Source organism: Streptomyces shenzhenensis (assembly GCF_021462265.1).
In the GTDB taxonomy this organism is placed as follows: domain Bacteria; phylum Actinomycetota; class Actinomycetes; order Streptomycetales; family Streptomycetaceae; genus Streptomyces; species Streptomyces shenzhenensis.
Genome location: NZ_JAJONF010000035.1, coordinates 1 through 56,557, shown reverse-complemented (window position 1 = coordinate 56,557; position 56,557 = coordinate 1). Strand labels below are relative to the sequence as shown.

The 56,557-nt window shown below is 72.8% G+C and carries 47 protein-coding genes and 5 pseudogenes (1 of these 52 cut by a window edge); 21 read left to right on the top strand and 31 right to left on the bottom strand.

The features are described 5' to 3' along the window. The 5 genes from LQ326_RS33800 to LQ326_RS33780 all read left to right on the top strand — a co-directional run. Positions 1-124, top strand: the 3' end of a protein-coding gene (locus LQ326_RS33800) for a SixA phosphatase family protein (RefSeq protein ID WP_234542882.1). The gene continues 434 nt to the left of window position 1, outside the view; 124 of the gene's 558 nt are visible here — the last part of the coding sequence; the start codon falls outside the window, past its left edge; the stop codon is at positions 122-124. Positions 125-150: 26 nt separating this feature from the next. Continuing rightward, positions 151-777 carry a YigZ family protein gene (locus tag LQ326_RS33795; protein WP_234542881.1) on the top strand — a complete coding sequence of 209 codons (627 nt, stop codon included), beginning with the start codon at positions 151-153 and terminating at the stop codon, positions 775-777. Positions 778-1,079: 302 nt separating this feature from the next. Further along, positions 1,080-2,006: a DUF6807 domain-containing protein gene (locus tag LQ326_RS33790; protein ID WP_234542880.1), complete on the top strand. Its 927-nt coding sequence runs from the start codon at positions 1,080-1,082 to the stop codon at positions 2,004-2,006. Beyond that, positions 2,000-2,761 carry a cupin domain-containing protein gene (locus LQ326_RS33785; protein ID WP_234542879.1) on the top strand — a complete coding sequence of 254 codons (762 nt, stop codon included), beginning with the start codon at positions 2,000-2,002 and terminating at the stop codon, positions 2,759-2,761. Before LQ326_RS33790 ends, LQ326_RS33785 begins: the two co-directional genes overlap by 7 nt. A gap of 103 nt (positions 2,762-2,864) precedes the next feature. Further along, complete coding sequence (locus tag LQ326_RS33780; RefSeq protein ID WP_234542878.1) at positions 2,865-3,761, top strand: SCO6745 family protein; 897 nt, start codon at positions 2,865-2,867, stop codon at positions 3,759-3,761. Between the two features lie 9 nt (positions 3,762-3,770). Here the strand turns inward: LQ326_RS33780 and LQ326_RS33775 are convergent, their stop codons facing one another. Both LQ326_RS33775 and LQ326_RS33770 read right to left on the bottom strand, forming a co-directional pair. Beyond that, positions 3,771-4,136, bottom strand: coding sequence for an ArsR/SmtB family transcription factor (locus tag LQ326_RS33775; RefSeq protein WP_234542877.1), 366 nt, complete (start codon positions 4,134-4,136; stop codon positions 3,771-3,773). A 201-nt stretch (positions 4,137-4,337) separates the two neighbouring features. Continuing rightward, positions 4,338-4,712: a roadblock/LC7 domain-containing protein gene (locus LQ326_RS33770; RefSeq protein ID WP_234542876.1), complete on the bottom strand. Its 375-nt coding sequence runs from the start codon at positions 4,710-4,712 to the stop codon at positions 4,338-4,340. A 477-nt stretch (positions 4,713-5,189) separates the two neighbouring features. On the opposite strand from LQ326_RS33770, the gene LQ326_RS33765 reads away from it, so the two are divergent. Beyond that, positions 5,190-6,353, top strand: coding sequence for an exonuclease SbcCD subunit D (locus LQ326_RS33765; protein ID WP_234542875.1), 1,164 nt, complete (start codon positions 5,190-5,192; stop codon positions 6,351-6,353). 82 nt (positions 6,354-6,435) lie between these two features. After that, positions 6,436-9,426 (top strand): AAA family ATPase, encoded by a 2,991-nt coding sequence (locus LQ326_RS33760; RefSeq protein ID WP_234542874.1) that lies wholly within the window; start codon positions 6,436-6,438, stop codon positions 9,424-9,426. Between the two features lie 3 nt (positions 9,427-9,429). Here LQ326_RS33760 and LQ326_RS33755 read toward each other — a convergent pair whose 3' ends face one another. Next, positions 9,430-9,903, bottom strand: a complete 474-nt coding sequence (locus tag LQ326_RS33755; protein ID WP_234542873.1) for an Lrp/AsnC family transcriptional regulator — start codon at positions 9,901-9,903, stop codon at positions 9,430-9,432. Positions 9,904-10,036: 133 nt separating this feature from the next. Between LQ326_RS33755 and LQ326_RS33750 the strand changes: the two genes are divergently transcribed. Continuing rightward, on the top strand, positions 10,037-10,513 hold the full coding sequence (locus LQ326_RS33750; protein ID WP_234542872.1) for a rhodanese-like domain-containing protein: 477 nt from the start codon (positions 10,037-10,039) through the stop codon (positions 10,511-10,513). Between the two features lie 47 nt (positions 10,514-10,560). Then, a complete protein-coding gene (locus tag LQ326_RS33745; protein WP_234542871.1) occupies positions 10,561-11,076 on the top strand; it encodes an immunity 21 family protein in 516 nt (171 codons plus the stop codon). Positions 11,077-11,094: 18 nt separating this feature from the next. Here the strand turns inward: LQ326_RS33745 and LQ326_RS33740 are convergent, their stop codons facing one another. The 6 genes from LQ326_RS33740 to LQ326_RS33715 form a co-directional block, all read right to left on the bottom strand. Continuing rightward, the gene (locus tag LQ326_RS33740) at positions 11,095-12,324 is read right to left on the bottom strand and encodes a cytochrome P450 (protein ID WP_234542870.1); all 1,230 of its coding nucleotides are present in this window, start codon (positions 12,322-12,324) and stop codon (positions 11,095-11,097) included. A gap of 34 nt (positions 12,325-12,358) precedes the next feature. Beyond that, on the bottom strand, positions 12,359-13,753 hold the full coding sequence (locus LQ326_RS33735; RefSeq protein WP_234542869.1) for an NAD(P)/FAD-dependent oxidoreductase: 1,395 nt from the start codon (positions 13,751-13,753) through the stop codon (positions 12,359-12,361). Then, entirely contained in the window at positions 13,740-13,970 is a 231-nt protein-coding gene (locus LQ326_RS33730; RefSeq protein ID WP_234542868.1) for a ferredoxin, read from the bottom strand. The genes LQ326_RS33735 and LQ326_RS33730 overlap by 14 nt, the downstream gene beginning before the upstream one ends. Positions 13,971-14,108: 138 nt before the next feature. After that, positions 14,109-14,789: a hypothetical protein gene (locus LQ326_RS33725; RefSeq protein WP_234542867.1), complete on the bottom strand. Its 681-nt coding sequence runs from the start codon at positions 14,787-14,789 to the stop codon at positions 14,109-14,111. 169 nt (positions 14,790-14,958) lie between these two features. Then, positions 14,959-16,647, bottom strand: coding sequence for a DUF885 domain-containing protein (locus LQ326_RS33720; RefSeq protein ID WP_234542866.1), 1,689 nt, complete (start codon positions 16,645-16,647; stop codon positions 14,959-14,961). 33 nt (positions 16,648-16,680) lie between these two features. Then, positions 16,681-17,172: an Lrp/AsnC family transcriptional regulator gene (locus tag LQ326_RS33715; protein ID WP_234542865.1), complete on the bottom strand. Its 492-nt coding sequence runs from the start codon at positions 17,170-17,172 to the stop codon at positions 16,681-16,683. Between the two features lie 59 nt (positions 17,173-17,231). On the opposite strand from LQ326_RS33715, the gene LQ326_RS33710 reads away from it, so the two are divergent. After that, positions 17,232-18,410: a trans-sulfuration enzyme family protein gene (locus tag LQ326_RS33710; protein ID WP_234542864.1), complete on the top strand. Its 1,179-nt coding sequence runs from the start codon at positions 17,232-17,234 to the stop codon at positions 18,408-18,410. A 103-nt stretch (positions 18,411-18,513) separates the two neighbouring features. On the opposite strand, the gene LQ326_RS33705 is transcribed toward LQ326_RS33710, so the two are convergent. The 5 genes and pseudogenes from LQ326_RS33705 to pdxR form a co-directional block, all read right to left on the bottom strand. Next, positions 18,514-19,932, bottom strand: coding sequence for a GNAT family N-acetyltransferase (locus LQ326_RS33705; RefSeq protein ID WP_234542863.1), 1,419 nt, complete (start codon positions 19,930-19,932; stop codon positions 18,514-18,516). A gap of 78 nt (positions 19,933-20,010) precedes the next feature. Further along, positions 20,011-22,698 carry a DUF7824 domain-containing protein gene (locus LQ326_RS33700; protein WP_234542912.1) on the bottom strand — a complete coding sequence of 896 codons (2,688 nt, stop codon included), beginning with the start codon at positions 22,696-22,698 and terminating at the stop codon, positions 20,011-20,013. Then, a pseudogene (locus LQ326_RS33690) lies at positions 22,695-23,093 on the bottom strand (SWIM zinc finger family protein); the annotation flags it as partial. The gene LQ326_RS33700 and the pseudogene LQ326_RS33690, both read right to left, overlap by 4 nt. A gap of 172 nt (positions 23,094-23,265) precedes the next feature. Beyond that, positions 23,266-24,846: an alkaline phosphatase D family protein gene (locus LQ326_RS33685; RefSeq protein WP_234542862.1), complete on the bottom strand. Its 1,581-nt coding sequence runs from the start codon at positions 24,844-24,846 to the stop codon at positions 23,266-23,268. A gap of 138 nt (positions 24,847-24,984) precedes the next feature. Next, positions 24,985-26,433: a MocR-like pyridoxine biosynthesis transcription factor PdxR gene (gene pdxR / locus LQ326_RS33680; protein WP_234542861.1), complete on the bottom strand. Its 1,449-nt coding sequence runs from the start codon at positions 26,431-26,433 to the stop codon at positions 24,985-24,987. On the opposite strand from pdxR, the pseudogene LQ326_RS33675 reads away from it, so the two are divergent. Further along, positions 26,424-27,329: pseudogene (locus LQ326_RS33675) on the top strand (EamA family transporter); the annotation flags it as partial. The gene pdxR and the pseudogene LQ326_RS33675 overlap by 10 nt on opposite strands. Before the next feature lie 45 nt (positions 27,330-27,374). On the opposite strand, the gene LQ326_RS33670 reads toward LQ326_RS33675, so the two are convergent. Further along, complete coding sequence (locus tag LQ326_RS33670) at positions 27,375-28,205, bottom strand: alpha/beta fold hydrolase (protein ID WP_234542860.1); 831 nt, start codon at positions 28,203-28,205, stop codon at positions 27,375-27,377. Positions 28,206-28,909: 704 nt separating this feature from the next. Between LQ326_RS33670 and LQ326_RS33665 the strand changes: the two genes are divergently transcribed. Next, on the top strand, positions 28,910-29,671 hold the full coding sequence (locus tag LQ326_RS33665; RefSeq protein WP_234542859.1) for a GntR family transcriptional regulator: 762 nt from the start codon (positions 28,910-28,912) through the stop codon (positions 29,669-29,671). 331 nt (positions 29,672-30,002) lie between these two features. On the opposite strand, the gene LQ326_RS33660 is transcribed toward LQ326_RS33665, so the two are convergent. Continuing rightward, positions 30,003-31,160, bottom strand: coding sequence for an ROK family transcriptional regulator (locus LQ326_RS33660; RefSeq protein WP_234542858.1), 1,158 nt, complete (start codon positions 31,158-31,160; stop codon positions 30,003-30,005). A gap of 141 nt (positions 31,161-31,301) precedes the next feature. Beyond that, positions 31,302-31,459, bottom strand: a pseudogene (locus tag LQ326_RS33655) (mismatch-specific DNA-glycosylase); the annotation flags it as partial. 102 nt (positions 31,460-31,561) lie between these two features. Here LQ326_RS33655 and LQ326_RS33650 point away from each other — a divergent pair. The 3 genes from LQ326_RS33650 to LQ326_RS33640 all read left to right on the top strand — a co-directional run bounded on the left by LQ326_RS33650 (position 31,562) and on the right by LQ326_RS33640 (position 33,974). Continuing rightward, entirely contained in the window at positions 31,562-31,714 is a 153-nt protein-coding gene (locus LQ326_RS33650) for a hypothetical protein (protein WP_234542857.1), read from the top strand. Then, positions 31,714-32,274: a hypothetical protein gene (locus tag LQ326_RS33645; RefSeq protein ID WP_234542856.1), complete on the top strand. Its 561-nt coding sequence runs from the start codon at positions 31,714-31,716 to the stop codon at positions 32,272-32,274. The genes LQ326_RS33650 and LQ326_RS33645 overlap by 1 nt, the downstream gene beginning before the upstream one ends. 392 nt (positions 32,275-32,666) lie before the next feature. Continuing rightward, entirely contained in the window at positions 32,667-33,974 is a 1,308-nt protein-coding gene (locus LQ326_RS33640; RefSeq protein ID WP_234542855.1) for a hypothetical protein, read from the top strand. Between the two features lie 537 nt (positions 33,975-34,511). On the opposite strand, the gene purB is transcribed toward LQ326_RS33640, so the two are convergent. The 6 genes from purB to LQ326_RS33610 form a co-directional block, all read right to left on the bottom strand. Next, a complete protein-coding gene (purB, locus tag LQ326_RS33635) occupies positions 34,512-35,957 on the bottom strand; it encodes an adenylosuccinate lyase (protein WP_234542854.1) in 1,446 nt (481 codons plus the stop codon). Between the two features lie 179 nt (positions 35,958-36,136). Then, on the bottom strand, positions 36,137-36,496 hold the full coding sequence (locus LQ326_RS33630) for a hypothetical protein (RefSeq protein ID WP_234542853.1): 360 nt from the start codon (positions 36,494-36,496) through the stop codon (positions 36,137-36,139). A 165-nt stretch (positions 36,497-36,661) separates the two neighbouring features. Beyond that, positions 36,662-37,453: an SGNH/GDSL hydrolase family protein gene (locus LQ326_RS33625; RefSeq protein WP_234542852.1), complete on the bottom strand. Its 792-nt coding sequence runs from the start codon at positions 37,451-37,453 to the stop codon at positions 36,662-36,664. Between the two features lie 90 nt (positions 37,454-37,543). Beyond that, the gene (locus LQ326_RS33620; protein ID WP_234542851.1) at positions 37,544-38,557 is read right to left on the bottom strand and encodes a hemolysin family protein; all 1,014 of its coding nucleotides are present in this window, start codon (positions 38,555-38,557) and stop codon (positions 37,544-37,546) included. Further along, complete coding sequence (locus LQ326_RS33615; RefSeq protein ID WP_234542850.1) at positions 38,554-39,888, bottom strand: hemolysin family protein; 1,335 nt, start codon at positions 39,886-39,888, stop codon at positions 38,554-38,556. The genes LQ326_RS33620 and LQ326_RS33615 overlap by 4 nt, the downstream gene beginning before the upstream one ends. Before the next feature lie 210 nt (positions 39,889-40,098). Further along, a complete protein-coding gene (locus LQ326_RS33610) occupies positions 40,099-40,518 on the bottom strand; it encodes a GNAT family N-acetyltransferase (protein ID WP_234542849.1) in 420 nt (139 codons plus the stop codon). A gap of 640 nt (positions 40,519-41,158) precedes the next feature. Here LQ326_RS33610 and LQ326_RS33605 point away from each other — a divergent pair. Further along, complete coding sequence (locus LQ326_RS33605) at positions 41,159-42,571, top strand: non-reducing end alpha-L-arabinofuranosidase family hydrolase (RefSeq protein WP_234542848.1); 1,413 nt, start codon at positions 41,159-41,161, stop codon at positions 42,569-42,571. 178 nt (positions 42,572-42,749) lie between these two features. On the opposite strand, the pseudogene LQ326_RS33600 reads toward LQ326_RS33605, so the two are convergent. The 3 genes and pseudogenes from LQ326_RS33600 to LQ326_RS33590 form a co-directional block, all read right to left on the bottom strand. Next, positions 42,750-42,947: pseudogene (locus LQ326_RS33600) on the bottom strand (LLM class F420-dependent oxidoreductase); the annotation flags it as partial. Positions 42,948-42,991: 44 nt separating this feature from the next. Beyond that, the gene (locus LQ326_RS33595) at positions 42,992-45,559 is read right to left on the bottom strand and encodes an ABC transporter permease (RefSeq protein ID WP_234542847.1); all 2,568 of its coding nucleotides are present in this window, start codon (positions 45,557-45,559) and stop codon (positions 42,992-42,994) included. A 4-nt stretch (positions 45,560-45,563) separates the two neighbouring features. Continuing rightward, a complete protein-coding gene (locus LQ326_RS33590; protein WP_234542845.1) occupies positions 45,564-46,382 on the bottom strand; it encodes an ABC transporter ATP-binding protein in 819 nt (272 codons plus the stop codon). A gap of 140 nt (positions 46,383-46,522) precedes the next feature. Here LQ326_RS33590 and LQ326_RS33585 point away from each other — a divergent pair, with 140 nt between their 5' ends. After that, the gene (locus LQ326_RS33585; RefSeq protein WP_234542844.1) at positions 46,523-46,774 is read left to right on the top strand and encodes a toxin-antitoxin system HicB family antitoxin; all 252 of its coding nucleotides are present in this window, start codon (positions 46,523-46,525) and stop codon (positions 46,772-46,774) included. A gap of 4 nt (positions 46,775-46,778) precedes the next feature. Continuing rightward, the gene (locus tag LQ326_RS33580; RefSeq protein ID WP_181807907.1) at positions 46,779-47,153 is read left to right on the top strand and encodes a fic family toxin-antitoxin system, toxin component; all 375 of its coding nucleotides are present in this window, start codon (positions 46,779-46,781) and stop codon (positions 47,151-47,153) included. Positions 47,154-47,173: 20 nt separating this feature from the next. Here the strand turns inward: LQ326_RS33580 and LQ326_RS33575 are convergent, their stop codons facing one another. Next, a complete protein-coding gene (locus tag LQ326_RS33575) occupies positions 47,174-47,857 on the bottom strand; it encodes a class I SAM-dependent methyltransferase (RefSeq protein ID WP_234542840.1) in 684 nt (227 codons plus the stop codon). A 78-nt stretch (positions 47,858-47,935) separates the two neighbouring features. Then, positions 47,936-48,622 (bottom strand): esterase/lipase family protein, encoded by a 687-nt coding sequence (locus LQ326_RS33570; protein WP_234542839.1) that lies wholly within the window; start codon positions 48,620-48,622, stop codon positions 47,936-47,938. Positions 48,623-48,738: 116 nt separating this feature from the next. On the opposite strand from LQ326_RS33570, the gene LQ326_RS33565 reads away from it, so the two are divergent. Beyond that, positions 48,739-50,913: a helix-turn-helix transcriptional regulator gene (locus LQ326_RS33565; protein WP_234542838.1), complete on the top strand. Its 2,175-nt coding sequence runs from the start codon at positions 48,739-48,741 to the stop codon at positions 50,911-50,913. 103 nt (positions 50,914-51,016) lie between these two features. Here LQ326_RS33565 and bioD read toward each other — a convergent pair whose 3' ends face one another. From bioD to bioB, 3 genes are read right to left on the bottom strand one after another with little or no spacing between them, the layout of a single operon-like run. After that, a complete protein-coding gene (gene bioD, locus LQ326_RS33560; protein ID WP_234542911.1) occupies positions 51,017-51,733 on the bottom strand; it encodes a dethiobiotin synthase in 717 nt (238 codons plus the stop codon). A 2-nt stretch (positions 51,734-51,735) separates the two neighbouring features. After that, positions 51,736-53,022 carry an adenosylmethionine--8-amino-7-oxononanoate transaminase gene (locus LQ326_RS33555; RefSeq protein WP_234542837.1) on the bottom strand — a complete coding sequence of 429 codons (1,287 nt, stop codon included), beginning with the start codon at positions 53,020-53,022 and terminating at the stop codon, positions 51,736-51,738. Further along, positions 53,015-54,238, bottom strand: coding sequence for a biotin synthase BioB (gene bioB, locus LQ326_RS33550; RefSeq protein ID WP_234542836.1), 1,224 nt, complete (start codon positions 54,236-54,238; stop codon positions 53,015-53,017). Before bioB ends, LQ326_RS33555 begins: the two co-directional genes overlap by 8 nt. Positions 54,239-55,228: 990 nt before the next feature. On the opposite strand from bioB, the gene LQ326_RS33545 reads away from it, so the two are divergent. Both LQ326_RS33545 and LQ326_RS33540 read left to right on the top strand, forming a co-directional pair. After that, positions 55,229-55,390 carry a hypothetical protein gene (locus tag LQ326_RS33545; protein ID WP_234542835.1) on the top strand — a complete coding sequence of 54 codons (162 nt, stop codon included), beginning with the start codon at positions 55,229-55,231 and terminating at the stop codon, positions 55,388-55,390. A gap of 305 nt (positions 55,391-55,695) precedes the next feature. Further along, a pseudogene (locus LQ326_RS33540) lies at positions 55,696-56,557 on the top strand (hypothetical protein); the annotation flags it as partial.

Sequence of the window (56,557 nt, the reverse complement as noted above, 5' to 3'; positions counted from 1 at the left end):
GACGTCCGCGATCGCCGTCCTGGCCTGGCACGGCACGACATGGGCGGCCCTCGCCCCGGGGGCGGCGCTGCTCACGGAGGTGACGGTGGCCCGGGGGCGGAAGAAGCAGCGGCGCGAGGAGTAGCGCACGAGGCCGCATAGGCTGGGCGGATGCAGGACGAGTACCGCACCGTCGCCCGCGCGGGCACACACGAGACCGAGGTCAACCGCTCCCGCTTCCGGTGCGCCCTCGCCCCGGCCGCCACCGAGCAGGAGGCCCAGGACTTCGTCGCCGCGGTGCGCAGGGAACACGCCGACGCCACCCACAACTGCTGGGCCTACGTCATCGGAGCCGACGCGGCCGTCCAGCGGGCCAGCGACGACGGCGAGCCGGGCGGCACCGCCGGCGTCCCCATGCTCCAGATGCTGCTGCGCCGGGACATGCGGTACGTCGTCGCCGTCGTCACCCGCTACTACGGCGGCGTCAAGCTCGGTGCCGGCGGGCTGATCCGTGCCTACGGCGGTGCGGTCGGTGAGGCCCTGGACGCCGTCGGCACCCGCACCCGCCGCCGCTTCCGGCTGGCCACGGTGACCGTCGACCACCAGCGGGCCGGGAAGGTCCAGAACGACCTGCGCTCCACCGGCCGCGAGGTCCGCGACGTCCGCTACGGCGAGGCCGTCACTATGGAGATCGCCCTGCCGGACGCCGACGTGGCCGCCTTCCGCGCCTGGCTCGCCGACGCGACGGCGGGCACGGCGGCCCTGGAACTGGGCGGCGAGGCGTACGGGGACGCGTGAGGACTGACGACCGGGACAGGGGCCGAGGCGCACCGCGCACCGACTCCGCCGCCCTCCAACACCTGGGCTTCGGGAACGGCGGGGCGGGCCGGACCTCCGGCCCGGCCGACGTCGACGGGCACCGGACGGCGGCACCGGCACCGCGACGAGACCGCCCTCTCTCCGCCGTCGCTGCGCGGGGGGTTGTCCTGACATTCCGCCCGATCTAGGGTTCCCCCGAGGGCAAGCGCTTTCTCCGCGACGAGATCCCACGCCGCCACGCACGGCGACGACCCCCACCGGGCCCCCACCGAGGAGCGCGCATGAGCATCCGCGTCAGCCACGTCCACGGCGAGCACATCGCGGTCGCCGCAGCGGACGGCACCGAGATCCTGCGGTACGTCTACCGTCCCGACCCCGAGGCCTACGAGGCGCGCAAGCCGTACGCCCACCCGGTGCGCACCCTCGCGGGCCGCACCGTCACCGGCTACCGGCCGAACGACCACCGCTGGCACAAAGGCCTCCAGATGACGGCCAGCCATCTGTCCGGACAGAACTTCTGGGGCGGCAACTCCTACGTGCACGGCCGGGGTTACCAGGTGCTGCCGGAGCGGGTCGGCTCGATGCGGCACGACGGCTTCTCCGAGTTCGCCGTCGCGGACGACCGGTTCTCCTTCACCGAGCGGCTGACCTGGGTGGAGAACGGCGGCGCGGAGTGGGCGCGGGAGGTGCGCGGGCTCACCGTGCACTCCGTCGACGAACGGGCCGGTGCCTGGGCGCTCGACTGGTCGATCCACCTCACCAACATCCGTGCCGAGCCCCTGACCTTCGGTTCCCCCACCACCGAAGGCCGTGAGATGGCCGGATACACCGGCCTGCAGTGGCGCGGCCCCCGTGATTTCACCGGCGGCACCGTGTTCGGCCCGGACACCGTCACCGGAGCCGGGAAGCTGATGGGCACCCAGGGCCCCTGGCTCGCCTACACCGCCGAGCACGACGAGGTGGACGGGCACTCCACGATCGTCTTCGCCCACGCGCCCGAGAACCTCGACGCGCGGACGGCGATCCACCCGTCGCACTGGTTCGTGCGCGCGGAACCGATCCCCACGGCCGCGTTCTCCTGGGCGTTCTTCGACGAGTTCAACCTGCCGTCCGGCGAGTCCTTCGCCTACCGCTACCGGATCGTCCTCGCCGACGGTGCCTGGGACGCGGACCGGGTCGCCGCGCACCTGGGAGGCCTGCCGTGGTGAACCCGCCCGAGACCGTCCTGCCCCACCCCCTCCCCGGTGCCATCGGCCTGTCCCACCTCAGCGCCTACGAGTGGGAGGCCGCCGACGGCGTCTGCGGCGGCAGTCCGCATCTGCACCTGGTCTGCACGGAGGCCTACGTCGTCACCGGCGGCCGGGGTGCCGTGCAGACGCTCAGCCCGGACGGCTACCGGGACATCCCGCTGGAGCCCGGATCCGTGGCCTGGTTCACCCCGGGCACCGTGCACCGCATGGTGCAGGGCGGTGACCTGCGCATCACCGTGCTGATGCAGAACAGCGGGCTGCCGGAGGCCGGGGACGCGGTCTTCACCTTCCCGCCCGCCGTCCTCGCCGACCCCGAACGGTACGCGGCCCTGGCGACCTTGCCCTCCGGTACGGGGGCCGAGGTGGAACAGGCCGCCCGAAGGCGCCGGGACCTCGCCGTCGAGGGCTACCTCGGCCTGCGCGAGGCGCTGGTCGCCGGGGACAGCGGCCCGTACACCGAGTTCCAGCGGGCCGCCGCCCGGCTGGTGCGCGAGAAGGTGCCGCGTTGGCGCGAGCTGTGGCGGGCCGGGGCACTGGCCGCCGCCGAGCGCACCGGTGCCCAGCTCGACGCGCTGCTGGCCGGTCAGCCGTCGTACCTGGGCGAGGCGACCGCGTACGAGACCGCGCCCACGCGGCTCGGCGGCTTCGGGATGTGCGGCCGCCGCGACGAGTACAGCCTGCCGGGGACGACGCTCCCGTACGGCGGCGAGTAGCGTGCCTGTGCCTGTGCCTGTGCCTGTGCCTGTGCCTGTGCCCGTGCCAGGGACGGCCGGTCCGGCCTCGACCGGGCCGCCGGTCGACGCGTAGAAGGGTGCCATGTCAGTGCCGATACCGATGCCGGCCAGGGGCGGCGTCGCCCGTGAGCTGTGGCGGCTGCTCGAACCGATCCACGCCGTGGTCTACTTCGCCCCGGAGCCGCGGGAAGAGTTCCGGGCGGTGGGCTACCGCGGTTTCTGGATGGGGTACTTCGCCGGACGGGCCGCTCCCCTGGGCCGTGCCGGCGCCGACGTCGTGCATGCCCTGTTCTACAACTTCACCCACGAGCGGGTGAGCCGCGCCCTGCCGGCGGCCTGGAGCTTCGCTCCGCCGGACGAGGCCCTCCACGCGCGCGTACGAGGATCGGTGCGCGCGCTCGGCCGGGCGCTCGGCCCCGCGGCCGACGGCGCGGACGTGGCCCGGGCGGCGGAACTCGCCACGCGTGCCGCCCGGTCGGCTCCCCTCGAAGGCCGGGCTCTCTTCGCCGCCAACCGCTCCCTGCCGGTGCCGCAGGAGCCCCTCGCCCGGCTGTGGCACGCCGCGACACTTCTTCGTGAACACCGCGGCGACGGTCACGTCGCGGCTCTGCTCGCCGCCGGGATCACCGGCCGTGAGTCGCACGTCCTGCACGCGACCGCGAGCGGGATCCCCCGCGATGTCTACGGGCCGGCACGCGACTTCGACGAAGCGGAGTGGACGTCGAGACGCGAGACCCTCGGACACGGAGGGCTCCTTGACGGCGACCGGCTGTCCCGGCGCGGACGGGAACTCAAAGCCCGGATCGAGGAACGAACCGACCAACTGGCGGCCACCGCCTATGACGCGCTGACCCCCGACGAGACCGACGAACTCGTCCGGCTCCTGCGCCCTTTGACCCGGGCCGTGGTGCGCGCGGGCGACATTCCCCTGGACAACCCCATGGGAGTCGACCTGCGCGAGTCACCCGGACAGCCGTGAACCCGCCGGTCAGCCACGGTGGTTGACGGGCAGGGGCGAGGCGGACGCGTCGGCCTGCCGTAGTTCGGCGAGGAGCACGTTCTGCCCGCTGAGCAACTCGGTGAGGATACGGCGGGCCGCCCGCAGGAGGTCGGCGACGTCGCCGCCGGCCAGTGCGTAGCTGACGGTGGAACCCTCCCGGATGGACACCACGATGCCGGATCGGCGCAGGACGGCCAGCTGTTGCGAGAGGCTGGACGGCTCGATCTCGATGTCGGCGAGCAGGTCCCGTACCGGGACCGGCCCGTGCTGGAGCAGTTCCAGGACCCTGATCCGTACGGGGTGCCCGAGCATGCGGAAGAAGTCCGCCTTGGCCTGGTAGAGGGGGACTTGCATGACCGCTCGCTCTCTGCCGGGTCGCGTCCGGAGGTGATGTCGGGGTACGGCGGTGCCTTGCGACACCGCCGCATCGGCCCGTCACAGCCGATCCTTGCCGCCCGGGGCCATGTGCAGGCACGAATTGGAATCATGCTGATGTGGTCACTTGAAGAAGTTTTCACATCGTGGGCGCACAAAACCCCGGACGCCGGATCGCCGCTAGACCTCAAGCTGTTCCTCGACCCGCTTGAGCTGGTGGCGGGCCATGGCGAGATTCGAGCGCTCCTTGTCGAGAACCAGATAGAGGAACAGCCCGTTCCCGCTGCGGCCGGTGATCAGGCGGATGAGGTGGTACTGCCGTTCGAGGGTGATGAGGATGTCCTCGATCCGGCTCTTGAGGCCCAGTTGTTCCATCGTGCGCACCTTGGCCCGGATGACGTCGGTGTTCCCGGCCGCGGCGATGGTCAGATCGAGGTCCTTGCCCCCGCCCAGGGTTCCCAGTGCCATGCCGCTGGTGTAGTCGACGACCGCGGCTCCCAGGGCCCCCTCGATCGAGGTCATCATTTCCTTCATCGACACTTCCACGCTCGCCATGACGGCGCCTCCCCTTCGGATGTCGGTTGCGACGGGACCGGCTCTCGGCGTTCCCGTCCGATGCACGGACCGTAGGCCGGTGGGAGCGGCGCCGGGACGGCGTCTCTGTGTCTGACGCATGATGACCGAACGGCTGCGCCATTGGTTCGTCCGAGCGACGAAAACCGGTGCGAGAGTTAGCGAAGTTGAACAGGGGCACCGGTGCCGCCGCACCCTGCCCGGGCACCTTCCAGCCCGCGCAGGGCGAGCGAGTCGGCGGCCGTGACGGCGACCGCCCGGGCCCCCTCCGAGGTCCGCGGTGTGCGGGACGGCGCGGGCCCGTGCGCTTCGCTTCCCGATGCCGGGTGATCTGAGGCGAGTGGTGGACCAGGGGGTGACATGCGTTAGCGTGGCAGGCGTGCACGGGGGAGCACCCGTGCGGGTTTGTGCGGGCCGAACAGGTGCAATAGGGGTAAGCGTGCGGGTCAGGGTGGTTTCGTGAGAATCCTGCACACTTCGGACTGGCATCTGGGCCGGTCGTTCCACCGCGTGAACATGCTCGGCGCCCAGGCCGGGTACATCGACCACCTCGTGGCGACCGTGCGCGAGCACGCCGTCGACGCCGTGGTGGTGGCGGGAGACGTGTACGACCGCGCGGTGCCGCCGCTCGCCGCGGTGGAGCTCTTCGACGACGCCCTGCACCGGCTCGCCGGTCTCGGCGTGCCCACCGTGATGATCTCCGGCAACCACGACTCCGCCCGCCGCCTCGGCGTCGGCGCCGGTCTCATCGACCGGGCCGGTATTCATTTGCGCACCGAGCCGTCGGCCTGCGGCACCCCGGTGGTGCTCTCCGACGCCTTCGGGGACGTCGCGTTCTACGGTCTGCCGTATCTCGAACCCGCCCTGGTGAAGGACGAGTTCGCGGTCGACCGGGCCGGGCACGAGACGGTGCTGGCCGCCGCCATGGACCGGGTCCGCGCCGACCTCGCCGCCCGCGGCCCCGGCACCCGCTCCGTCGTCCTCGCCCACGCCTTCGTCACCGGCGGCGAGCCCAGCGACAGCGAACGGGACATCACCGTCGGCGGGGTGGCCGCCGTCCCCGCCGGCGTCTTCGACGGCGTCGACTACGTGGCCCTCGGCCACCTGCACGGCTGCCAGACCCTCACCGACCGCGTCCGCTACTCGGGCTCCCCGCTGGCGTACTCCTTCTCCGAGGCCGGTCACCGCAAGAGCATGTGGCTCGTCGACCTCGCGGCCGACGGCGCGGTCACCGCCGAGCGCCTCGACTGCCCGGTGCCGCGCCCGCTGGCCCGCCTCCGCGGCACCCTGGACGACCTCCTCGCCGATCCCGCCCTCGCCCCCCACGAGGACGCCTGGGTCGAGGCCACCCTCACCGATCCGGTCCGTCCCGCCGACCCCATGGCCCGCCTCACCGGCCGGTTCCCGCACACCCTCAGCCTGGTCTTCGCCCCCGACCGGGCCCCGGACGACCCGGACGTCTCCTACGCCCGCCGCCTGGCCGGCCGCACCGACCGGCAGATCGCCGAGGACTTCGTGGTCCATGTGCGCGGTGCGGGCCCCGACGAACGCGAACTGGCCGTCCTCGGCGAGGCGTTCGACGCGGTGCGCGCGGACGGCGTGGTACGCGAGGTGGCCCGGTGACCGGCCATGACCGCGTGCGCGCCCCAGGGCCAGCGCACCCGTGTCCGCAGCCGCACCGGTGCCGCCGCACGGAGGTGGCCGCATGAGGCTCCACCGGCTCGACGTCACCGCCTTCGGCCCCTTCGGCGGCTCCCAGAGCGTCGACTTCGACGCGCTCTCCGCCGCCGGGCTCTTCCTCCTGCACGGCCCGACCGGCGCGGGCAAGACCTCCGTCCTGGACGCCGTCTGCTACGCCCTCTACGGAGCCGTCCCCGGCGCCCGCCAGAGCGGCCAGGGCCTCACCCTGCGCAGCGACCACGCCGACCCCGCCAGCCGCACCGAGGTCCGCCTCGAACTCACCGTCGCCGGGCGCCGGCTGGAGATCACCCGGCAGCCCCCCTGGGAGCGCCCCAAGAAGCGCGGCGCGGGCACCACCCTGGACAAGGCCCAGAGCTGGCTGCGCGAGTACGACGCGCCGTCCGGCGCCTGGAAGGACCTCAGCCGCTCCCACCAGGAGATCGGCGAGGAGGTCACCCAGCTCCTCGGCATGAGCCGTGAGCAGTTCTGCCAGGTCGTGCTGTTGCCCCAGGGCGACTTCGCCCGGTTCCTGCGCGCCGACGCAGGCGCGCGCGGCCAGCTGCTCGGCCGGCTCTTCGACACCCAGCGCTTCGCCGACGTCGAGAAGCGTCTCGCCGAGCGCCGCAGGACGACCGAGGCCCAGGTCCGTGACGGCGACTCGGCGCTGCTGTCCGACGCGCACCGCATGCAGCAGGAAGCCGGCGACGCGATGGAACTGCCGGCCCTGGACCCGGGCGAGCCCGGCCTGGCCGCGGCCGTCCTCGCGGCCGCGGCCGTGGCCCGCAGCACCGCACGGGAGCGCCTCACCGTCGCCCACTGCCGGCTCACCGCCGCCGAGTCGGCCCAGTTCGCGGCCGACCGAGCGCTGGCCGGCGCACGCGAACTGGCGCGGCTGCAGGCGCGGTTCGCCCAGGCGCGGCAGCGGGCCGTACGGCTGGAGGAGCGGGCCGGGGACCACCGGGCGGCGCAGGCGCGGATGGATCGGGCACGGAAGGCGGAGGCGGTGGCGCCGGCGCTGGAGCTGCGGGAGGCCGCCGAGGCGGGGCACCGTGCGGCGGCCGCCGCCGAGACGCGCGCCCGCGCGCTGCTGCCGGAGAGCCTCGCGGGAGCCGGTGCGGCAGGGCTCGCCTCCGCCGCCCGGCGGGCCGCCGAGGAACTGGGCGGGCTGGAGTCCGCGCGCCGGGCCGAGCGACGGCTCGCCGCCGTGGTCGACGAGCGCGACCGTCTTGACCGGCAGGAACGCGACGACGAGGACGTCCGGCGCGAGGCCGGGAGCTGGCTCGCCGACTGGGACGCCACGCGTGCCGGGCTGCAGTCCCGTGTCGACTCCGCACAGGAGGCCGCGACCCGGGCCGAGCAGCTCGCCGTACAGCGTGAGCCCGCCCGCCGGCGGCTGGAGGCGGCGCGGTTGCGGGACGAGCTGGGCCGGGACGCCGACGACGCCCAGCGCACGGCCCTCGCCGCCGCGGAGCGGGCCGTCGAGGCGCGCACGCACTGGCTCGACCTCAAGGAACAGCGGCTGAACGGCATCGCCGCCGAGCTGGCCGCGGAGCTCACCGAGGGGCAGCCGTGCGCGGTCTGCGGCGCCACCGAACACCCGGCGCCGGCCGAGAAGTTCGCGGGCCACGTCGACCGCGAGGCCGAGGAGCACGCGCTCGCCGCCCTGCAACGCGCCGAGGCGGAGCGCACCCGCGACGAACGGCGGCTGGGCACCGTACGCGAGGCACTGGCCGCCGCCACCGCCGAGGCCGGCGACCTGCCGACCGCACAACTGGCCTCCCAGGCCGACGAGCTGGAGCGGGAGTACGGCCACGCCCGGCGGGCCGGTTCCGCTCTGCACGCGGCGCACGAGGAGTTGCGGCTCGCCGAGCAGGAGCGCGAACGGCGGCTGGCCGAGCGGCAGCAGGCCGAGGTCCGGGCCGCCGCACGGCTCACCCGCCGCGACGGCCTGGACGCGGAACAGGCCTCGCTGGAAGCGGAGTTGGCCCAGGCCCGGGGGAGCGCCGCCAGCGTGTCCGCGCGGGCCGCGGAGCTGGAGCGGCAGGTGGCCCTGCTCACCGACGCCGCCGACACCGCGCGCGCCGCCGAGGATGCCGCCCGGCATCTGAAGGACACCGACGCCCGGCTCGCCGACGCCGCCTACCGGGCCGGTTTCGACACCCCGCAGGCCGCGGCCGCCGCCCTGCTCGACGACACCGCCCACCGCGAACTCCAACGGCGCCTGGACGAGTGGCAGTCCGAGGAGGCCGCGGCGCGTGCCGTACTGGCGGAGGCCGACACCGCGGCCGCCGCCCAGCAGCCGCCCGCCGACCTCGACGCTGCGGAGCGCACCGCCGCCCTGGCCGCCCAGCGGCTGCGCGACGCCGCCTCAGCCCGCGACCGGGCCGCCCGCTGCTGCGCCGAACTCGACCGGCTGTCGGCCCGGGCCACCGCGGGCGTACGCCGGCTGACCCCGCTGCGTGAGGAGTACGAGCGGGTGGCCCGGCTGGCCGGGCTCACCGCCGGCACCTCCGCCGACAACGAGCGCAGGATGCGGCTGGAGTCGTACGTCCTGGCCGCCCGCCTGGAACAGGTCGCCGCCGCCGCGACGGTACGCCTGCGGCGCATGTCGTCCGGCCGTTACACCCTGGTCCACTCCGACGACCGCACCGGACGCGGCCGCAGCGGCCTCGGCCTGCACGTCGTCGACGCCTGGACCGGACGCGAGCGGGACACCGCCACCCTCTCCGGCGGCGAGACCTTCTTCGCCTCCCTCGCGCTCGCCCTCGGCCTCGCGGACGTCGTCACCGACGAGGCGGGCGGCGTCCGCCTCGACACCCTCTTCATCGACGAGGGCTTCGGCAGCCTCGACGACCAGACCCTGGACGAGGTCCTCGACGTCCTCGACTCCCTCCGCGAACGCGACCGCAGCGTCGGCATCGTCAGCCACGTCCCCGACCTGCGCCGCCGCATCCACGCCCAACTGGAAGTGGTGAAGGGGAGATCGGGCTCGGCGTTGCGGCTGCGCGGGGTCTAAGGCCTATTGCGATAACAAGCCCTGGCGCATCCCGGTGCCGACGGCCCGTCGGGGCAGCGGCGAGGAGTAGACGACGCTCGTCGTGACCGAACCCAGGGCGCCGATCCTCCCGGAGACCTCCTCCAGGTGGCGCATCGAGCGGGCGGTGACCTTGATGACGAAGCAGTCGTCGCCCGTGACGTGGTGCGCCTCCAGGATCTCGGGCGTGGCGGCGACCAGGTCGTGGAAGGGCTTGTAGTTGCCGTTCGGGTAACGCAGCCGGACGAACGCGAGGATCGGCAGGCCGAGGCGTTCCGGGTCCACCACCGCCGCGTACCCCTGGATCACGCCCGCCTCCTCGAGCCGGCGCACCCGCTCGGTCACCGCGCTCGGCGACATCGCCACGGCCCGGGCCAGTTCGGCGAAGCTGGCCCGGCCCTCGCGCTGGAGGACGTCGAGGATGCGGAGATCGGTGGCGTCCGGGGAAAACTCGGTCATGGGGGATGGATAACAGGGAATCCCCGGCCGGACAAGCACAGGGCCGGGGATCACGCCTTCAGCAAGGGGATCACCGGCCGTAGATTTCCGGGCACGGAGATCCGCCCCACCCGCGGCGAACGAAAGGCCCCACATGACTGCCGGCACCGCCAACCCCGTCCTGCGCGTCGCCCCCGCCACCCCCGCCGAGGCCGCCGCCCACTTCCGGGCGAGCCTCGCCTTCCACGCCGACGTCTCCGACGTGGCCGCCGCCCTGGCCACCGACGGCGACCCGGGTTTCGTCGTCCTCGACTCCCGCTCCACCGAAGCCTGGGACCAGGGCCACGTACCGGGCGCCGTCCACCTGCCCACCGCGCTGATCCCCGAGCAGGCGGCCGAACTGCTCGACCGGACCGTACCCGTGGTGACGTACTGCTGGGGTCCCGGCTGCAACGGTGCGACCCGTGCCGCCCTCGCACTGGCCGAACTCGGCTACCGGGTCAAGGAGATGCTCGGCGGATTCGAGTACTGGGCGCGTGAGGGCTTCGAGTTCGAGACCTGGCGGGGGCGTGAGCGCCGGGCGCCGGACCCGCTGACCGCACCCCGCGAGGGCGGCGACTGCGGTTGCTGATTCCCGGAGGCGAACCTGTGCCGTCGCCGTACGTGTAAGTTCGCCCCATGACTCGATATGCGGATCCCGGCGCGGTGGAGTGGGTGGAGTCGGGCGGCGGCCCGCTCGTCGCGGTCCCGGAGACGGTCCTGGCGTTCTGGGCCGGCGCCGACAGCGAGGAACTGGCCACCGACTATGACCGGGCCTGCGAGGTCGACGGCTACATCGGACTGCTTCCGGTCGGGGACAGCACCGCTCTGGTCCTCGGCGACGAACCCGCCTCGACGTCCTTCCTGCCGGACCACGGCACCTTCGTCCGGTGGTCGGCCGCGGGCTCGGAAGAGGAACTCCTCGCACAGGTGCCCGCCGCCCTCGACGGCGCCGTGTGGGAGAACGAGATCCGCTGGCGGGTGCCGGGCCCCGTCGTCCTGTTCGACTCCGCCTGGCCGGGCGGCGAGGCCGGGGGCGGAGACCATCTGCGTGTGCCGCTGGAGCCCGGCACCTACGCGGTGCGCGCCGCCTACACCAGACCCGGACCGGAAACCTGGCTGGGCCTCGTGCAGTTGCGCAGACTCGCCTCCTGACGGCCTGTCACTTCTCTGTCACTTCACCCCGTCGATCGCGATGCCGAGGTGACGCGGACCGCGCAGCACCGCGTTCTGCCGGTACGGCGGCGGGTCCGCCACCAGCCGGGGGCTGTCGAGCCGGCGGGCCAGCTCGGACAGCGCGATCTGGGTTTCCAGGCGGGCCAGCGGGGCGCCGAAGCAGCTGTGGATGCCGCTGCCGAAGCCGAGGTGCTGGATGTCCCGGCGGTCCGGGTCGAAGCGGTCGGGATCGGTGAACCGGTGCGGGTCCCGGTTGCCCGCGCCCAGCACCAGCCAGATGCGCGAGCCCTTGGGGATGGTCACCCCGCGCACCTCGATGTCGGCGATGCAGGTGCGCTGCGGCAGCAACTGGACCGGCGGCTCGTAACGCAGCAGCTCCTCCACGATCCGCACCGACAGCCCGGGGTCGTGGCGCAACCGCTCCAGGATCTCGGGATACCGCAGCAGCGTCAGCATGCCGTTGGTGATGAGGTTGACCGTCGTCTCGTGACCGGCGATGAGCAGCAGCACCGAGGTGCTGAGCACCTCCATCGTCGTCATGGCGCCGTCCGGACCGTGACTGTGCACCAGGTCCGACAGCATGTCGTCGCGGGTCTCCCTGGCGCGCTGCTCCACCAGCCCGTTCAGGTACATGCCGAGCTGCAGCCGGGCCTCCTGTGCGGCTCTCTCGGCGCCGGCGGCGGTACGCGTGTCGGGGTCCAGACCGGCGACGATCGGATCGACCCAGGACCGGAAACGCGGCTCGTCCTCGCGCGGCACGCCGAGCAGCCGGCAGATGACGGTCACCGGGAACGGGTACGCGAACTGGTCGACCAGGTCGATCTCCCGCGCGTCCCCGAGACCGTCGATCAGCCCGGTGACGATCTCCTCCAGCTGCCCCAGCATGTTGTCGACCCGGTGCGGCCGGTGCGGCGGCCCGAACGAGCTGTTGGCGATCCGGCGCAGCCGGTCGTGCTCCGGCGGGTCGAGCCGGATGAAGCTCGGAGGCAGCCCCGTCGCCTCCGGACCGGACAACTCGTCCTGCCCGAGCGAGGCCAGGTTGGCGGCGTCGGAACTGATCCGCGGATCATGGAGCAGGGCCTTGATGTCGTGGTAGGTGCTGACGAGGTAGGGGCCGTCCTCCTCCTCGTGCAGCACCGGCGTCCTGCGGAGCTCCTCGTACAGCGGGTACGGGTCGGCGCGGTTCGCGAAGTCGGTGATCCGGCGCAACATCGAGGTCTGCGTCATGACGGTTCCTTGGAGCGTCGAGGCCGGGGCGCGGTCAGTGGTGGGCGGGGTGGAAGACCAGCTGCTGGTCGGTCGGCGAGTGGCCGCTCAGGGTCACCATGGGGCCGTGCGTCGGCAGCGCCGGGTCCGGGAAGCCTGCGTCGACCGGCACCCGCCCCTCGGGACGGCGGTCCACCGTCGGGAACTCCACCGGGAACGGCCCGCCCCTCTCGATCTCCCGCTGGTAGAACTCCAGCCACCGGGTGTTGTCGAAGCTCACCGCGGCGATCGTCCGGCCCTGGTAGCCGTAGACCCCGACGAACCGGCGTTCGGCCGGCGAACCCTGCGTGATCATGATCTGCTCGCCCATCGGCGGCACCCCGACCGACTTGATGTTCACGCCGAACTGCGACGACCAGAACGCCGGCACCCACAGGTGCGGCCTCCGTGCGGCGCTCGGGCTGATCATGTTGTGCGCGGCGATCTCGGCCTGGGCGACCGCGTTGCCCCAGTGCTCCAGGGACAGGAACTGGTAGCCGAACAGCGCGTGCGGGGACCGTGCGACGTCGCCGGCGACGAAGACGTCGTCGGTGACGATGCCCCGGAAGTCGAAGGCACGGCAGCCCGCGTCGCAGGCGATGCCCCGCGGGCCCGCGCCCAGACCGGAACCGGCGAGCCAGTCGGTGTTGCGGGTCGCGCCGAGCGAGACGATCACCACGTCCGCCTCGACGATGCTCTCGTCGGACAGATGGACCGCCCGTACCCGCCCGACCGGATCGCCCTCCAGCGCCGTGACCATGACCCCGGTGCGCAGATCCACCCCGTTCTCGCGGTGCATGTCGGCCGCGACCGCTCCGATCACCCCGCCGAGGGCGCCCACCAGCGGCGCGCCCGCGCGTTCCGCCACGGTGACCGCGATCCCCTGTTCCCGGCAGGCCGAGGCGATCTCCGACCCGGTGAACCCGGCACCGATCACGAACACCCGGCGCGGCCCGGCCTTCAGCCGGCGCAGCAGCGCGGCCGCGTCGTCCCGGGTGCGCAGCGTGAACACGCCCTCCAGCCGGGCCTCGTCCTCCCTGGGCCAGGGCCGGGCCCGCACCCCGGTCGCGATCAGCAGCCGGTCGTACTCGACCTCGTCGCCGTCGGCCAGCCGGACCCGCTTGGCCTCGGTGTCGAGACCGGTGGCCGCGACACCGAGCCGCCACTTCGCGTCGATCTCCCGGCGGCGCGGCAGCTCCGTGTGGTGCGGGGCCGCCCTGCCGAGCAGCACCGCCTTGGACAGCGGCGGCCGGTCGTAGGGTTCGTACGGCTCGTCGCCGATCATGGTGAGTTCGCCGCCGAACCCCTCGGCACGCAGCGTCTCGGCACCCCGCAGTCCGGCCAGGGAGGCACCCACGATCACGATCCGGCCCTCGCGCCGCAGCCAGTCGAGATAGTCAGTGGGCGGCATCGGAGGCGCCTTCCGGGTGTCCGTCCAGTCCGTCGGCGGTGATCGCCTGCACCGGGCAGGCGGCGACGGCGCGCGCCACCCGCTCCCGCTGCTCCCGCTCGGCCCGCGGGTTGTAGACGAGCGCCTCCTCGCCGTGCATGGCGAAGACGTCCGGCGCGAGGAACGCGCACTGCGCGTACCCCTGGCATCTGTTGAGGTCGACGACAAGGCGCGTCATGGCTCCGCCCTTCCGGTGGCCAGGTCGGGTGCGACCGCGGTCCGTCGTTCCGCACTCGGACGGCGGGGGACTCCCCGCACGCCAGCATGGGAGCCCGGCCCGGCCGCGGCGCGCCGGGGCCGCCGATCGGGTGAGCCGTCAGGGGCCCGGGGCGGCCGGGACCGCGGCGGAGCGGCGGAAACTCGCCCCGACGAGGTACGCGCCGAGCAGCAGCGACCAGGCCGGGAACGCCAGTTCGGCCCAGGGCACGGTGGACGACAGGAACAGCAGGGCCAGGGTGGTGAGGAAGCCCAGCAGCGTGAGCCATCGGGGCAGGACGCCCAGGCGGTGCCCCATCACCGAGGCGGAACAGACGAAGACGGCCGCCATCCGCATCGCGTACCCGGTCATCAGCGTGTACGCGAGGTGCCGGCCGAAGTCCCAGGTGGGCCGGGACGGCGAGGTACCCGCCGGATGCGCGGTGCCGAGCACGGCCGCGGCCGCCGCGGCGGCGCCGAACATCGTGGCCGTGAAGACCAGGCCGCTGCCGAGGAACACGGTCGCCATGAACCGGTCCTCGGCGTCGCCGACATGTGCGCGGACGGCGCCGACGAACCACAGGAAGAAGATGCCGGCGAACGGCACCAGCAGCAGGGCGGTGTGGAGGGCACCGCGCTGGGCCGCACGCGGCTGCGGTACGGTGCCCGCGTCGGCGCCCTGCGGGATGCTCAGCCGGATCAGCACGATGGCGGCCGCGAGCAGCAGCGCGAAGACGATCCCCGCCGCACCGGCGGCGCGGGGGGTCCGCAGCGGCTGCCGCCGGGGCGTGGAGGTCTGCATGCGCGGCTCGCTTCCTGTCGCCGGTGGCCCCCGGCACCAGCAAGGCCCCTGTCACCGGCCGCCGCCACCGGAGCACCCCCGAACGGCAGACCGGCGCAGGACCGCGACATCGGGCGCGGACCCGCGACATCGGGCGCGGACCCGTGGCGTCAGGCCCGGACCCGTGGCGTCAGAGCCGCGACAGCTCGTCCACCAGGTCGTCCAGGCCCAGCGAACCCTGGGACAGGGCCGCCATGTGCCAGGACTTGAGGTCGAAGCCGGCGCCCTGCCGCTCCCGGGCCTTCTCCCGGCCCAGCAGCCAGGCCCGCTCGCCCAGCTTGTAGCCGATGGCCTGCCCCGGCATCGACAGGTAGCGGGTCAGCTCGCTCTCCACGAAGTCCGCGGGCCGGCTGCTGTGCGAGCCGAAGAACTCCTGCGCCAGCGCGGGCGTCCAGCGCTCCCCGGGGTGGAAGGGGGAGTCGTCGGGGATCGTCAGCTCCAGGTGCATGCCGATGTCGATGATGACCCGCGCGGCCCGCATCATCTGCGCGTCCAGATAGCCGAGGCGCCGCTCCGGGTCGGTGAGGAAGCCCAGCTCGTCCATCAGCCGCTCCGCGTACAGCGCCCAGCCCTCGGCGTTCGCGCTGACCATGCCCACGCTGGCCTGGTAGCGGGAGAGGTTCTCGGCGATGTGCTTCCACTGCGCCAGCTGGAGGTGGTGGCCGGGCACGCCCTCGTGGTACCAGGTCGAGACGAGGTCGTAGACCGGGAACCGGGTCTGGCCCATCGTCGGCAGCCAGGTGATGCCCGGGCGCGAGAAGTCGTCCGACGGCGGCGTGTAGTAGGGCGCCGCCGCGCTGCCGGGCGGAGCGATCCGGGACTCCACCCGGCGCACCCGCTCGGCCAGGTCGAAGTGGGTGCCGTCCAGCTTCTCGATGGCCTCGTCCATCACCGACTGCAGCCAGCCGCGCACCTCGTCGACACCCTCGATGTGGGTGCCCTGCTCGTCCAGGTGTGCCAGCGCCACCCACGGGGTGGCCGCGCCGGGCAGGATCTTCTCGGCCTCGGCCTTCATCTCGGCGAGCAGCCGGTGGTACTCGGACCAGCCGTACGCGTACGCCTCGTCCAGATCGAGGTCGGTGCCGTTGAAGTGGCGGACCCAGCGCGCGTACCGCTCCCGGCCCACCACGTCCGGCGCGCCCTCGACCGCGGGCGCGTACACGTCCCGCATCCAGTCGCGCAGCGCCACCACGGCCTCGGTGGCCGAGCGGGCCGCCGCGTCCAGCTCGGCCCGCAGCGACTCGGGACCGGACGCCGCGAACTGCTCGAACCAGCCCTTGCCGTCGCCCGTGTCGGCCCACTCGCCGAGCTGGCGGACGAAGGTCGCGGTGGCCCGCGGACCGGCGGGCAGCTTCCGGTCCAGGCCCAGTTCGAGCGACTGCCGGTAGCCTTCCAGCGCGGCCGGCACCGCGCGCAGCCGTTCGGCGACGGCCGTCCAGTCCTCCTCGGTGGCGGTGGGCGTCACCGTGAACACCTGACGCACCGCGTGCGCGGCCGAGCTCAGGTTGCTGACCGAACGCAGGCTCTCGTCCGCCTCGTGCACGGCGAGGGAGGCGTTGAGCCGCTCACGCAGCAGGCGCGCGCAGCGACGCTCGATGTCACTGTCGGCACCGGGCTGCCGCTCGGCCTCGTCGAGCTTGGCGAGGGTGTCGCGCTGGAGCCGGGCCAGCGCCTCCGCGCCGGCCGGCGAGGTGTCCGGCAGCCGGCGCGAACTCTCCTTGTCGCCGAGGAAGGTACCGGTGATCGGGTCGAGGGCGATGAGCTCGTCGACGAAGGTGTCGGCGACCTGACGGGGCAGCGGGGTGTTGGTCTGTGACATGCGGTCCATCCTCGTACGACGGGCCACCGCGCGTCACGGGGATTGAACCGACGGCACCGGCGGAAGCAGCGGCCCGCACTCCCACTGCTGGAAGATCAGCCGGGTCTCCACCCGGGCCACTTCCCGACGGGCCGTGAACTCGTCCAGGACCAGCCGCTGCAGGTCCGTCATGTCCGCCACGGCCACATGCACGAGGTAGTCGTCGGGACCGGTCAGATGGAACACCGTCCGGGACTCCGGCAGCGCCCGGATCCGCTCCACGAACGGTCCCACCAACTCCCGCCGGTGCGGTCTGACCTGCACCGACAGCAGCGCCTGCAGACCCCGCCCGAGCCTGGCCGGATCGAGTTCGAGGCGGTGCCCGAGAATCACCCCCGAGCGGCGCAGCCGGGTGACCCGGTCCAGACAGGTCGACGGCGCCACGCCCACCTGGGCGGCGAGATCGCGGTAGGTGGTCCGGGCGTCGTTCTGAAGCAGCCGCAGCAGATGCAGATCGACCGGATCCAGTACGACGGAATCGGTCATACGCCGAACGTAACACGGTGGTTTCCCCACACGATCCGTCGGGTGTTCACCCTGCGGTCATGGACTCAGTGAGCAGCTACGACGACCCGGCGCCCGTCCGCGGTCACGCCTCCCGCGCGCGGCGCGCCCTGGCCACCGAGGCCGTGCACGCCGGCCGCGACGACCTCGCCCGCCAGGGCCTGCACGCCCCGCCGATCGACCTGTCCACCACCTACCCGTCCTACGACAGCCGCGCCGAGGCCGCCCGTATCGACGCCTTCGCCGCCGACGGCGCGGACCCGGTGGGACCGCCGGTCTACGGACGCCTCGGCAATCCGACGGTCGCCCGCTTCGAGACCGCCCTGGCCCGGCTGGAGGGCACCGAGTCCGCGGTCGCCTTCGCCAGCGGCATGGCCGCGCTGTCCGCCGTCCTTCTCGCCCGCGCCACGACCGGCCTGCGCCACGTCGTCGCCGTACGGCCCCTGTACGGCTGCAGCGACCATCTCCTCACCGCCGGACTCCTCGGCACCGAGGTCACCTGGACCGACCCGGCCGGCATCACCGACGCGCTGCGCCCCGACACCGGCCTGGTGCTGGTCGAGTCCCCGGCCAACCCGACGCTGGCCGAACTGGACCTGCGGGCCGTCGCCCACTCCTGCGGCACGGTGCCGCTGCTCGCCGACAACACCTTCGCCACCCCCGTGCTGCAACGACCCGCCGAACTCGGCGCACGGCTGGTGCTGCACAGCGCCACCAAGTACCTCGGCGGCCACGGTGACGTGCTGGCCGGGGTGGTCGCCTGCGACGAGGAGTTCGCCGGGCAGCTCCGCAGGATACGGTTCGCGACCGGCGGGGTCCTGCACCCGCTCGCCGGCTACCTGCTGCTGCGCGGCCTGTCCACGCTCCCGGTACGGGTCCGCGCCGCCTCCGCGACCGCCGCCGACCTGGCCCGCCGCCTCACCGCGGACCCACGCGTCGCCCGCGTCCACTACCCGCGCCTGGGCGGCGCGATGATCGCCTTCGAGGTCCCCGACGACCCGCACGAGGTCGTCTCCCGAGTCCGCCTGATCACCCCCGCCGTCAGCCTGGGCAGCGTCGACACCCTCATCCAGCACCCGGCGTCCATCAGCCACCGTGTCGTCGGCGCCGACGACCGCCGGGGTGCCGGGGTGAGCGACGGACTGCTGCGGCTTTCGGTGGGCCTGGAGGACGTGGAGGATCTGTGGGCGGACCTCGACCGGGCGCTGGGGGGCCGGTAGGGCGCCGCCCCTCAGGGGCGCGGGGCTGCGTCTGACGTGCGGCTGCCGCCGCGTGGGCGCGAACAGCCACGGCGCGGCCGCAGCCGCCGCGCGGCCCGAGCCTCTACGGCGCTTCGGCGTTCCCCGACTCACCCGCACGGGAAAGCCACCCCGCGGCAGACACGGCGTCACCCGGCACCGCGTCAAGTCGCGCTGTGATGACCAGCGTCCCCTCCTCGATCTGGTAATCGAGCGGCAGCCCCAGTCCCCGCATCGCCGCCACCATCCCGGTGTTGGACGCCTGCGTCACCGCGTACACGCTCTCGCAACCCGCCTCCACGGCCATCCCCACCAGCCGGGACAGCAGTTCCCCGCCGATGCCGCGCCGCTGCCACCCGTCCTCGACGAGCAGCGCCACCTCGGTCTCGTCGCCGTCCCACAGCAGGTGCCCGAGGCCGACGATCCGGCCCGACGCGCTCTGCACGGCCAGTGTCCGGCCGAACCGGGGGCTGAGCAGGTGGTTCAGGTAACGGTCCGCGTCCTTGACCGGCCCGTGATAACGCAGCCCGAGCGTCCGCGCCGAGCAGCGTTCGTGCATCGCCTTCGCCGCCGCCAGGTCGTCGGTGTCGGCCCGGCGCACGGTGATCGCGTTGCCCGCGGGCAACGCGATCACGTCCTGGCCGCGCGGGACGCGCGGCCCGAGCCGGGTGTCCAGCTCCACCAGCGCCCGCGCCCGCGCGAACTCGGTCGGCGTGAACGGGAGATACGGCCGCTCCACGGTGATCACTCCCCCCTCCGGCGCGCGCAGCCGCATCACGGTGTCCTCCAGCGCCCCCTCGACGGGAACCGTCCCGGGGCTCCGGGCCCCGCCTACCGGGTGGGCGGGGAGCGAGCGGATCGTGCACCTCCCCAACAACTGCCGGAGGGCCAGCGGAAGTTCCGCCGCGTCCAAGGCGGTGCGCGTGGCCAGGCCCAGGACCCGGGTGGGCGCGTCCACCAGATCGTGGGCGTCGGCCCGCTCGATCCAGGTGTCCGTGCCCCCGGCCAGCGCGACCGCCCGCGTGATCTCGCCGGCGATCAGCGCGCCCGGGGACCGCAGCAGGAACTCGTCCACCGTGCCGGCGGCCAGCGGATGCGTCTGCAGGCTCAGGATGTCCACCCGGTGCCCGGCGAGCGCGGCGCACAGCGCGGCCAGCGAACCCGGCTCGTCCCGCACCGTCGTCCGCAGCCGCCACAGCGTGCTGCCGAGGTCTTCGGTCTCCGAGGTGTCCGCGCCGGGCCCGGCCTGCCGGGCGCCGGTATCGGTATCCGTCACCGGCGGGGCGTGACCTGGGCGCCTCGCCCACCAGACGTGGAAGCCCGCGGTCGCCGCCAGCACCAGTGCCGAGATCACCAGCAGCGCCGGACCGTCGGGCCCGTGACCGACCAGGTTGGCCACCGCGTCCGCCGCCGCGACGGCCGTGAACAGGGCGGCGAGTTCGACGACGTCGCGTCGCCAGTGGTGCACGGGGCGTCCGTTCCGCCTGCGTGTCACATCAGACATGTCTCGATTCATGCAGCCACTGTGAAGCAACGGTGTTGCGTGATCACAAACGCTCTGTGACCGATGGGTAAAGCATGCTTACGCTCCTTTTGTTGCACTTTCTACAGTTGCCGCCACGCTCAGTGCGTCCCGCAGCCGACGGGCCTGGACCACCAGCCGCGCCGCGCCGCGCCGGTCCGCCGCCCCAGAAAGATGAGGCAGTTCACCCCGGGCCCCGGACCGCTCGGCGCAGTCGGCGGCGACCGAGAGCAGCTCCCCGAGCCCGCGGGCGACCCCCGGGCCGCCCGCGGTCCCCCCGGTCGCCAGGTCGGCGAGCAGCACGGGCAGGGTGTGCCGGAGCATCTCCCATATCGTCGCGTTGGCCCCGGTGGCCGCCGCCGTCCGGGCCGACTCGGCCAGCCGCAGCGGCTTCACCGCACCGCGCCGGACCAGTTGCCCGAGGTCGGCACCCAGCCGCTCCGCGTCGAGCTGGCCGCGCGCGGCGAGCACCAGCAGCGCGTCCACCGCGGCCAGCCGGTCCTCCGGGTGCCGGGCGCCCAGCCCGTAGGCCACGCACAGGTGCGTGCTCTCGCCCGCGGCCCCGCCGGACTCGGCGAGCAGGGGGAGGACGGCGGCCACGCCCCGCCGGCCGTCCACGGCGGTCCGGGACAGCGCGTGCACCAGCCGCAGGGCGATCAGCTCACGCCGCTCCGGGAGCGCGGCCGGCCAGTGCGCATGGTTCTCCTCGCCGCAGCGGTGGCAGTACCGGCTCTTGCCGAAAGCCGTGACCGGCCGGCCCAGCCGCCGGAACTCCTCGGGGAGATCCCCCTGGAGTTCCAGGACCTCAGCCGACTCGACGAGGATCCGCGGCCCCGAGGTGCGACGGCGCAATGCGGGCAGGGCGGGCCCTTCTGCGGACAGCCAGCGCGCAAGCCGCCTGCTCTCCGGCGTGCCGAGCACGGCCGCCCGGTCGGCCGCCGCGAGGGCGGCCGCACGGTCCTCGCGGCGCACTCGGAAGAGAGCCTGCGCGAAATCGGCGGCACCGACCCGGGCCCCCAGGCGGCGGTAGGCGTCGAGCCGGTCGACCAGATCGCCCGGTTCGAGCAGCCCGGTGCTCCAGGACGGCGTGGCCAGGAGCAGCGGCTGCGGATCCGTCCGTATCCGGTGCGCGAGTTCGCGCAGGCGCAGGTCGAACACCCGGGAGAGCCCGGTGTGCGCGCACTCGTGACCGGCCGGACCACGGCGGAGCGCGGCGAGCAGGGCGTCGGCGCTCACGGCCCCGTACAGCGCCGCCAGGAGCAGTTCGAGGCCGTCCGCGGCGGTCAGGAGACCGTAGTGGGCGTTGCCGAAGTAGTCCTCGGCGCGGGGCCGACGGCTCGATTCGGGCTCCTTCCACCAGCGGGTGGCCGCCACCGGCTCCAGCGCCTCCCGCAACGCGTCCTGGTCACGGTGCGCGTGGCGGGCCAGACCGTCCAGCGCCCGCTCGAACGCGGCCACGTCCCCGTCGGACGCGAGCAGGGCGCCGATCTGCCTGGCGAGTTCCACCGCCGAGTCCGGCGCCGGTGCGAGCCGGAACGGCGCCGGCGCCGGCGGCAGCACCTCCTCGTACGCCTCGGGCGCCGGCGCGGGCGCGATACCGAGCGCGTCGGCCGCCCGGACGCGCAGAACGGGGCCCAACTGCTCGGCCGCCACGCCGATTTCCAAGCGGGTCGCAGGATCGCCGTCGAGCCGCTCGGCATACCGCTCGACCAGCTTCAGCGCCCGCTCCTGTACCTGGGTGTCCGGGTGCCCGAACGCCTGGGCCGCCGTCGGCAGCAGCTCCGCGGCCGCGGCGGCCTGGCGGGCGAGTGCCTTGCCGAGCAGCACCAGTTGGGCGCGCACCAGCTTCTTCTCGGTGCGGAACAGCAGCCCCTCGGAGGCCTCGGCGAGCTGTCGCGGGGTGAGGCCGCCGTCGAGCGCGAGGGCGGCGAGCACCGACTGGGCGTGGGCGGCCACCGGGGAGGCGGCGTCCCGGGCCAGGGCCGTCCAGTCGGCGACGCGTTCGCGCCGCTCGTCCCGGGTGAGGGCGAGCTTGCCGAGCAGCGGCAGGAAGACGCGGTGGTCGGTCGGGCCGCCCCCGCGCAGCAGCCTGGCCACACAGGCGTCGACCACGGCCTTGCGCTCCAGCACGCCAGCGTCGGTCAGCTCGGCGAGGGCACTCTGCCAGGAACCGGGACCCTCGCCGAACAGCCAGCGGATCTCGCCCAGATCGGAGAGCTCGAACAGGCCGTTCACCAGCGGCGCCAGGTCCGGCTCGGCGCGCAGCCGGTCGACGAGGGGGACGCGCCCCCAGGTGTGGCCGATGTACCGGACCCAGCCGACCACATAGGCGTCCGTCACCGGGACCTCGCAGCCCGAACGGCGCACGAGTCCCGCCATCAACGGGAACGGGACGTCCGCGGAGACGGGCCGCGCCGCCAGCCGGCGGGCCACATCGGCCTGCCAGCCGGTGTCCCGGTCCGCCAGCAACTTCAGCAGCAGGTCCGCCGGTGCCTGCCGTCGGCGCATGTCGGCTCCGGCGATCCAGGTCGCGGCGGCCGCGGCCCCCGAGTGACAGACCGCCCCGGCCACCTGGAGCGCCGGATACCGGCGCTCGGACCGGCTCTCCCACGGCGCGGCCCGCAGCTCCTTGCGCAGGCGCTGCAACCCGGGCAGCAGCGCCCGGCGTTCGGTTTCCGTCAACTTCTCCACCAGGAGGGCCGTCTCCCCGACGTGCCCCGCCCGGACCGCCGCCAGCACCGCGCTCATCCCGCACCCCCGCCGATCTCCGCCATGTACTGTCCCGCCGTCCGCCGGCCGGGCAGGTCCGGTCCCGCCGTGTCCCGTCCCGCCGTGTACCGTCCCGCCGCGGCCCCCCGCCGCGCCATCCGCACCGCCACCGCGTGCTTGCACGGCCCGCGCCCGCCCCGGTACTTCGCCCACCACGGACAACCGAAGCTCAGCACCCCGGCCGCGGTCCGCACCCGGTGCACATGACCGTCCTCGGCCGTCACCGTGGCCGGCTCGCCGTCCAGGGCCACCGCGCCCGCGGCCACCAGTGTCCGGGCGGCGCGCAGCCGGGGACTGCGCCGCTCCGCGAGGCCCGGGTCGTAGGGCAGTTCGCGGTGGAAGCAGGCGGTCTCCGCCGTGTCACGGTCTGTGCGGATGGCGTCATGGGAAGACCGTAGAGGCGGCCACTGACAATCGGCCTGATCTGCGAGAACGCTCTACGGACGGACCGGTTCGGGATGCGGACGAAGCCCCGCCGGAAGACGCGGCAGGGCCGCGCACCGGGGGATGACGCCGGTGCGCGGCCCTGCGGAAAGCGTACGGGAGTTACTGGCCGACCCGGCCCGGCTGCAGCGTCTGCGTGAACAGCACGGTGCCGTCGTACTCGCGCAGACGTACCGTCAGCTCACCGCTGTCACCGTCGATGTCGACCTCGCCGAAGAACTGGTAGCCCTCGGCGGGTGACACGTTCGCGGCGGTCGGCGCCTTGACGAACACCCGATCGGGTCCGAACGTGCCGTCCAGCGCGTTGGCCGGGAACGAACCGGCGTTCAGCGGGCCCGAGACGAACTCCCAGAACGGCGCGAAGTCCTTGAACGCGGCCCGCGACGGATCGTAGTGCTGCGCCGAGGTGTAGTGGACGTCGGCCGTCAGCCACACCGTGCCGGTGATCCTGCGGTGCTTGATGTACCGCAGCAGCTCCGCGATCTGCAGCTCACGGCCGAGCGGCGCGCCCGGGTCGCCCTGGGCGACGGCCTCGAAGTTCGCCTTGCCCTCGACCGGGTCGGGCACGACCAGCCCGAGCGGCATGTCCGCGGCGATCACCTTCCACACCGCGCGTGACCGGGACAGCTCGCGCTTGAGCCACTCCAGCTGCTCGGCGCCGAGGATGCCCTGCGGGTCGGCCGTCTGGTCGTCGGGCGAGTTGGCGTTCCGGTACGTCCGCATGTCCAGCACGAACACGTCGAGAAGCGGGCCGTGGTGGTGGACGCGGTAGATCCGGCCGTCCGGGCGGCCGCTGATCGTCGAGATCGGGAAGTACTCGGAGAACGCCTGCCGGGAGCGCAGCGCCATGTCGTCCAGCCTGGTGCCGGCCGGATAGGCGGTGCCGGTGCCGATGACCTCGCCCGGGTACCAGTTGTTGCGGACCTCGTGGTCGTCCCACTGGATCACGTTCGGCACCTGGGCGTTGAACCGGCGCAGCGCCTGGTCCAGCAGGTTGTAGCGGAAGTTGCCGCGGAAGTCGTCCAGCGTGACGGCGACATGCGACTTCGCCTCGGAGGTCACGTTGCGGTACAGGCTGCCGTCGGGCAGCGCCTGGGTCGCCGAGATCACGCCGTCGGCGTAGATGTTGTCACCGCTGCACAGGAAGAAGTCCGGGTCCAGCCCGGCCATCGCGTCGAAGATGCGGTAGCCGCCGATGGACTCGTTGATGCCCCAGCCCTGACCCGCCAGGTCGCCGGACCACACGAACTTCACCCCCTGCCGCCGCCGCGTGGACGCGGTGCGGAAGGTGCCGGTGACCGGTTCACCGGTACGGCGCGGGTCGTCGGGGTCCGCCAGCAGCACGCGGTAGTGGATCTGCTCGCCGGACGGCAGTCCGTGCAGCCGCGTGGTGCCGGTGAAGTCGCTGTCCGCGCCGAGCAGCGGGCCGCGCCATCTGCGGGGGTTGCGGAACGACTCGGTGGCCGAGGTCTCCACGACCATCCGGGCCGGCCGGTCGGAACGGACCCACACCAGGCCGGAGTCGGCGGTCACGTCGCCCGCCTGTACGCCCCAGTCCGCCCGTGGACGTCCGGACAGTGCGAACGCCGGCGCCGAACCGAGCGCCGTGGGCAGGGTCAGGGCCGCCGACGCGGCGAGCGAGCCGCGCAGCACGCTGCGGCGGCCGGGAAGTGAAAGGGACATGGAAGGGCCTCCAGAACGGGATCCGGCCAGTTGTGCACAGCCACAACTACTGGTGCGCCGCAGCGCGCACGCAAACCGGGAGTGAACAACTGCCGGCCCCGCGGACGCCGTCCCTTCGGGGACCCGGCCGCGGCGCCCTCACCCGTCGAGTGCCCCCGCCATCATCCGCACCCCCTCCCGGATCCGGGCCGGCGGCAGATGCGCGTACCCCAGCACCAGCCGTATGGCGGACTCGTCGCCCCGCGCGTGGTCGTCGCCCCGCGTGTGGGTGCACGCGCTCAGCGGGCGTACCGCGACCCCGGCCGCCGCCGCCCGCCGCACGAACCTGCTCTCCGGCCCGTACCGCTCGGGCAGTTCGGCGATGGCGTGCAGCCCCGCCGCGATCCCCGACACGCGCGCGTGCGGGAAGTGCTCGGCCAGGGCGGCGACCAGGACGTCCCGCCGCTGCCGGTACGCGCGCTGGCAGCGCCGCAGCTGCCGGTCGTAGTCGCCGCGCTCCAGGAACCGCGCGAACACCGCCTGGTCGAGGGACGGATGACCCAGGTCCGTGGTCCGCTTGCGCTCGACGACGGCGTCCGCCAGGAACTCCGGCACCAGCAGCCAGCCCAGCCGCAGCCCGGGGGCGAGGGACTTGCTGACCGACCCCGTGTACGCCACGCGTTCCGGATCGAGGCCCTGGAGCGCGCCGACCGGGGCCCGGTCGTAACGGAAGTCGCCGTCGTAGTCGTCCTCCAGCAGCAGCCCGTCCACCGACCGGGCCCAGTCCAGCAGCCGGGTCCGGCGCCCGGCGGAGCAGGCGATCCCGGTCGGGTACTGGTGGGCGGGCGTCGTCACCACCGCGCGGACGCCCGACGCGTGCAGCGGGCCCGGTGCCAGGCCCTCGTCGTCCAGGGGCAGCGGCACGGTACGCAGCCCGGCCGCCGCGTACAGGGCGTCGTGCTGCGGACTGCCGGGGTCCTCCACGCCGATCTCGCGCATCCCGCGCGCGTGCAGCACGGAACCCAGCAGCGCCGCCGCCTGCGCCACCCCGGAGACGACCAGGATCCGCTCCGGGTCGGCGACCACGCCCCGGCGCCGGGCCAGCAGTTCGGCGAGGGCCGAGCGCAGCCGGGGCAGTCCGCGTGGGTCGGGATAGCCGAGGTCGCGGTGCGGCAGCTCCGCCAGCACCTCGCGCTGGGCGGCGGCCCAGGCGGCCCGCGGGAACAGCGACAGATCCGGTGACCCCGGTACGAAGTCCACCCGGACGCCGTGCGGACGCGGCGCGAGATCACGCGCGCGTGGCGCCGCCGCCCGCACGGCGGCGCCCACCCAGGTGCCCGCGCCCCGGCCGCTGCGCAGATAACCCTCCGCCACCAGTTGCTCGTAGGCCTCCGTGACCAGCCCGCGCGACACTCCGAGGTCCTTGGCCAGCTCCCGGCTCGACGGCAGCCGGACGCCGGGCGTGAGCCGCCCCGCGCGGATCGCCTCCCGCAGCGCCGCCTGGAGGAAACGGCCACGCGCGCGTGCCGGCGCCGCTGCGGCCGGCAGCAGCAGTTCCCACGCGGCGGAGCCGGGGAGGGCGCCCGGATTGGTCCCCGATGACGTCATGGAAGTGGACCTTAATGCGGGCCGCAGCGTTTCCTAGCGTCGTCCTCATGAACGCGACCACCACGCGCGGCGCCCTGCTGACCGCGCTCGCCTACGTCCTCGTCGGCGCGTCCTTCACCGCCAACAGCGTGCTGGGCGACTACCCCTACGCGGGCGGCCAGTTCCTCCGCTACGGACTGGCCTGCCTGCTGCTCGCGCCGTTCACCGGGCGAGGCGCGGTGCCGCGGCTGCGCGGGCTGGGGGCGCGCGCGTGGCTGCGGCTGGCCCTGCTCGCCGCCGTCGGGATGGTCGGCTTCAACCTGGCGATCCTCGCCGCCGAGCGCACCGCGGAACCGGCGGTCCCCGGCGTCCTCGTCGGCTGTGCCCCGGTGGTGGTGGCGGTCCTGGTCCCGCTCCTCGACGGCCGTCGGCCGCGGCGCCCGGTGTTCCTGGGGGCGCTGCTGGTCGCGGCCGGCGCCGTCGCGGTCCAGGGCTGGGGGCGGACGGACGGGAACGGTCTCGCCTTCTCGGCGTGCGCCCTGGCCGGCGAGGTCGGGTTCGCGGTCCTCGCGGGACCGGTGCTGCGGGCGCTCGGGCCCCGGTTGCTGACCGCCACGGTGTGCGCCCTCGCCGCGGCCGAGGCGGCTGTGGCCGGGGCGGTGACCGGGGGCGCGCTCGACGGCGGGGCGTGGCTGCGCCGCCCCGACGCCACGGAGACGGCCGCGCTGCTGTGGCAGGCGGCCGTGGTCACCGTCGTCGGTTTCGTGTGCTGGTACATGGGCGTGCAGCGGATCGGCACGGAGCGCGCGACGCTCTTCACCGGCCTCGTCCCGCTCACCGCCGTGTGTACCGCCCCGCTCCTCGGAACGGGTTCCTACGGCCCCGCCCAGGCCGTCGGCGGCGTCCTGGTGGGCGCCGGGGTCGCCCTGGGTTCCGGCGCCCGCCAGGTGCTCGGCCGTCCGTCAGCGGCTGCCGTCGAGGATGACGCGGGCGACCAGCGCCGGGTCGTCGTTCATCGGGCAGTGTCCGCAGCCGGGCAGCCGTACCAGCCGGGCCTTGGGGATGATCTGCTTGGCCCGGACCCCCTGGCGGCGCACCAGCAGGATGTCCCGGGTGCCCCAGCCCACGGTGACCGGGACGCCGGGGACGTCGTCGGTGAACTGGACCGCGGCGCCCGCCCGCAGCGTCTCGGCGAATCCGCTGGCCTGGGCGAGGGCCAGCGTCTCCGCGACCACGGCCTCGGGTGACCGGCGGGCCGGGCGGGCGTAGATGGTGCTGGTCAGGGCCGTCCGGCCAGCGGCCGACCGGGACAGCCGCTCGATCAGCGGGAGCGGCAGCCGCTCCGCGATCCGCCGCATGGCGATGAGCACGCCGAAGGCGTAGCGCCGCTCGGCCTGCGACCAGAACCCGGCGGGGGAGAGGGCGGTGACGGACCTTACGAGCTTCTCGCGGCCCAGTTCCAGCGCCAGCAGCCCGCCGAGCGAGTTGCCGGCCACGTGCGGCCGGTCCAGCTCCAGGACCTCGAACAGGGCGCCGAGCACGGCGTTGGTGGTCGGCAGGTCGTAGGCGAGGCCGTCGGGAAGGGCCGGGGAGGCACCGAAGCCGGGCAGATCCACGGCGATCACGTCCCGCTCGGTCGCGAGGATGTCCACCACCGGGTCCCAGGCCTGCCGGTGATGCCCTATCCCGTGGATGAGGACCAGCGGCTCGCCGCGGCCCACGCGCGCGTACGAGACGGTCACATCCTGCCGGCCGTGCGCGGCCTGCACTTTGAAGGAGACGGTGGCGGACATGGGGGCTCCTCGTCTGGGACTTCGGCGGACGCCGTAGACAGCTTGTCAGCAATTGCTACTCGCGGGTAGTCCCCGGTGGGGTGTGTCGTACGCCGGCACGCTCCGCCAACGCACCCTGTGCGACCCCGGGTTGAAATGGGGAAGCCGCGCCGGCCGCGGGCGGTCGCGGATCATTCTCGGCCGGGCGGGTGGATGAGGGGATGATTTACCCGGATGTCAATGAATGTGTCGAATGTGAACGAGTGCTGCGCTCGCCGCCCGGCCGCTGTCCGGCCGCATCCGGCCGCCGCCCGGCCGCTGTCCGTGGGCGGCGCCGGGATCATCCGCCCCCGTCCCAACGCCCCGACGGCCCGGCTCGCATCTGCCAGCCGTCCGGCCCGCATCTGCCAGCCGTCCGGCCCGCGCCTCCCGGTGGCGCGCCGCCCGTCCCGCATCGGCGGCCCCGCCCCTTCCCCGGCCGTCGGTCCGCCCCGCTCCGCGCGGCTTCCGCCGGGCGGCGGGGGTTGCTGCCATGTCACCGGAACGCCACCGCGCGAACGCCTCGTGAACGGTGTGTGACACCGCTTTCTATGCGTGAGCCAAGGGTTCGAGGATTGGTCTTGACCAAGGGTGTGCGCCGCCCTATGGTCGCAGATAAGTACAACAACCTTTAATAAACAAGGGCGCTAAAACGCCGCCGGACCACGGCGATTGCGGAGGACAGGGTGGGGACCACGCAGCTGGAATCGGTGCCGGAACCGAAGTACTGGCATCTCAAGACCGTGCTCAGTGAGGCACTGGACTCGGAGTTCTCGGTCGGCGAGATCCTGCCCAACGAGCGCGATCTCGCCGCCCGCTTCGGCGTGGCCCGGGCGACCCTCCGCCAGGCCCTCGAACAGCTCGAACTGGAGGGCAGGCTGCAGCGCCGCCGCGGTGTCGGTACGACGGTCGCGCCCCCGCGCATGGGCGTGGCGGTCGGCACCGACCAGGACGCCTGGCCGGGCGCTCCAGGGGACGCCTGGCAGCCCGCCGACTGCACCCTCGCGGTGCCGCCCGCCGCCGTCGCGGCCGCCCTGGAGACCGGCGCGGAGGAGCCCGTGCACATCGTGCGCCGCTCCCGCGTCTCGCACGGCCAGCCCGTCGCCGCCGAGCTGCTCTACGTCCCGGCGGCCTCGGTCCCGGAACTGACGGCGATCGACGCGCCGTCCGGAGCGCCCCGCGTGCGTGCGGTCCTGCGCGAGTTGCACCGCCTGGAGCTGGAGGGCCAGGACCGAGCCGTGGAACTCGGCTCGGCCCGCGCGGACGACGCCAAGGAACTCGACCGTCTCCCCGGCGCCCCGGTGCTCGTCGTCACCACCCGTTTCCTCGCCGCCGGCCGCACCGCCGCGCTCTCGGTGGCCACGTACCGCGCGGACACCTGCCGGCTGACCTTCGGCGACACCGGGGGCGTGGAGATCCACCACGGCCCCGAGCGGCAGGCTTCCTAGTAGGGCCCGTCGTCCGGGCCGGCCCGGACGACGGGTGCCTCGCCGGCCGACCCGAGCGGGGCGGTGGGGCGGCCCCGCGCGAGCTTGTTCGAACGTGGGGAGCGCGCGGCCGCGAGGCGGAGGAGGGCGGCGACGCGCGACGCGTGGGGGCACCTTCCGGCCGAAGGGCGGGGCCGTCGACAAGACAACCGGCGGCAACGCCGCCGGGGGTCGCGCGCCACGCCCCGCGACGCCGGCATGAGCCGAACGGCAGGCCCCCGCCACCGCGCCGCACGGCGGGCGGGCGCCCCGGATCTCCACCGTGGCGCGCCGGGTCTCCCGGACCGGCCGTTCAGCGGCGGGCGGTGACCGTCCCGTCCACCGCGAACAGCTGCTCCTCCACGTGATCGAGGGCGAGCCGCAGCGCGCCCGTCGCCACCGCCGCCTCACCGAGCAGGGAGAGAGCCACCCGGGGCGGTCGCAGACAGTACCGGGCGAGTTCACGGCGCAGCGGCTCCAGAACGCCGTCCAGACCCGCCGCCCAGCCGCCGATCACCACCAGCTCCGGGTCCAGCGCCAGCACCAGCGCGGCCACGTCGTGGACCAGGCGCTGGATGAAGCGGTCGACGGCGGCCCGGGCTCGCCCGTCCCCCTTGCGGGCCAGCGCGAACACCTCGGCGACCGCCTGCTCGTCCAGCGGATGCAGCGGCTCGTCGGTGGTCGACAGCAGCGTCTCGGGAGTCACCTCCCGGCCCAGCAGATGCAGCGCGCCGATCTCCCCGGCCGCCCCGCCGTACCCCCGGTGCAGCCGTCCGCCGATCAGTGAACCGGCGCCCGGACTCAGCCCGGCCAGCACCATCACCACGTCGTCGGACTCGGTGGCGGCGCCCTTCCAGTGCTCGGCCACCGCCGCCGCGTTGGCGTCGTTCTCCACCAGCACGGGACATTTGAAGGACCGGCTCAGCCGCTCGCCGAGGCGCAGCCCCGTCCACTGCGGCAGCGCGGTACCCAGCCGCACCCGGCCGTCCGCCTCGACGATGCCGGGGGTGCCGACCCCGACCGCCCGCAGCGAGCTGCGGGCCACCCCGGCCCGGCGCAGCAGCTCGGCGACGGCGGTGCGCAGCCGCTCCAGCCGTTCGTCCGCGTCGGCCGTCTCCTCGACGTCCTTGGCCTGCGCCCCCAGCACCCGGCCGTCCAGGTCGGACAGGAGCGCGGCGACGCGGTGCGGGCCGATCTCCAGGCCCAGCAGATGCCCGGCCTCGGCCCGGAACCGGAACCGCCGCGCCGGCCGCCCCTGGCGCCGGGCGGCGCCCTCCTCGGCCGCCTTCTCGACGACCAGACCGGCCTCGATGAGCCCCTCGACAACCCCTTCGACGGTCGGTCGGGACAGCCCGGTGACCCGGGTGACCTCGGTGAGTGTCGCGCAGTCCGTGGCCCGCAGCGCGTGCAGCACCACCGCGGAATTGATCCTTCGCAACAGAGAAGGATCACCGCCGGTCAACCCCGCCAACGTCCGTCCTCCCAGCTAACCCTGCACGTTGGCCGGATCGTACTTCGGCGCCGAGGACCCCGGCGAGTGCCGGACGCCTCCGATCTGCCCGAGATCCGCGATCAGCGGGGCACGTCGAACCGTGGGAGTACCGGCTGACCACTCCGCCGCCACCCGCAGCCGCCCGAACTCCTCCGCCATCGTCGCCGCCGTCCAGTGCGCGTTCAGGCCGCTCGGGTTCGGCAGGACCGACACCCGGGTGTCCCCGATCGTCCGCTCCTGCGGCCCACCCGGGCCCCGCGGTCGTCGAAGGCGGACTGGTTCTACGCCCTCGACCACTTCCAGGGGCGGGCGGCCGGCTCGCTGCAGACCGAGTCGGGTTCACCTACACATTGAAGATCAGAAAGCGCTATGGCTGGGGCGTGCCCAGTGAGCACCGTGACAACCTGAAGGTCAAGATCCCCGGCCTGCTCAACTACTACATCGCCCAGCCGGAGATCGCCCACCTGCACACCGTGGGACTGGCCCGGGACCAAGACGTCCGGGGATCGTCCAAGATGAGGAAGAAGCCGTGATGCCGGACACCGTGCGCCAGGAGCGCGCCCCGCGGGGGGCCGCCGTCCCGCTGTTGCTCGTGCTGTGCGGTGTGCTGCTGCTGGCCGCCGTCGCGCTGGTGGCCTGGCCGGTGGTGTCCGTCACTCCGCAGACGCCCGTGTCCTCCTCCGGGACCGCGGCGGAGAAACACGGCGTCCCCGGCGCCGCGCTCCAGAAGACCTTCCGGCTCGCGGTGCCGGCCGCCGCCCGGGACGCCTCCTACCTGATGGTCCCGGGTGACGGCAGCGCGGAGAGCGGCCAGGACCTCTATCTGCGTTTCCGCACCACTTCGGCGGGCCTCAAGGAGTTCGTCACGTCCCTGGGCAGAACCACCGGGGACCTGGCGGCCGGTGACGCCGTCCTGGACCAGGACGACATCGACTCCGTCGGGCTGCCCTGGAAGACCGAGGCCAAGGGGCACCACATCGCCGGCCTCTACGCGGACATCCCCGAACCGGGCGACACGGTCGGCACGGGCCTTGTCACCGTCGACGAGACCGACGCCTCCGCGCCCCTGGTCTACGCCCATGTGACCGTCTAGGCGGGCGGCACGTTGCTGCTGATGACGTCGAGGACGTGCTCGCACGGGCGGCCCGGGCGTGTTCTCAAGGGAAATGGCGCGGGCGTTTGTCATACCGGTGATCTAAGGTCGTGCCATTCGTCACCACTGGGGACGTGACCGGCTTGCCGGCACGGAACGTCAGCAGTGCGAAGGAGTCGGACCAGTGCCCGCCGCCCGGCAGTCGGCGCGGTGCGGCCGGGGCCGAAGTCCCGCCCGGTCCGTTCAGCGCATCTGCCCAAAACCCTTCAAACACAAGGATGTTGATGAGACGCAATTCCCTCACCGGCTTAGCTGCCGTGTTCGTTTCGGCTGCGGGTCTGGCCGCATCGTTGCTGGTCGCAGGTCCGGCCGGTGCTGTCTCTGGCCAGCCGGTGATCACTCTGGACGCGCCGGCTCCGGCGGCCCTGCCGGCTGCTCCTGCCACGGCAGGCGTGTACTTCGACTTCCACACCCGGACCAAGAACCTCACGGTCTACGATGTCACGCTGACCGTGGACGCCCGGGGTCTGTCGAAGATCGCCAAGGTGGCGTTCTCGAGCAACTGCAGCGCCCATGGCCTGGTCGCCACGTGCTCGGAGTCGTTCGAGTCCGGCTCCAACCCGAAGACCGGCCTCGGGTCCATGACCCAGCTGACCCTGACCGCACTCAGAGGCAGCCGGCTGGGCGCCACGGGAACGTACAAGATCACCGGCCGGTCCGCGCACGCGCAGATCGTGGGCGGCACGGGATCGGTCACCGTGGGAGGGCCGTCCTTCGGCCTGAACCGCCTCACCGATCACACCGACCTGAAGGTCGGCAGCAACCTCACGGAACCGGTGCGGTTCACCAACGTCGGCAACCGTCCCGCCCGCGGCGTGCAGACCGTCCTGGCAGCCTCACGCGGCCTGGACTTCGCCGACCACTACTCCAACTGCAAGTACGGGTTCAACGGAGCCGCACACTTCGCCGAGTGCTACCCCAAGGGCGCCATCAACATCGCCGAGACGGCCGCCCTGTCCGCCCCGGTGCGCCTGCACGTGAACTCCACCGCCCTGTTCACCTACCTCGACGTCCTCACCGCGCCTCTCGGCCAGCCCGGCTGGCCGGACGGCCAGGGCATCAAGTGGACGTGGGGCAAAAAGGCTGCGCCCGCGCTCAAACTGAAGGTGATCAAGGCAGGCCGGCACTCTTCGGCCCCGGCGGGATCCGTTTCGCTGCCGCAGACCGGCACCGTCACCGACTACGGGATCGCTTCCCTCAAGGCCCGCAACACGGCCGACTTCGCCGTCTCCGGCGCGAGCGCTCAAGCCGGTACGGGCACGACCGCGACCCTCGGCTTCCACCTGGCTGCCAACGGTCCGGCGACCTTGTACGACCGCAGCGGCGGTGACGGAATACCCACCGCCTGGGTCACGCTCCCGCCCGGCACCACCGCGGTCGGCCATTCGGCCAACTGCGCCCCGTGGCAGGAGGACAATCCGACCGCCGAGGCCAAGGGACCCTACGTCTGCAGGCTGCCGGGCTACATCGTGCCCAAGGGACAGATCACCGACTTCGCCCTGACCCTGCGGGTCGACGACGTGGTCACCCATGCCGCAGGCAGCGTCCAGCTGGTCTGGGGACCGGATCCGGCCGACTCCCACCGGCCCGACTTCGATCCGGACAGCCGCAACGACTCCGCCGTCCTCACCGTGAACTGAGCCACAGCCCACGGGCAAGCACCGGCTCCTTCACCCGGTCACAGCCCGACAACCACCGCGCCGCTGTGCGCGGCGCGCAGGCCGGTGCCGGACAACACCTGCTCGGCACCGGCCCGCGGGACGCCCCAGTACCGGCGGCACGCCGATGGCCAACGCGGCGGTGCACCCCGCGCCGGCCGCCGAGATCCGTACGGAGCCGGCGGCCAGCCGCGCAAGCACGGCCCGCCGGGCCACGGCCAGGGGTCTTACGCACTGCCGTAGCACCGAACAAGCCCCTGACCCGCATGGACGACATTCTCGGCAGACGCAGGGAGAAGTTCACGGGAGAGGAGGGAACGTGTGGCTGTCGCCTGTTCCCAATCCTCTCCCAGTCGATCTTTCGAATCGTGTTCCTGTGCAGGTCAACGGGGGTGTATCTCTAGATGTCGGTCGAGCCCGCAGAACAGGACGTCGAGGCCGTCCGCGAGCACGTCCGGGACGAGACGGTCGCGGGCGGCCTCCACAGGTCCGCCGCCGTGAAGCGAGGGGGACGGCCGGTCAGAGGATCGCTCCGGGGGTGTAGCCCGCGGCCTCCGGGTGCTGCTTGACGATCTCGTCGATCCGGCCGACGACGGCACCGACCTGGTCGGCGGCCGCGCCCGTGAAGGACAGCTTGTCGGCCATCAGCGCGGCCAGCTGCTCGCGGTCCAGCGGCAGCCGCTCGTCGGCGGCGAGCTTGTCGAGCAGGTCGTTGCGCTCGGCGCCCTGCTCCCGCATGGCGAGCGCGGTGGCGACGGCGTTCTCCTTGATCGCCTCATGGGCCACCTCACGGCCGACGCCCGCGCGCACCGCGCCCATCAGCACCTTGGTGGTGGCGAGGAACGGGAGGTAACGGTCCAGCTCGCGGGCGATGACGGCGGGGAACGCACCGAACTCGTCGAGAACCGTCAGGAACGTCTCCAGGAGGCCGTCGAGCGCGAAGAAGGCGTCCGGCAGGGCCACCCGGCGCACCACCGAGCAGGACACGTCGCCCTCGTTCCACTGGTCGCCGGCCAGCTCGCCGGTCATCGAGGCGTAACCGCGCAGGATCACCATGAGGCCGTTGACGCGCTCGCAGGACCGCGTGTTCATCTTGTGCGGCATCGCCGAGGAGCCGACCTGCCCCGGCTTGAAGCCCTCGGTGACCAGCTCGTGCCCGGCCATCAGGCGGATGGTCTTGGCCAGGGAGGAGGGGGCGGCGGCCAGTTGGACGAGCGCGGTGACGACCTCGTAGTCCAGCGAGCGCGGGTAGACCTGGCCGACGGAGGTGAACGCCTGCGAGAAGCCGAGGTGGCGGGCGATCCGGGTCTCCAGTTCGGCGAGCTTCGCCGCGTCGCCGCCCAGCAGGTCCAGCATGTCCTGCGCGGTGCCCACCGGGCCCTTGATGCCACGCAGCGGGTAGCGCCCGAGCAGCTCCTCGACCCGGGCGTGGGCGACCAGCAGCTCGTCGGCGCCGGTCGCGAAGCGCTTGCCGAGGGTGGTGGCCTGCGCGGCCACGTTGTGCGAGCGGCCGGCCATCACCAGCTCGGCGTACTCGCCGGCCAGCTTGCCCAGGCGGGCGAGGACGGCCGTCGTACGGTCCCGCATCAGCTCGAGGGAGAGCCGGATCTGGAGCTGCTCGACGTTCTCCGTCAGGTCCCGGGAGGTCATGCCCTTGTGCACGTGCTCGTGCCCGGCGAGGGCGTTGAACTCCTCGATCCGCGCCTTCACGTCGTGCCGCGTGACCTTCTCGCGCTCGGCGATGGAGGCCAGGTCCACGGTGTCGAGGACGCGCTCGTAGTCGGCGATCGCCGCGTCCGGCACCTCGATCCCGAGGTCCTTCTGGGCCCGCAGTACGGCGAGCCAGAGCTGCCGTTCCAGCTTCACCTTCTGCTCGGGCGACCAGAGCGTGGCGAGCTCGGCGGAGGCGTAGCGTCCGGCGAGGACGTTCGGGATGCGGGGCTTGGCGGGCGCGGCTGAAGTCACGTGTACGGAGTTTACCCGGCGCCCATGAAGACCCCCGACGTCCGTACCGTCCGGAGAGCGCAGGTCGCGCGCACTCCGACCTGCGCTCTTCCGCGGCTCTGCGAGACGCGCCCCCGCAACGGGCGGCCCGCACCCGCCGCACGGGGAGGTGACGCCGACCTGCTGAGCCCTGGACGGGCTCAGCAGTACCGCCGCTCCGCTCGGGCGAAGCCGGCGTTGTAACCGTCTGCGTAGCCACGGGTGTAGTCGTCCCGGTGGTGGCCGCCGTAGCCGTACCTGCCTCCGTACCGCTCGCAGTCGTCTCTGGCGTCCCCGTACCCGTCCCGGTAGCCCTCTCTGAAGCCGCGTTGGTAATCGCGTTGGTTCTCAACAGCTTTGTGTACTCCGGCGGATGCACTGGTGTCAGTCCTGCTCGGCGCGGCCGCCGAGGCCTGCTGCAGGCCAAGCGGGGAAAGGGCGAGGACGAGGGCAGAGCCCGCGACGACGGATCGCTTCCAATGGGTAGCGTTCATGACCTTCTCTCTTCGCAGTGAGGTCATATTCTGTACATTTCAACCCTAATCGCCCATATGGGTCTCGCAACTTGCGTCAGGGTCGGCTACCCGGGGCGTGCCCCCGCTGCCATGGCCAACGGCCCGGCTGCGCCTGGACGGCGCGCGCACTGTGCGTGGTGCCGTACCCATGAGGCAGGCGGGCGACGGGGGTTACGACGCCGGACCCTCGTACGGCAGCAGTTCCGGCCGCTTCGCCGGGCGTCCGTCGCCCGACGAACGGCCCGTCAGACGGCGGCCTATCCACGGCAGGAGGTACTGCCTGGTGAAGCGGGCGTCCTCGATCCGGCGCGCGACCCAGCCGGGGGGTGCGGTCGCCGGGATCGGCGTGTGCCACTCGGTGTCCTCGGGCTCGTAGCCGAGCGTCTGCCAGACCGCCTCGGCGACCCTGCGGTGCCCCTCCGCCGTCAGGTGCAGCCGGTCCACGTCCCACAGCCGGGGGTCGGCCAGCGAGGGCGCGCCGTACAGGTCGACGACGAGGGCGCCGTGCCGCTCGGCCAGCTCGTCGACGACGGCGAACAGTTCCTCCATGCGCGGCCGGAACCGCTCCAGCACCGGGCCCTGGCGGCCGGGGCTGCGCATCAGCACCAGCTGCTCGCAGGCCGGCGACAGCCGTTCGACCGCCTCGGTGAGCAGGTCCCGGACCCGGACCATGTCGCACTTGGGGCGCAGTGTGTCGTTCAGGCCGCCGACCAGCGTGATCACGTCGGGCCGCATCGCGACCGCCAGGTGCACCTGCTCCTCGACGATCTGCCCGATCAGCTTGCCGCGCACGGCGAGGTTGGCGTAGCGGAAGCCGGGGGTGCGCACGGCCATCCGGGCGGCGAGGACATCGGCCCAGCCCCGGTAGGTGCCGTCGGGCCTGAGGTCCGACATGCCCTCGGTGAAGGAGTCGCCGATCGCGACCAGACTGGAGTGTGCGGGAGGCACCGGGTTCTTCTGCATGGCGACAGAGATGGTATCCCGGGGCGCATACCCGTCGGTCGGTCGCTCCCTCGGACGCAAGCCCTTCCCCGGGTCCTTTTCGGCTTCGGTCTACGCGTGCTGCCCGAACAACTCCCGCAGGACGTCCTCCATCGTCACCAGCCCGGCCATCCGCCCGTCGTCGCCGAGGACGCCCGCCAGATGGGTGCGGCTGCCGCGCATCGCGGTGAGCACGTCGTCCAGCGGGGTGCTCTCCCGCACCCGGGCGATCGGCCGCATGTCCCGCAGCCGGAACGCCTCGTCGCGGGGCGAGGCGTCCAGCGCGTCCTTGACGTGCAGATAGCCGACGATCCGCCGCCCCTCGTCCACCACCGGGAAGCGGGAGAAGCCCGACTGGGCCGTCAGCCGCTCCAGCTCCTCCGGGGTGACGCCCACGCGCGCGTAGACGACGCGCTCCAGCGGCACCACCACGTCCCGCACCGGCCGGCGGCCCAGCTCCAGGGCGTCGTGCAGCCGCTCCTGCGCCCGGTCGTCGATCAGGCCGGCCTCACTGGCGTCCTTGACGATCTCGGCGAGTTCGGTGTCGGTGAAGGTCGCCGAGACCTCGTTTCTGGTCTGCACCCGGACCAGTTTGAGCAGGCCGTTCGCGAAGGCGTTGACCGTGAAGATCACCGGGCGCAGCGCCCGGGACAGCCCGACCAGGGGCGGCCCGAGGAGCAGCGCGCTGCGCACCGGCTCGGCCAGCGCCACGTTCTTCGGCACCATCTCGCCCAGCAGCATGTGCAGATAGGTCGCGAGGGACAGCGCGATCACGAAGGACACGGCGTGGCCCGCGCTCGTGGGCACACCGGCCGCGTGGAAGACCGGCTCCAGGAGATGGGCGATCGCCGGCTCCGCCACCACGCCCAGCACCAGCGTGCACAGCGTGATGCCGAGCTGGGCGGCGGCCAGGAGCGCGGACACGTGCTCCAGCCCCCACAGCACGCTCTTGGCCCGCCGGTCGCCCGCCTCGGCGTGCGGTTCGATCTGGGAGCGGCGCACGGAGATCAGCGCGAACTCGGCGGCGACGAAGAACGCGTTCATGACCAGCGTCGCGAGACCGATCAGCAGCTGTACGGCGGTCACCGGTGCCCCTCCCGCTCCGTCTCGTCGTCGAGCGGCGCGTGCAGCAGCACCCGGGCCGCCCGCCGCCCCGAGGCGTCCACCACGTCCAGTCGCCACCCGGCGACCTCGACGCCGTCCCCGGTCTCCGGTATCCGGCCCAGCTCGGCCGCGACCAGCCCGGCCAGGGTCTCGTACGGCCCCTCGGGCGCCCGCAGGCCGACGCGCGCGAGCTGGTCCATGCGGGCCGCGCCGTCCGCCGAGTAGAGCGCGCGGCCCGTCGCGTCGGCTCCGGCGGGGGCGAGGTCGGGCGTCTCGTGCGGGTCGTGCTCGTCGCGGACCTCCCCGACGACCTCCTCGACGATGTCCTCCAGGGTGGCGACCCCGGCCGTACCGCCGTACTCGTCGATGACGACGGCCATGGTGCGCCGGCCGCCGAGGCGGTCCAGGAGGCGGTCGACGGTGAGGGACTCCGGGACCAGCAGGGGTTCGCGCATCACCTGGGCGACCCGGACCCGGGCCCGCTCCTCGGCGGGCATGGTCAGGACGTCCTTGATGTGGGCGGTGCCGACGACCGAGTCCAGGCTGTCCCGGTAGACCGGGAAGCGGGACAGGCCGGTCGCCCGGGTCGCGTTCGCCACGTCCTCGCAGGTCGCCCGGAGCTCCAGGGCGACGACCTGGACGCGCGGGGTCATCACGTTCTCGGCGGTGAGATCGGCGAGGTTGAGGGTGCGCACGAACAGCTCGGCGGTGTCCGGCTCCAGCGCGCCCTGCCGGGCGGAGTGCCGGGCCAGCGCGGCCAGCTCCTGGGGCCCGCGCGCGGAGGCCAGCTCCTCGGCGGGCTCCACGCCCAGGCGCCGTACCAGCCGGTTCGCGGTGTTGTTCAGATGCGTGATGAACGGCCGGAAGGCCGCGCTGAACCAGCGCTGGGCGTTCCCCACCCGTCTGGCCACCGCCAGCGGCGAGGAGATCGCCCAGTTCTTGGGCACCAGCTCGCCGACCACCATCAGGAACACGGTGGACAGCGCGGTGCCGATCACCAGGGCGAGCGAGCTCGCGGCCGACGGCCCGATGCCCACCGCCTCCAGCGGCCCGGCCAGCAGCTTGGCGATGGAGGGTTCGGCGAGCATGCCGACCACCAGGTTGGTGACCGTGATGCCGAGTTGCGCCCCCGAGAGCTGGAACGTCAGGTTCCGTACGGCCTGCAGGGCGCCGGCCGCCCCGCGCTCGCCGCGCTCCACGGCCCGCTCCAGTTCGCCGCGCTCGACCGTGGTCAGCGAGAACTCGGCCGCGACGAAGGCACCGCAGGCGAGCGACAGCAGGATCGCCACCAGCAGGAGGAGCACTTCGGTCATCGGGTCACCTCCGTCCCATGGTCGGACAGGGCGGACGAGACCGCTCGGTGTCGGCGACGGTCAGGACCGGGAGGCTCGCCCATGAGGGACGCTCACACACCTTTCATCGAGGAACGACGACTCTCCCCAATGGTAAAGGATCGGCAAAGTTGTCCCAGTGGTCGCCGTCCGCCGGCGGCTTGACCCGCCGCCGCCACTGTTCCTGGGACGCTACAGAGCCTTGACCCAGCGCCGCCAGTGATCCTCGCGGTGGTAGCCGGTGGCGGCCCACGCGTGGTGGGCCCGTTCGTTGGCTTCCAGGACCATGGCGTCGACGCGTCGTCCGCCCAGGGCGGCGAAGCGTCGTTCCGCGGCTTCCAGCAGGGCGGTGGCGACGCCCTGGCGACGGTGGTCGGGGTGCACGGCGAGTCGGTAGGCGGAGCATCGCCATCCGTCGAAGCCGGCTATGACGGTCCCGGTGAGGAGGCCGTCGCGCTCTGCGAGGAGCAGGGCTTCGGGGTCTCGTGCGATGAGCCGGGCCACGCCGTCGTGGTCGTCGCTGACACTCGTTCCTTCCGCGGCCTCGCGCCAGAACCGCAGCACGGTGTCGACGTCCGCGAGGGCGGCGTGGCGGATACGGAGATCGATCATGGGGTGAGCCAAGCAGAGCGCCGGCGTGTCTGGCGAGCGGTTTCCGTGGGGCGTCCGCACCGCGGCGAGGGGTCACCTGAAAAAGGCTCGAAATTTCGCATGCCATTCGGAAAGTCGGGGCATTCACGGATGCTGACGAGGCGTCCGGCCACCGCAACGCGTCCGCGGAAGAGGACCTGCTCCGGCGTCAAAGGGCTGTCCGTCCGGGCCTGCGACCAGGAATCGGCCCGACCTGTGGTGTTTCCTTCGCGGAGCCGTCCGAATGTTTCGGCGATTCTCGCGAATCATGTGAGAGCGATTGACGTCGCTCGTCAGGTCCTTATCATCCAGGTTGCTCGATAGTCCGACCCTTGTTCGGTATGGCGAACACACAAGGGTGTCTTCGCTCGCACAGCAGGGCGCCTTTGGGGCCCGCCCGCCGGAACGGCCGAGTCGTGAGGGGCAGTCGAACGATGCATATGTCATGGTCTCGACAATCTTGCTCGTCGCGCGTCGGCGGCCGCCCCGGCCTCGCCGTCGGCGCGGCTCCCCTGCCGCCTCGCAGCCGTTCCCTTCCCATGCGAAACGCACCGCAAGGACGGTCCGGACAGCCTCCGGCAAGGTCAACCGCATCCGCCTACTCAAGGATCACGAGGTCCCCATGCCAAGCCGAAGTTTCAGCCGCGGGCATCTGTCCGTGATGCTCGCCGCCGCAGTTACCGCCCTGGTCACGTTGATGGCGATGCTCGTCGCCGGCCCGGCGAACGCGGCCACCAGCGGCGCCTTGCGCGGTGTTGGTTCCGGCCGGTGTCTCGACGTGCCGAACGGCAGCCAGACCGACGGCACGTACCTGCTGATCCGGGACTGCTCGGGCGGGACCAGCCAGCAGTGGACGTCGACGGACAGCAAGCAGCTGACCGTGTACGGCAACAAGTGCCTGGATGTTCCGGGCCACGCCACCACGGCCGGTACCCGGGTGCAGATCTGGACGTGTACCGGCGGTGCGAACCAGCAGTGGCGGGTGAACGCGGACGGCACGGTCGTCGGCGTGGAGTCCGGGCTGTGCCTGGACGTCACGGGCGCCGGTACGGCCAACGACACCGCCGTGGAGATCTGGACGTGCAACGGCGGCAGCAACCAGCAGTGGACCGGCCTGTCCGCGTCGTCGGGCGGCACCTGCTCCCTGCCGTCGACCTACCACTGGTCGTCGACGGGTGCGCTGGCGCAGCCGGCGAACGGGTGGGTCTCGCTGAAGGACTTCACCAACGTGACGTACAACGGCAAGCACCTCGTCTATGCGTCGAACGTGTCGGGATCGTCGTACGGCTCGATGGCGTTCACTCCCTTCACCAACTGGTCGGACATGGCGTCGGCCGGCCAGACCGGGATGAGCCAGTCCGCCGTGGCGCCCACGCTGTTCTACTTCGCGCCCAAGAACATCTGGGTGCTGGCGTACCAGTGGGGTGCGTGGCCCTTCATCTACCGCACGTCGAGCGACCCCACCAACCCCAACGGCTGGTCCTCGCCGCAGCCGCTGTTCACCGGCAGCATCCCCAACTCCGCCCCGATCGACCAGACCCTGATCGCCGACGGCCAGAACATGTACCTGTTCTTCGCCGGCGACAACGGCAGCATCTACCGGGCGAGCATGCCGATCGGGAACTTCCCGGGCAGCTTCGGTTCGTCGTACACGACGGTCATGAGCGACACCACGAAGAACCTGTTCGAGGCGCCACAGGTCTACAAGGTCCAGGGCCAGAACCAGTACCTCATGATCGTCGAGGCCCGGGGCGCGAACGAGCAGCGCTACTTCCGCTCCTTCACCGCCACCAGCCTGAGCGGTTCATGGACCCCGCAGGCCGCCAGCGAGAGCAACCCCTTCGCGGGCAAGGCCAACAGCGGCGCCACCTGGACCAACGACATCAGCCACGGTGACCTGGTCCGCAACAACCCCGACCAGACCATGACCATCGACCCCTGCAACCTGCAGTTCCTCTATCAGGGCAAGTCACCCAGCGCGAGCGGCCCCTACGACCAACTGCCGTGGCGGCCTGGCCTCCTCACCCTGCAGTAATGACCTGCCTTCCCTGGTGACCGCGTCCGGGTGCGGTCCGCCGACGGGTGACCGAGCGGTTCACGGCGTGGGCGACTCCACCTGCTGACCGGGACTCACCGCCATCAGGACCCCAGCCGTGCGCCGGCTGGGGTCCTCGCTCTCGCGGCCTTTCACCGTGGGGACGGACCGAAGCACGCACGGACGTGCCGAGCCGGGGCCGCTCGGTCGCCTCGGCCGCCGCGACCAGCGTCGGGAAGGGCGCCGGCATGCCGGGACGGTCGGGGACGAGGACCACGTCGTGGCGGAGTTCCTCGGCGCGCCCGCACTTCGCGCGTCACGCGCCGGCCGACGCGGGGGTGAGCCGGTCGGCCCCGAAGCGGAACGGACGCGGCATGAACTCTCCTCAGGGGCACGCCCCGAGTCTCCGCCGCGATTCCGTCACTCGTGCGCGATGGCCGCCAGCACGTTCATCCGCGAGGCGCGCAACGCGGGCAGCAGCGCCGCCACGATGCCCACCACCGCCGAGCCGATGACGACCGCGACGACGGTGCCCCACGGGACGGCGAGGGCCTTCATGCCCTGGAGGGCCAGGACCTGCTGGGTGCACACACCCCACACCAGACCCAGCGCGAGGCCCAGCACCGCGCCGAACACGGCGATCACCACCGACTCCAGCCGGATCATCCGGCGCAGTTGCCGCCGGGCCAGCCCGATGGCGCGCAGCAGCCCGATCTCCCGGGTGCGCTCCACCACCGACAGGGCCAGGGTGTTGACCACCCCGAGCACCGCGATCACGATCGCGAGGCCGAGCAGTGCGTAGACCAGGTACAGCAGCACGGCGATCTGGTCGTGCACCAGCTTCTTGTAGTCGGCCTGATCACGGACCTGCACCTGCGGATACGGCGCCAGCGTCTTCTCCAGCCGCGAGCGCAACTGGTCGGCGCCGGTGCCCGGGGCCCGGTTGACGTACAGCGACGAGTCCTGGCCGTCCGGGACGTACTTCTGCACGGTGGCGATACCGAAGAACAGGCCGCCCTGGGCGCCGAAGCCGCTGCCGCCGTCCTGGTCGGTGAGGGCGCCCACCTTCATCCGGGCCCGCTTCCCGCCCTGGAACTCGACCGGGAGCACGCTGCCGAGGCGCACCTTGTGGTCCTGGGCGAAGGTGACGTCCATGCCGAGGCTGCCGGCGGCCAGCGCGGCCGCGGTGTCGCCGCCCTTGTAGGCGACATGGGCGACCTCGTCGACCTGCGGGTCGTACCCGGCGGCGGTCGTGGTGACCCGCTTGCCGTCCGGCAGCCGTACCGCCACCGGCGCGAACCGCTGCCGTACCACGAGCCCCACGCCCTCGGTGCCGCGCACCTTGTCGGTGATCTCCTGGGTGAACGGCTGGAAGTTGCCGTTCTGGACGACGAAGTCGGCGCCCAGCGTCTTGTCGATCTGCTGGTCGAAGGACTTGGACATGGAGGCGCTGGCCACCGACATCCCGCCGACCAGGGCGAGCCCCACCATGAGCGCGGCGGCGGTGGCGCCGGTACGGCGCGGGTTGCGCAGGGCGTTGCGCTGGCTCATCCGGCCGACCGAGCCGAAGAGCGCGGGGAAGGCCGCGCCGAGGACGCGGATCACGGGCCGGACCAGCAGCGGGCCCGCGACGACCGTCGCGATCAGCGTCAGGACGACCCCGAGGCCCAGCAGCGAGGCGGCGGCGGCGGTCCTCGTGGCCGCCGCGCAGCCGGCCAGGGCCGCGACCCCGAGCACGCCGACGACGCCGCCCACGACCGCCCGCGTCCTGAGCGGCTTGCCCACCCCGGCGATCTCCGCGTCCGCGAGCGCCGCCATCGGCGACACGGTGGCCGCGCGCCGGGCGGGCAGATACGCGGCGACGAAGGTGACGCCGACCCCCACGGCGTACGCGGCGACGGGCGTGCCCCAGCCGATGACCATCTCGGTGGCCTTGAGGTTCATCCCGAACGCGGTCATCAGCTTGATCAGCCCGAACGCCAGCCCGACCCCGGCGCCCAGGCCCAGCGTCGAGCCCACCAGCCCGAGCAGCACCGCCTCGGTGAGCACGGACCGCCGCACCTGCCGCCGGTCGGCGCCCAGGGCGCGCAGCAGCCCCAGCTCCCGGGTGCGCTGGGCGATCAGCATGGAGAAGGTGTTGACGATGAGGAAGACGCCCACCATGGTGGCGATCCCGGCGAACCCCAGCATCACGTACTTGATCACGTCGAGAAAGCCGCCGAGGTCGGCGGCCGATGACTTCGCCTGCTCGCCGGCGGTCTTCAGGTCGTATGTGCCGGTCCCGATCGCCGCGCCGATACGGGTCTTGAGCTGGGCGTCCGTCACCCCCTGCGCCGCGTCCACCGAGATGCTGGTGGCCCGGCCCGCGGAGCCCAGCAGCTCCTTCGCGGCCACCGCCGGGTCGAGGAAGACCAGGGCCGCGCCGGGGTTGGTGGTGGTGAAGGTGGCGATGCCGACGATCTCGACCCTGAAGGTGCCGGGCTGGGCCTGCACGGTCAGCGTGTCGCCGATCCGGACGTGCTTCTTGCCGGCGGTGTCCGCGTCGAGGAGCGCCTGGCCGGCGCCCCGCGGGGTGTGCCCCGAGGTGAGCTTCACGGGGCTGCGGTGGGTGAGGTACCAGTCCGTGGCGATGGTCGGGGCGCCGGTGGTCGAGCCCACCGACTTGTCGTGGCTGTCGACCACGACGATGTTCTGCACGGAGACGTCCGCGTGGGTGCCCGCGACCCCGTCGACCTTCGCCACCTCGCCGGCCAGCGCGGCCGGCACCGTCTGGACGGCACCCGTCGGCACCGACGACTTGAGGTCCTGCTTCGGCTCCACCGTCACGTCCGCGGAGGTGGAGGCGAACAGCCGGTCGAAGGTGCGGGTGACGGTGTCGGAGAAGATCAGGCTGCCCGCGACGAACGCCACGGACAGGACGATGGCCAGCGCGGACAGCATCAGCCGTCCCTTGTGGGCCAGGAAACTCCGCAGGGTTGCCCTGAGCACGGGGTCAGTCCTCCTCTGGCCCGGCGGACCCGTGTCCCACGTCCGGGCCGGGGGTCTGGGGGTCTCCCCCCGAAAAAAGGCGCATGCGTTCCAGTACGGCGTCCGCCGTCGGCTCTTCCATCCGGTCCACGATCCGGCCGTCGGCGAGGAAGAGCACCAGGTCGGACTGGGCGGCGGCGCCCGGGTCGTGGGTCACCATGACGACCGTCTGGCCGAGCCGGTCGACCGCCTCCCGCAGAATGCCCAGCACCTCGAGGCCGGCCCGTGAGTCCAGGTTCCCGGTCGGCTCGTCGGCGAATATCAGCTCCGGGCGGGAGACCAGCGCCCGCGCGCAGGCCACGCGCTGCTGCTGGCCGCCGGAGAGCTGCGCGGGCCGGTGTTTGAGCCGGTCCCGCAGCCCGAGCGTGTCGATCACCTGGTCCAGCCACTTGCCGTCGGGCTTCTTGCCCGCGATGTCCATGGGCAGAGTGATGTTCTCGGCCGCGTTCAGCGTCGGGATCAGGTTGAACGACTGGAACATGAACCCGATCCGGTCCCGGCGCAGCCGCGTCAGCTCGCGCTCCTTGAGGCCCGTAATCTCCGTGCCGCCGAGCCAGACCTGACCGGCCGACACGGTGTCCAGCCCCGCCAGGCAGTGCATCAACGTGGACTTGCCGGACCCCGACGGGCCCATGACCGCGGTGAAGCGGCCGCGCTCGATGTCCACGTCCACCGAGTCCAGCGCGAGCACCGCCGTCTCGCCCGCCCCGTACGCCTTGGTGAGCCCGCGCGCCCGGGCCGCGACCCCGTCGGCGGTGGGCGCCTTCGCAGCTGCTGTGGACAAGACTGCCTCCCCGGTCACACGACGGTCAGCCGACCTCGCTGTCCGGGGCGAGCGTAGTGTGACCCGTCCGACAGCCGATATCACTTTTCGATTCCGATGCGCACTTGCCGCTGCTAGCGGTTCGGCGCTAGCTTCGAGGTATGGCTAAGACCCAGCTGAACGTGCGGGTGGACGAGGGCACCGCCAAGGCGGCCCGCGAACGCGCCCTCGCGCGCGGCATGAGCGTCAACCGCTACATAGAGGAACTGGTCATGCAGGACACGGGTGAAACGGGCCGTACGTTCGTCGAGGCGGCCGCAGATTTCATGAAGCAGTACGAGTCCGTGTTCGCCGAGGAGTTCGGCGAGCCGCACGGTACCGACACGTCTGACAAGAACGAAGGCCGTCACTGATCCCTTGAGCGACCTGACGATCGACCTCGCCTGGCTCCTCATGCTCGCCGAACAGAAGACCCCGGGTGACCCGCAGGTCACCGACTGGGGTGCGCTGATCGCCGCCGTCGCCAGGCACCAGGCCGAGATATTCGACGTACCCGTCTACGACACGCCGCAGGCCCGGGCCGCCGCCCTGCTCCAGCTGCTGATCCACGTCCCGGCCCTGGAGCGCTCGAACGCCCTCTTCGCGTCCTCGGTCGCCTACGCCTACCTGGTCGCCAGCGGTCTGAAGGTCGTCACCTCGCCCGAGCAGGTCCGCGACCTGGCCCGGCTGGTCAAGAACGGCGAGGCGAGCGTCGCCGACATCGCCCAGGAGCTGCGCCGCTGGAGCCTGTGACCGCCCGGCGGAGGCCGAGATCAGGTTTCCGTGGGTGTGCGGGCGACGCCGAGGACGCAGTACGAGGAGGGCAGCCGTGGGCCGTTCTCCGGCAGGAACACCCGGCGGTACGGGCCGAGTTCGAACCCGGCTGCGCGCAGCTCGGCGACCGGCTCCCGGGACAGATGGCAGTTGCCGCTCAGCAACGGCCAGACCGTCCGGTCCAGGGCCCGCTGGGTGAACCTCATCGCCGGGCCGCCGCCCGCACCGTGCTCGAAGAACCGCAGCTCACCGCCCGGCCGCAGCACCCGTCGTACCTCCGCGAGCGACCGCCGCACATCCCGGACGCTGCACAGCACCAGCGAGCACACCGCCGCGTCGAAGGCCTCGCTCTTCACCGGCAGCGCCTCCGCCGCGCCCGGCACCACGTCCACCGGGACGCCGGCCCGCACCGCGGCCTCGGCCGCCAACCGCCGCAGGGTGCGCTCCGGCTCGATCGCCACGACCTCCGAGACCGCACCGGGATACCGCGTGAAGTTGAGCCCGTTGCCCGCGCCGATCTCGATCACCCGCCCGGACAGCCCGCAGAGCAGCCGCTCCCGGATGCCGGCCATGCCGAGTCCGGTCTCGGCGGTCACGCTGCAACGGGCGTAGAAACGGGCGAACAGCGGGTGGTGGACGGGGTCCCGCGCCGGTGTCCCGGCGCCGGCGGACATCAGCCGCATGACGACCTCCGTACGGAAGCAGGTTTACGGAGATTGTCCCCCGTCACGGCCCGTCGCACCCCCGCTGCCGGAAACGGTTCAGGAGATGAAGTCGCGCACCTGCCCGTAGACCCCGTAGTCGTCGTTCATGCTGGTGTGCGAGATGCAGCCGACGTCGACGTTGGTCGCCCCGCTCAGCTCCGCCGAGGTGTCCGGGTCGATCGCCGCGTCGCAGTCCGACCAGTACGCCGCGTAGGAGACGCTGCCGGGCGTCTCGTCACCGGAGTTCAGGGCGGTCAGGAAGGAACTGCCGGTCTGCATCTCCTTGCAGGAGGTGTACAGCCACCCGCACAGCGAGGCGACGCTCGTCCCGTGGTTCACCCCGGCGACCGACACGAAGTGGTCCACGTACGAGGTCCCGCCGAGGTTCTTGAGGTAGTAACGGCTGTTGAGCGCACCCATGGAGTGCACCACCAGGTTGACCTTCGAGGCGCCGGTCGTGGAGAGGACGGACTGGATGTAGGTGGCGAGCGCCGAGGCGGTCGTGGCGTTCGACTTCGTCCAGTCGTACGAGATCGCGTACAGCTCGGAGGACGAGTAGCCGTCCGCCTCGAAGTCCGCGATCCAGGTGTTCCAGCTGCTGGAGTCGCTGCTCAGCCCGTGCACGAACACGATCGGCTCGTGGCTCGCCGCGTGCGCGGTGCCGGCGGTGAGGGGGAGGGACAGAAGGAGCGAACCGGCTATCGCCGACAGAGCGGTTGCGATGCGACGCCTGGCGCGTTGCATGATGCCTCCTGAAACGGGTGGGGTTGATCAGGAGTGTCGGGACGGGTCTACGCGCGCCGCATCGGCGAAGTCGCCAGTCTTTACGAGTCAACTAACTCGCCAGTAACGTCTTTGCCGTGGTGTTACCGGCGAACCCCCCACCGCTCGACCGCACTTCGCCACCGCAGCCGACCGACGCGGGGCCGGGCCCGGCTTCGGCGCTCCCCGAGGGCGTCCGCGCCCGGGTGACCCGAGTCGCGTACGAGGACCGGCGCGCCGTGGCCGAACTCGTGCCGCGCCTGACCGACCGGCAGGCGGCCGGCGCCGACCCGCTGCCGGTCGAACCGGCCGAACTGGCACCGGCGTTGCTCCGCGCCCTGCGCCGGGAGATCCGCGCCCTGCCCGACGAGACCCGGCTGCTGCTGCAGCTCGCCGCCGCCGACCAGTACCCGGTGGCCACCCACGCCTTCCTGCGCGCGGTCACCGCCGGCCGGCTCGACACCCGCCCGCTGGAGGCGGCCGAGGCGGCCGGAGTCGCCCACGCCCGCGCCGGCGGAGTCTTCTTCCGGGACCCGTGGACCCGGATCGCCGTCTACGAGACCGCCTCACCGGCCGACCGGCGCGCAGCCCATCAACTGCTCGCCCGGGTGCTCGGCGGCAAGGGCGAGACGACCCGCCGCTCCTGGCACCGGGGCGCCGCCGCCCTCGGCCCCAGCGCCCGGCTCGCGGCGGAACTGCGCACCGCCGCCGACCGGGCCCGCGCCGAAGGACGCCCCGCCCTGGCCCGCGCCCTCGCCGAACGCGCCGCCGACCTGTGCCCCGACCCGGCCCAGGAGGCCCGGCTGCTCGCCCTCGCCGCCGCCGACGCCTGGTACTCCGGGGAGCCGGACCGGGCGAGACGGCTCGCCGCCCGTACGGACGACTCCGCCCTCAACGGCCTCCTCGCGCTCAGGACCGGCAACGCCGCCGAGGCCTTCGACGCCCTGCTCACCGCCGCCGTCCGACAGGAACGTTCCGCCGATGCCGTCGAACTCCTGGCCCTCGCCACCGAGGCCGCCGTCTACACCGGCGACCTGAGACGCTGCCGCGAGGCACATGTGCTCGCCCAGTGGCTGGACCTCCCGCCGTCCGGCGTCCTCGCCGCACTCGCCCGCGCCACCGACGGCCGCTACGCCGACGCCCGTGTCCTCCTCAAGGGCGCCGCGGGCCGCTGCGCGCCGGGCGGCGACCCCCGCTCGCTGATCCACTCCGGGATCGCCGCGCTCATGCTCGGCGACCACACCCGGACCGTCACCGCCACCCTCCGGGCGGCCGCCTCCGCCCGGGCGCGCGGCGCGCCGGGCACGGTCGCCCAGGCCATGGAGTTCCGTGCCTACGCCGACTTCTGGACCGGCCGTCCCCGGGCCGGCGAGGCCGCCGCGCAGGAGGCGCTGCGCCAGGCCCGCGCCACCGGGCAGGACAACGGGGCCTGCCATCTCCAGGCCGCGCTCGCCATGTTCGCCGCCGTCACCGGCGACGAGGAGGCCTGCCGGGAGCGCGCGGCGGCCGCCCGCTCGCACGCCCTGGCGCACGGACTGGGTCTGCCCGCCGCTCTCGCACAGTGGGCGCTCGCCTTCCTCGACCTGGCGGGCGGCCGCTTCCCGGCGGCGGCCGCCCGGCTGCGGGCCCTCGCCGGGTTCGGTCCCGGACACGGCCACCGGGCCATCCGGCACCTGGCGACCCCGCACTACGTGGAAGCCGCGGTCCGCACCGGCGACCCGCGGGTCGCCCGCGCCGCGCACGCCGACTACCACCGCTGGGCCACCGCCGTCCGCAGCCCCGACGACCTCGCGCTCAGCGCCCGCTGCCGGGCCCTGCTCGCCCCCGGCGCGGAGGCGGTCCGGCACTACCGGGAGGCGCTGGACCTGCACGCCCGGGGCACCCGGGACTTCGAACGCGCCCGCACCGAGCTGCTGTTCGGCGGTGTGCTGCGCCGGCTGCGGCAGCGCACCGAGGCCCGGGACCGGCTGCACAGCGCTCTGGAGGCCTTCGAGTCCTTCGGCGCCCCGCACTGCGCCGCCCAGGCCCGAGCCGAACTCCGCGCCCTGGGCACCTCGTTGACCCCGCACTCCGGAACCGGCCCGGCTGCCGTACTCACCGCCCAGCAGCTGATGGTGGCCCGGATGGCCGCGGAGGGCGCCACCAACCGCGAGATCGGCGACCGGCTCAACCTCAGCACCCGCACCATCGACCACCACTTGCGGGGCGTCTTCGCCCGGTTGGGCATCCGGTCGCGCATCGAGCTGGTACGGCTGCTCGGAGAGTTTCCCTAGGGAGCCTCGCGGTTCGGGCAGGCCGTCGGCCGGGTGCGGCGCCGTCGTGGCTGGTCGCGCGGTTCCCCGCGCCGCTTCGGGGGCGCGTCGTCCTCCCGCGGAGCTAGGCAGCTTCGCGTACCCGGAACGCCTCCGCGTCCCAGCTCCCGTCCAGCCGTGCCGACAGCCAACCCGGCGCCGCCGAACGGAAGTCGGCAGGCGCCAGCGCCCCGGCCCCGGCGGGCAGCGCGCCCAGCAGCGGCGCCCCGGCCACCTCGGGGAGGTCCGCGACATTGCAGCGCGACGCCAGGTCCGGGGAGTCAGGCCAGGCCCCGATCACCACACCCAGCAACTCCAGCTCCCGGACGCGCAGTTCACGGGCCGTCAGCTCGGTGGTGTTCAGCGTGCCAAGGCCGGCCGACGCCACCACCAGCACCGGCGCGTGCAGCAGCCGGGCCGCGTCCGCCAGCGTGCCGCCGGCCTCGTCGAACCGGACGAGCAGGCCGCCCGCGCCCTCGACCAGCACCAGCTCGTGCTCGGTCGCCAGCTTGGCGGCCGCCTCCGCCACGTCCTGCGGACGCACGGGGGTCATCCCCGCCCTGCGGGCCGCCGTGCCCGGCGCCAACGGCTCGGGGAAACGGGCCACTTCGGCCGCCGTCACGGCACCGGCGAGCCGCGCCACCTCGTCTGCGTCCCCGCGCTCGTCCGGTCGTACCCCTGTCTGCGCGGCCTTCAGGACCGCCACCGAGCGGCCCGCGGCGAGCGCGGCGGCGGCGACCGCGGCCGTGGTGACGGTCTTGCCGACCTCCGTGCCCGTTCCCGTGATCATCAGGACCGGCATGCTCATCCCTCCCGCGCGGCGGCGCACACCGCGCGCGCGATCCGTGCCACGTCGGCGTCACCCGTGACGTACGGCGGCATCGTGTAGACCAGGTCTCGGAACGGCCGCAGCCACACGCCCTCGCGCACCGCGGCGGCCGTGGCGGCCCGCATGTCGACGTCGTGGTCGAGCTGTACGACCCCGATGGCACCGAGGACCCGCACGTCCCGGACCCCGGGGATCTCCCGCGCGGGTGCCAGGCCGTCCCGCAGACCCGCCTCGATCCGCTTGACCTCCGCGAGCCAGTCCTGGCCCAGCAGCAGCCCGAGGGAGGCGCAGGCCACGGAGGCGGCCAGCGGATTGCCCATGAACGTGGGGCCGTGGGCCAGCACCGGCACGTCGCCCCGCGAGATGCCCTCGGCCACCCGGGACGTGCACAGGGTCGCCGCCATCGTCAGATACCCGCCGGTGAGCGCCTTGCCCACGCACATCACGTCCGGGGCGACGGCCGCGTGGTCCGCCGCGAACAGCGCACCGGTGCGCCCGAAGCCGGTCGCGATCTCGTCGAACACCAGCAGCACGTCGTGCGCGTCGCACGCCTCGCGCAGCACCCGCAGGTAGGCGGGGGAGTGGAACCGCATCCCGCCGGCGCCCTGCACCACCGGCTCCACGATCACCGCGGCCAGTTCGTGCGCGTGCCGCTCGACCATGGACCGCAGATGCCCGGCGTACGCCTCGTCGTACTCGGCCGGCGGCGCGTCGGCGAACACCTGGCGGGGCAGCACCCCGGACCAGAGCTCGTGCATCCCGCCCTCGGGGTCGCAGACGGACATCGGCTGCCAGGTGTCGCCGTGGTAGCCGCCGCGCCAGGTCAGCAGGCGCTGCTTCGCGGGGCGGCCGAGGGAGCGCCAGTACTGCAGGCACATCTTCACCGCGACCTCGACCGACACGGACCCCGAGTCGGCGAGGAAGACATGCTCCAGACCTGCGGGCGAGATGTCGGCCAGGAGCTTCGCCAGGCGGACGGCGGGCTCGTGGGTGAGCCCGCCGAACATCACATGGCTCATCCGGCCGAGCTGGTCGTGCGCGGCCTCGTTGAGCACCGGGTGGTTGTAGCCGTGGATCGCCGCCCACCACGACGACATGCCGTCGACCAACTCGCCCGAGCCGTCCGCCAACTTCAACCGGACCCCGCTCGCCGACTCCACGACGAGCGGTTCGGCCCGGCCGGGCATCGGGCCGTACGGATGCCAGACGTGCCGGCGGTCCAGGTCCAGCAACTCGGGGACGCTCAGGGCGGGGTCAGGCATTGGGCGCGAGGTCCGTTCCGGCACCCCGGCGGCGGACGGCGACCAGATCGGTGCGCGGCTCGCCCGCGGGGACGGCCACGGCCTCGTGGGAGTCGCAGGCCGACCCGCACCCGGCCTCGGCGTGCGACCCGCACCCGGCGCCCTCGGCCCCGTGCGACCCGCACACCGCGCCCTCGGCCCCGTGCGACCCGCAGCCGCCGCCCTGGGCCTCGGCCCGGTGCTGCGGCAGCGTCACCTCGTCGGAGCCCTCCACCACGAACCCGGCGTCCGCGATCATCTCCAGGTCGGCCCGGCCGGCCTGGCCCTCGGTGGTCAGGTAGTCGCCGAGGAAGACCGAGTTGGCCAGGTGCAGCGCGAGCGGCTGCAGGGTGCGCAGATGGACCTCGCGGCCGCCCGCGATCCGCACCTCCACGTCGGGGCAGACGAACCGCACCATCGCCAGGATGCGCAGGCAGCGCTGCGGGGTGAGGTTCCACTCCTTGGCCAGCGGGGTGCCCTCGACCGGGATCAGGAAGTTCACCGGAACGGAGTCCGGGTCCAGCTCGCGCAGCGAGAAGACCACGTCGACCAGGTCCTCGTCCGACTCGCCCATGCCCGCGATCAGGCCCGAGCACGCCGACAGCCCCGCCGCGTGCGCCTTGTTGACCGTGTCCACCCGGTCGGCGTACGTGTGCGTGGTCGTGATGTCCCCGTACGTCCCCTCGGACGTGTTGAGGTTGTGGTTGTACGCGTCCGCCCCCGCCTCGCGCAGCCGCTCCGCCTGGCCGTCGGAGAGCAGGCCGAGGCACGCGCACACCTCGACGCCCTCGTGCTGCTCCTTGATGGCCTTGATGGTGCCCGCCACCCGGTCCACGTCCCGGTCGGTCGGACCGCGTCCGCTGGCCACCAGGCAGACCCGCTTGGCGCCCCCGGCCAGGCCCGCGGCGGCGGCCTTGGAGGCCTCGTCGGGTTTCAGCCAGCTGTACTTCAGGATCCCGGTGGAGGAGCCCAGCCGCTGCGAGCAGTAGGAGCAGTCCTCCGGACACAGGCCCGACTTGAGGTTGACCAGGTAGTTGAGTTTCACGCGCCGGCCGAACCAGTGCCGGCGCACCTTGCCGGCCGCGGCCACCACGTCGAGCACGTCGTCGTCGGAGGTCGCCAGCACGGCGAGCGCTTCCTCGCGGGTCGGCAGCTCGCGCCGAAGCCCCTTGTCCACCAGCGTGTTCAGCAGGTCCATGAGAGCCGATCCTGTACTACGAGACTGCTCCGAGCCAAGGAGAGTTTGCACAACCCTGTCAGTTCGACGTGTGGGGTATGTAACATGACCACCCCAGTTCGTAGGGTCTACGGAGAGCACGGAAGACCAGGTCAGAGGCCCCAAGTCCGCATCCCGCCGCCGGTCTGGTGAGAGTCATGAGTGAGACGCAAGGGCCAGTGGATCAATATGGAGGGTTCCTACAACACCCCCGAAGAGGCTGTTCCCTCAAGCGCCGTGCGTGACGTGGTGCGGGCTGTTCTGGAAGCTCTCGGCATCCCGCACTCTGCGACCGTAGGGGACCGCGAGGCGCACGACCGGATCTCGGGCGAACGGGCCATGCACGCGGCACTCGCGCTCCGCAGCACGCTGGACGGGTGCCCCCTCGAAATCGAATAGACAGTCGGATACCTGCGAGAGCGGCTTGCTGAGCATCCCGCTGCCCAATTCACTCGCGGGCCAGAAGGCCGCCGAATCGTCCATAGAGTGCAGAGAGCGCAGGTCGGATGCACTCCGACCTGCGCTCTTCCGTGGGGTCTGTGAGACGAGTGTGAGACGTCTGCCGTCAGGACGCGTCCTCTGTCGAGGGCTCCTGAGCACATTTGTGACGTGGGCGGCGACCTGGTGAGCTTCGTCGCTCACCTGCGGCAGCTCGCCCGCACGGTTGATCACGCCGCTCCCGTGGAGCGTGCGGCATGACGGCCTCCATCCCCTGCAGCACGGCCAGTGCCGCACCCACAACCCCGTCGGCGACAACGACGAACCCACCCGCATCAGCGAGACACTCACTGCCACCTAGTCCACGGGGAAGAGGCATGCTCGACGCTGTCAAAGCCCCCTTTCAACCCCATGGCGACGACCCTCGACTCCGGAGCGGTCCTGGCGGGGCTGGGGACTGGGGGCCTCAGCGTGCCGGTGCTGCGTTCGCTGATCCGTTGACGCCGACGCCTGCGCTGTCGTGCGCGCGCTGGCGTGCACGGCTACCCGCAGGAGGACCAGGAGCTGGAGGAGCTCAGCACCGAAGGCCTGCTGAAGGGGGTCCTCCACTCTGCCGACTTCAAGAGGTGCACTGTCGGCGAGGCAGTGACACGACTGCGCGACATCGTCGGCGTCACCATCACCGACGAGGAGTAGGAGGCCCTCAGAGACCTGGGCGGGGATCGCAACTCCGTGCAGTACTTCGGCCTGACCCGCAACGCCTGCTGCTCTCGAAGCCCGGGCCGGCCGCGTGCTCGACTTCCTTGTCCGCCCCGTCCCTGGACGCCGGAGGAAGTAATCAGACTGCGAATCGGGCCTCACCTGTGTAGCCGGGCCTGGGCATTGTGCACATCGGGGACCCGCGCGGGTGAAGTCTTCCTGATCTGGCCGTCCGAAGGCGGGTGGTGCGCCTTACTGCCATCAGTGACGGTTCGGTTGTTCCGCAGATGGGGGAGGCGGCGATGAAGTACGCGTTGAATGAGAAGCAGCTGGCGCTGTTGAAGCAGGTTGCGGCGGCGCCGAAAGCGTACGAGGCAGCCACTGCGCACAGCGGTGTTCTGTGGGCGTTGCAGCAGCGGGGGCTGATTCAGAGGGGGCGTGGGCCGGCAGGGCGCGAGGTGGTGGTGCTGACAGCCGGCGGCCGCTTCTACCTCAAGCACGGGAAGCATCCCAAAGAGGCGGAAGCGGATAAGCAGCGGCTGAAGGACGACCCGGCTCAGGCTGCTCTCGCGCCGGCAGACGGGGCGGAACTCGTGGCCAGGCTCCGCGCGGGCCAGGGAGCGGTCACCGTGGTCAACCCCGGCCCCCAAACCCGCGCCTGCTGGCGTGCCGCGTACTATCACGCTCTGCACCACGGACACGTCCCAGACGGCTGCAAGCTGCGCGTCAGCGGCCGCGACAAGGGCGACGTGGTGCTCAAACTCCTGGACGAAGCAGCCCTCAAGGCTGCCGAACCATCTGCTGTCCCCGCAGTCGAGGTTCCAGATCACCTCCCGTCGAACCCCCACGCCCTCGTCGCACGCACGTGTAAAGCACTGGGACGTTCGAAGACCACCGTGGACACCCGGGACGAGCCCGACGTCGTTCCGATCAGCGTTTCGCGTTACCTCGCCGACCGGGCTATGCGCATCGCCCACGCCCTCATCACCGAAGCCGAACGACGTGGCTACGAGGTCACCACCGACAGCAGCCTCCACCGCGGCGAAGCAACCCACCGCCTCGTGATCCGTATCGGCGCCCACGCCTACCCCTGGGAGATCAGGGAGCGTACTGCCAAAGTGCCCCACGAGCCCTGTGCCGTTCGGAAACTTGTCGCTGCCGGTC

Excerpts from the sequence above, each read along its gene's own strand:
- LQ326_RS33795 (WP_234542881.1), top strand. The coding sequence starts at position 151 with ATGCAGGACGAGTACCGCACCGTCGCCCGCGCGGGCACACACGAGACC.
- LQ326_RS33790 (WP_234542880.1), top strand. The coding sequence starts at position 1,080 with ATGAGCATCCGCGTCAGCCACGTCCACGGCGAGCACATCGCGGTCGCC.
- LQ326_RS33780 (WP_234542878.1), top strand. The coding sequence starts at position 2,865 with ATGTCAGTGCCGATACCGATGCCGGCCAGGGGCGGCGTCGCCCGTGAG.
- LQ326_RS33775 (WP_234542877.1), bottom strand. The coding sequence starts at position 4,136 with ATGCAAGTCCCCCTCTACCAGGCCAAGGCGGACTTCTTCCGCATGCTC.
- LQ326_RS33770 (WP_234542876.1), bottom strand. The coding sequence starts at position 4,712 with ATGGCGAGCGTGGAAGTGTCGATGAAGGAAATGATGACCTCGATCGAG.
- LQ326_RS33760 (WP_234542874.1), top strand. The coding sequence starts at position 6,436 with ATGAGGCTCCACCGGCTCGACGTCACCGCCTTCGGCCCCTTCGGCGGC.
- LQ326_RS33755 (WP_234542873.1), bottom strand. The coding sequence starts at position 9,903 with ATGACCGAGTTTTCCCCGGACGCCACCGATCTCCGCATCCTCGACGTC.
- LQ326_RS33750 (WP_234542872.1), top strand. The coding sequence starts at position 10,037 with ATGACTGCCGGCACCGCCAACCCCGTCCTGCGCGTCGCCCCCGCCACC.
- LQ326_RS33745 (WP_234542871.1), top strand. The coding sequence starts at position 10,561 with ATGACTCGATATGCGGATCCCGGCGCGGTGGAGTGGGTGGAGTCGGGC.
- LQ326_RS33740 (WP_234542870.1), bottom strand. The coding sequence starts at position 12,324 with ATGACGCAGACCTCGATGTTGCGCCGGATCACCGACTTCGCGAACCGC.
- LQ326_RS33735 (WP_234542869.1), bottom strand. The coding sequence starts at position 13,753 with ATGCCGCCCACTGACTATCTCGACTGGCTGCGGCGCGAGGGCCGGATC.
- LQ326_RS33730 (WP_234542868.1), bottom strand. The coding sequence starts at position 13,970 with ATGACGCGCCTTGTCGTCGACCTCAACAGATGCCAGGGGTACGCGCAG.
- LQ326_RS33725 (WP_234542867.1), bottom strand. The coding sequence starts at position 14,789 with ATGCAGACCTCCACGCCCCGGCGGCAGCCGCTGCGGACCCCCCGCGCC.
- LQ326_RS33720 (WP_234542866.1), bottom strand. The coding sequence starts at position 16,647 with ATGTCACAGACCAACACCCCGCTGCCCCGTCAGGTCGCCGACACCTTC.
- LQ326_RS33715 (WP_234542865.1), bottom strand. The coding sequence starts at position 17,172 with ATGACCGATTCCGTCGTACTGGATCCGGTCGATCTGCATCTGCTGCGG.
- LQ326_RS33710 (WP_234542864.1), top strand. The coding sequence starts at position 17,232 with ATGGACTCAGTGAGCAGCTACGACGACCCGGCGCCCGTCCGCGGTCAC.
- LQ326_RS33705 (WP_234542863.1), bottom strand. The coding sequence starts at position 19,932 with ATGTCTGATGTGACACGCAGGCGGAACGGACGCCCCGTGCACCACTGG.
- LQ326_RS33700 (WP_234542912.1), bottom strand. The coding sequence starts at position 22,698 with ATGAGCGCGGTGCTGGCGGCGGTCCGGGCGGGGCACGTCGGGGAGACG.
- LQ326_RS33685 (WP_234542862.1), bottom strand. The coding sequence starts at position 24,846 with ATGTCCCTTTCACTTCCCGGCCGCCGCAGCGTGCTGCGCGGCTCGCTC.
- pdxR (WP_234542861.1), bottom strand. The coding sequence starts at position 26,433 with ATGACGTCATCGGGGACCAATCCGGGCGCCCTCCCCGGCTCCGCCGCG.
- LQ326_RS33670 (WP_234542860.1), bottom strand. The coding sequence starts at position 28,205 with ATGTCCGCCACCGTCTCCTTCAAAGTGCAGGCCGCGCACGGCCGGCAG.
- LQ326_RS33645 (WP_234542856.1), top strand. The coding sequence starts at position 31,714 with ATGCCGGACACCGTGCGCCAGGAGCGCGCCCCGCGGGGGGCCGCCGTC.
- LQ326_RS33630 (WP_234542853.1), bottom strand. The coding sequence starts at position 36,496 with ATGACCTCACTGCGAAGAGAGAAGGTCATGAACGCTACCCATTGGAAG.
- LQ326_RS33625 (WP_234542852.1), bottom strand. The coding sequence starts at position 37,453 with ATGCAGAAGAACCCGGTGCCTCCCGCACACTCCAGTCTGGTCGCGATC.
- LQ326_RS33615 (WP_234542850.1), bottom strand. The coding sequence starts at position 39,888 with ATGACCGAAGTGCTCCTCCTGCTGGTGGCGATCCTGCTGTCGCTCGCC.
- LQ326_RS33610 (WP_234542849.1), bottom strand. The coding sequence starts at position 40,518 with ATGATCGATCTCCGTATCCGCCACGCCGCCCTCGCGGACGTCGACACC.
- LQ326_RS33605 (WP_234542848.1), top strand. The coding sequence starts at position 41,159 with ATGCCAAGCCGAAGTTTCAGCCGCGGGCATCTGTCCGTGATGCTCGCC.
- LQ326_RS33585 (WP_234542844.1), top strand. The coding sequence starts at position 46,523 with ATGGCTAAGACCCAGCTGAACGTGCGGGTGGACGAGGGCACCGCCAAG.
- LQ326_RS33575 (WP_234542840.1), bottom strand. The coding sequence starts at position 47,857 with ATGCGGCTGATGTCCGCCGGCGCCGGGACACCGGCGCGGGACCCCGTC.
- LQ326_RS33570 (WP_234542839.1), bottom strand. The coding sequence starts at position 48,622 with ATGCAACGCGCCAGGCGTCGCATCGCAACCGCTCTGTCGGCGATAGCC.
- bioD (WP_234542911.1), bottom strand. The coding sequence starts at position 51,733 with ATGCCGGTCCTGATGATCACGGGAACGGGCACGGAGGTCGGCAAGACC.
- LQ326_RS33555 (WP_234542837.1), bottom strand. The coding sequence starts at position 53,022 with ATGCCTGACCCCGCCCTGAGCGTCCCCGAGTTGCTGGACCTGGACCGC.
- bioB (WP_234542836.1), bottom strand. The coding sequence starts at position 54,238 with ATGGACCTGCTGAACACGCTGGTGGACAAGGGGCTTCGGCGCGAGCTG.